This is a genomic window from Syntrophomonas wolfei subsp. methylbutyratica (genome assembly GCF_001570625.1).
Lineage (GTDB): Bacteria > Bacillota > Syntrophomonadia > Syntrophomonadales > Syntrophomonadaceae > Syntrophomonas > Syntrophomonas methylbutyratica.
In genome coordinates this window covers 1-57,671 of sequence record NZ_BBQT01000011.1, presented here as the reverse complement: position 1 = coordinate 57,671, position 57,671 = coordinate 1, and the positions used below count along the sequence as shown (strand labels likewise).

Below are 57,671 nucleotides of genomic sequence, written 5' to 3'. Positions count from 1 at the left end.
AAGGGGATTCATCTAGCTGAAAGGAGAAGGCCATGAAGATAATTCATACTTCGGACTGGCATTTGGGTTGTTCCCTGCGAGGACGCAAAAGATATGAAGAATCGGCAGAGTTTCTGGACTGGCTGGGGGAATTGTTGGAAAAAGAAAGTATCGATATCCTGCTGGTGGCAGGGGACATTTTCGATACCACTACTCCCAGCAACCGGGCCCAGGAGTTGTATTATCGCTTTCTCTGCCGCGTGGCCGAATCTTCTTGCCGGCATGTAGTAATAACAGCGGGAAACCATGACTCTCCGACTTTTTTGAACGCTCCGCGTGAATTGCTGCGCCATTTGCAGGTATACATAGTGGGGAAGATCGGAGAAAGCCTGGATGATGAAGTTTTGCTCTTGAAAGATGCGCAAGGGGAAGCGGAATTAATCGTGGCTGCGGTTCCCTATCTGCGCGATCGGGATATTCGCAGCGCGGAAGCAGGTGAAAGCCTGGAGGATAAAGCCCGCAAGCTGGTCGAGGGAATACGCTCCCATTATGAGCTGGTGGGAAGGCGGGCGGAAGAAATCAGATCTGCTTTGCCGGGACCGGTTCCGGTGGTGGCCATGGGGCATTTGTTCGCTGCTGGGGGAAGCACAGTGGAAGGTGACGGGGTCAGGGAACTCTATCTCGGTTCCCTGGCTCATGTAGGCCATGATTTCCCACCGGTTTTCGATTATGTGGCTCTGGGGCATTTACACAAGTCCCAGCTGGTCGGGGGCCGGGAGAATTGCCGTTATTCGGGAGCCCCTATTCCCATGGGTTTTACGGAAGCCTTGCGGGAAAAGCAGGTAATAATGGTAGATTTCTGCGCCGGGCAAATGGAGGTCACGCCGCTTAAGGTACCCATTTTTAAAGCTTTACATAGTATCCGGGGCGACCGGGAGGAGATTGAACGGCAGTTGGAAGAGCTGAAGTCCAAGGCCCAAAAGGCCTGGTTGGAAATCATCTATGAAGGAAAGGAAATAATCAGCGACCTGCGGGAACAAATGGAGGCAGCAACAGCGGGAACAGAGCTGGATCTTTTGCGGGTAAGCGATAATCGCTCCTGGCAACAGGTAATTAACCTCATGGAAGAGGGGGAGGTCCTTAGTGAACTGGATCATAGCGAGGTTTTCCGGCGTTGTCTGGAGGCTTACGAAGTTGAAGCCGAGCAGAGGGAAAGTCTGCTGCAGATGTATAATGAGATTCTTGATTGTCTGCTAACGGAAGATGTGATGGCAGAGTAGGAGAGATTGGTTCATGAAGATAAAGCAGATACGCTTTCAGAATCTAAATTCCCTGGTGGGGGAATGGATAATAGATTTTTCCCACCCGGCCTATTTGTCAGATGGTATTTTTGCCATTACCGGACCCACCGGAGCGGGCAAAACCACCGTTCTTGACGCCATCTGCCTGGCTCTTTACGGGCGTACCCCGCGCCTGGAGCGGGTGAACAAGAGCAGCAATGAGATTATGTCCCGGCATACCGGCAGTTGTTATGCCGAGATAAGCTTTGAGAACCGGGAGGGTTATTACCGCTGTCATTGGAGCCAGCAGCGGGCCCGGAAGAATCCACAAGGAGAACTGCAACCCCCCAGACATGAGATAGCTGATGCTCGTAGCGGACAAATCATGGAAAACAAAATTCGGGATGTTGCCGCCCGGGTGGAGCGCATCACCGGCATGAATTTTACTCGCTTTACCCGTTCCATCATGCTGGCCCAGGGGGGATTTGCCGCCTTCCTGCAGGCTCCGGCAGACGAGCGCGCTCCTATACTGGAGCAGATTACCGGAACCGAGATTTACAGTGAAATATCCATGAAGGTGCATGAACGGCAGCGGGAGGAAAAGAATCGTTTGGAGATCCTGCAAGCGGAAATAAGCGGGATAAAGCTGCTCAGTACTGAGGAAGAAAAAGCTTTGCGCCAGGACATGCAAACTAAAATAGCCCGGGGGAAGGAGCGGCAGGAAGAATTAAAAGGTTTGCAGGCAACCCTGGACTGGTTGGATCGCATGATAGGATTGGAAAATGAAATCAAGGACATTGAGGCGCAATGGCAGCAATATTTAAAACGACAGCAGGCTTTTCAGGGGGAGGCCTGGCGTTTGGAGAGGGCCTGGCAAGCCACGGTTCTGGATACTCCCTATATCCGGTTGAAAGACCTGCGGGATTTGCAGAAAAGTGATTTAAGTGAAATAGAACGAATCCGGGAAGAACTGCCCCGGTATAAGGAGGCCGCCGGCAAAGCCGCAGAACGCTGGGAAAACACCCGCAAGGAATTAATTCAACTTAACTTATTACGTAAAAGTGAAGGGGAAACGGCTAAAAAAGTACGGGAAATGGATATCCTGCTTAAACAGCAGGGCCAGGTGATTAAAGGCATGGAAATGGTCATTGGTGCAGGCGAGAGCGAATGTGCCGCTTTGCAGGGGGAAATAACGGCCGGGGTAGAGAAGGCCAAAGAAATGGGCCAGGCCCTGCTCGCCATTGAAGAATACCGGCGGGGAAATGCCCGGGATGCGGCCTTGCTTGCTAACCTGACCGGTATTAGCCGGGCCTTTAAGCGCCTGGAGGAACTCTTATCAGCCTGGCAGCAAAAGGGGCTTGAGCGTCAGCGGGCTGCTGTTGCTCTGCAATCCCTGCTGGATGCCGGGGAAGAAATAGCGGCCACTCACGAAAGCAATAAGGAACTGCAAAGACAGCAATATGATGTTCTGCAGGCGGAGCAGGATAAGCTGGAAGAGGCTTTGCAGGGGTACGAAATTGCCTGGTGGCGGGATGAGCTGGAGCAATTTAAGGAGCAGGATGATAAGCTGCAAAACCTGGGGCAGGTATGGGACAGGATTGTTCAGCTGGAGGATAATATAAGGGATGGGCGGGAATCAGTACAACACTTGGATAAGCAACAAAAGCAACTGGTATTGGAAATAGAGCAGGGGGAAAAGGGAGCTGGCCATTTAGCCGCCAGGATTGATGATTTGGAGACCCGGGTGTTATTGCTTAACCGTATTCGTGATTTGGAAGAGGAACGGGCTCAGCTGGAAGACGGCAAAGCCTGCCCCTTATGCGGGGCTACCGAACATCCCTACGCTCAAGGGAATATACCCCAGATGGATGAAAGCCAAAAGGAGCTCAATCAAGCCCGCAAGCAGCATAAGAAGCTAAGTGAGGATTTAAAGAAGAAGGAAATACAAAGGGGCAAGTTAGATAAGGAACTGGAACACGCCAGTGCTGCAGTAGAGCAGGCAAAAAAGCAACTGGAAAAAGAAAGCAAAATGCGCCAGGAGGGTATGAATGACCTGGGCTTGGATATATCTGTGGTAAAGACCCGGGATGAGCTTGAGCGACTGGCCAATCAGAGCCGGCAAAATAGCATAAACCACGCGCGGCAGCTTAAAGTGATAGAAAAATGGCAAAAAAATATAGGGACCTTGACTCTTCACTATGAAAAAAGCCGCACAGCTTTTATCCAATCCGACAAAGAATTGCAGGCGGCGATCCTGCAGCAAAAACAAGCCCTTCAGGAGGATGAGCGCCTGCAGAAGGAATACCTGAGCTTAAAGAGTGAGCTGGAGCAGCTGCAAGAGGAAACCCTTCAGGAAATAAGCCCATACGGCATGGTTAATTTACCTCTGGAGAAGCTGGCTGCTATTCAGAAGGCCCTGGATGAACGGAAAAAGCGCTGGGAAGCCAAAGAGAAAGAGAAGCTGGACCTGGAGAAGACGGTGGACAAACTACAGAACGAAGTGGGGCAGAAGCGAATCCTGCTGGAAGATAAAGCCTCGGCTTTGCAGATTGAGCAAAAGCGGCTGAAGCAGCAGCGAGAACAATACCGCCGGCAGCAGGAAACCCGTTTTGCGCTATATGGCGAACGCGACCCGGATGAAGAAGAAGCCCGCCTGGATGAAGAAATACACCTGGGTGAGGAAATGGTTAACCGGGCCCATGAAGATCTGCAAGAGCTGCAGCGTCGCCAGCTGCGCTTGGAAGAGCGGGAGAAAACCCTGGCGGTTGCTATACAAAATCGCGCGCCGGAACTGCAGAGTTCAGAGGAGAATTTTACCCGAAAGCTCCAGCAGGCCGGTTTTGAGCAGGAAGAGGATTACCGGAGGGCCAGCCTTTCTCCCGAGGAACAGCAGGCCCTGGCCCAAAAAGCGGAAGCTTTAAAAAAGGAGGCCACTGAACTGCAGGCCCGCCTGTTGGACCGGCAGGATAAACTGCAACGAGAAAAAGAACAGAAACTAAGCGGAGAAGCCCGGGAAGTACTGGAGGAAAAACAGCGGCTTGGTGAGCAGGAGTTAGTTGACCTAAGGGAAGAAATCGGAGCCGCCAGGAACATGCTGGAAAACAGTGAGAAAAGCCGCCGGCAAATGCAGGCGCAACTGCAGCGGGTGGAGGAACAAAAGAAGGAACTGCAACGCTGGCAGCTACTGCATGATTTAATTGGTTCAGCTGATGGCAAGAAATACCGTAATTTCGCCCAGGGCTTGAGCTTTGATATCATGATCAAGCATGCCAATCGCCAGCTGCAGAAGATGAGTGACCGCTACATATTGCTGCGCAGCCAGGAACAGCCCCTGGAGTTAAATATCATTGATAATTACCAGGCGGGAGAAATCCGCTCCACGGCCAACCTCTCCGGGGGGGAGAGTTTTCTGGTCAGCCTGGCCCTGGCTCTGGGACTATCCCAAATGGCCAGCCGCAAGGTCAGCGTGGATTCACTCTTTTTAGACGAAGGTTTTGGTGCTCTGGATGAAGATGTTCTCGATACCGCCTTGAATACTCTGGCCGGGCTGCAGCAGGATGGCAAGCTTATCGGCGTCATTTCACATGTCCCCGCCTTAAAAGAGCGCATCAGCACCCAGATAGAGGTTATAGCCCAATTCGGAGGCCGCAGCATCCTGCAGGGCCCCGGCTGCCGACTCCAGTAGCCTGGCGTTATAACCCCAGGCGGTCCTTAAGGGTTTCTTGAAGAGCTTGAGAATAGCTAATACCGGCCTCTTCAGCCATAATAGCCAGCCACTGGGGAAGGCTAACCGTTTTAATGACCGATTTCGTTTCTTTTTTGCGTAAATAATCATTAAGATCGACATCAATTAGTGTTACAAATTCCCTATCTAACATGATTTTCATTTTCATATCGTTATAATTCGAGGGAGCAGGGATATGTTCTCCTGCTTGCTTCATCGCTAAGATGCAACCGGCTATAGCTTCCCTGGCCATGGATATGGCTTCCTCTATAGATTCTCCTTCAGTGATGCAACCGGAAATGTCGGGTATATCAACCGTATATACATCACCACGACCTTCAATCTCATCAGGTGTAAATATAGCTGGGTAGATATAAACCATATTGCTTTACTCCTTTCTCTTGAAGATGGGGGATTACTTCAGTCCAGCTGCTTTAAGGATTTTATTTAGGGTTCCCGGTGCCATATCCTTATTGTGGAGGGCTACTGGTATGGTTCCAGGCTTTGTTGGGTGTTTATGTATATAATGTGAACCTTGTTTCCTGACTATCGCCCAACCGTCTTCAGCCAGGATTTTCATTAGTTCTTTTGGTTTCATGTCTTACCCTCCTAGGGAAATATTATATTATATAAAATTATTTAAAACAATTGACTTGAATTTACTAAAATTGATGTTTTGGTGGGGAATAATGGCATAAATATGCTTTCGCAAAAAAATTCTTAGCAAGGGTTACTTAAAAAAGAACCGCCGCGCTTTGGGAAAAAGCGGGCGGTAAAGCTGTTTATGAGAATGTTTTGATAAAGACAATATGAATTTATAGATAAGATATGATTATTCTCTGCTTCTATTTTTTATAAGGGGTAACAACCCACTTGAGGCAACCGTCTTTCTTGCCACCAAAGATATCGTATCCTTTAAGGATATCATTTAAGGGGGCACGATGGGTAATCAAGAAATTGGTGTCAATTTTCCCTTTTTGAATCAATTTGATTAATTCTGGAATCCGGTTGGCGTTTACCAGCCCCATGCTTATGCGAATATTCTTAATCCACAAGGTATTCATAGCCAGTTCCTGAGGTTTTTCGAAAACTCCGATCAGGGAAACAGTGCCGCCTGGTCTGACGCTGTCTACTGCCATATCAAAGGTGGGTTTAAATCCATTAGCTTCAATGGTGACATCGGCTCCACGCCCGCCGGTCCTTTCTCTAATGGCATCGCCAACATTACCGACCTTCTGGGGATTGATTCCTACATCGGCAATACCATTCTTCACAGCGAAATCCAGACGTTCCTGGTTGATGTCAACAGCAATAATTTCGGCAGGCCCCCATAGTCTGGCGGTAGTCATTGCACACATTCCAACCGGTCCGCCGCCCATAACCGCAACCGTATCACCGGGCTCTATGCGGCCTTGCTCAGAACCAAAGTATCCAGTAGACAAAATGTCTCCTACGAATAGCACATCTTCTTCAGTGAGCCCATCCGGGATGGTAAACATTCCCAGGTTGGCGTGAGGGACTCTTACGTATTCGGCCTGACATCCGTCTATCATGTAACCAAATATCCAACTGCCGGTGGTGCAATGGGAATATACTCCCCTTACACAATAAAAGCATTCGCCGCATTGAGTTACACAGGAAACGGCAACTTTGTCTCCAACTTTGTTGTTCCGGACTGCCGGACCTACTTCCACAACTTCTCCAACAAATTCGTGACCGATTATTCTGCCTGGTTCGACTTCTGGCATTCCGCCATGCCAGATATGAATGTCGGTTCCGCAAATGGTGGAGGTGGTTACTTTAACTATGGCATCATCGGGTTCAATAATCTTGGGCATAGGAACATCTTCCAGGCCTATCTTTTCGGGTCCACGGTAAACCAATGCTTTCATGGTATCTGCCATTTTTTAACCATTCCTTTCTTGAGGTACAAAATGTCATGAAAAAATCCCTTTCTGACTTTCAACCTCCGATTTTGAAATCATTACGATACTTTCGATATTACATGGAAGTAGTTGCACATCACCTCTTTCTATTGGTTTGCTCGAAAACAAAAAGACCACTATCCTTACGATCCATTAAGACAATTCATAAGAATACTGGTCTGTTTTGAAGCCACCCTTACGGTTTCTTCGTAATCCACCAGAGTATGTAATTATATAAATTTGCTATTTGGTCAAAATGCGGTCATAGACCATAACATGTATCCAAAAATCATTCTCCGGTTCAATATCATAGGTTTGATGAATAACCCTGGCTTGCAATTTTTCTTCAAAATGGGGAACATTATCAATGGAATGTTGCCGGGCTACTTGCATACGGGCTGCTCTGACCACTTCTTTGCCTGCTGCAGTTTTAACTATAAATTGCTCCGGTTCGGTAAGAAACCTTTCTCCCCTGACAATGACCATGTCTTCCCAGATAATAATCTTGGTGTAATCAACGCCCTTGCCCAGTTTTTCTTTAAAATACTGCTCCATATAAATCTTGAATTCGTGCTGTAGTTTTTTACGCTGGCGTTCATCCAATTTATGCTGAGCATCGATATTAATCGCATTATGGGACTGCCCATTCTTATCAGGTGCAAATGGCATATTATTCACTCCTATAAAAATGCTCCTATTGCGATAAGTAGCAAATACTATTTTGTTTGTTCGTCCGATTAATCTATAATCTTGTCTTTAAAGCATCGGAAGAAACTGCGGGGCAGTTTGAACACACCGCTGCAACGAGGTGGGGGATATATTTCACCTCGTTATAGCATTAGCATGGCTGACAAAAGTTCGCCAATTAAAAGACATCCGCGTATACCGTCTCAACCCTCACTTTATATTGGAGAATAATAAAAAATACCAGTATTCTTGCGATAGTTCCATTAGTAACCCGCTTAAAATACTGGTTTTTCGCAGAGCCACCCGTAGGGGTTTTTCAACGCTCCTCCATTATAAATATAATAAAGGATTAATCGTAATGGAGCAAGAACTTTTAAGAAAATAATTGACAAAAATCTAGTGACTATATATACTAAATAATACAGAAATTTTTGATGTTTATTTTAGTGTGGGCTAAAATTTAAAAATTTAATAGTTTGGTGGATTGTGGAGAACCTGTCGGGAGAGGCTCCGAAGAACCAATATTTTTGTGAATTGGGCGGTTATGCCAGCTTCATAAAGATATTGGTTTTTTTATTAATAATACAATACATAATCATTAATTTTGGTATCCACTCTCCCAAGAGATACAGGGTTTATGTTCAAGCCAAAAAGCCTTTCTTTTTAGAAAGGCTTTTTGGTTGTGCGCCCGGCATTGGTGCAGTCTAATGGGTGAAAGTCCCGAGTAAGTTTGATAGTAGCATTTGACAATAGTAATGCCATCCAATACTATATAAGTATGATTACTAGCTTTAAATGCAAAGAAACAAAGAGAATATTTGGTGGTAGGTTTTCTAAGAGCTTACCGCATGAAATCCAAGAGATAGCCAGAAGAAAACTCAGGTATATGAACAACGCTGTGTCATTAAATGACTTGCGGTCACCACCAGGTAATCATTTAGAACAATTAACTGCTGATAGACAAGGGCAATATAGCATAATGATAAATGACCAATGGAGAATTTGTTTCATGTGGAATAATGGAAATTGTGCGGATGTTGAGATTGTTGACTACCACTGAGGAGGGTTATAAATGAGCAGGATTAAGAATATTCATCCTGGAGAAGTATTAAACGAAGAGTTTTTAAAGCCATTAGGAATAACTCCTTACGCCCTTGCTAAAGAGATTAAAGTTGATCAAACCAGGATATCTGAGATTATAAGGGGAAAAAGAAGAATTAGTCCTGATACCGCTATTAGACTTGGGAAATACTTTAAAACATCTCCTCAACTGTGGTTAGGGTTACAAAATGACTTTGATTTAGAAGAGGAGATACTTAAAAAGCGTAAAGAGTTTATGGATATTAAGCCTCATCGGTCTGCACAGAATAGAGCAAAAAAATATAGTATGCATTAAAATCCCATATTTTTACCAAAAGCTTGATGGGGAAACGGCTATTTTTCAGTACTCATGTAATCTCAAGAGTACGGGAAAATAGTCGTTGTTTTCTAAAACGTTTCTTGGCAGGTGAAAGGAAATAGGGCAGTAATGAGTAATGAATATATGATGGGGTTCTGCCAGTTTGGCGGAATCTATCGGAACGGAATAAGATGAATGGGGGTTAAGAGGTGAAGAAGAGGCTTGGAATCGCTTTGGGGGGGATAGTACTCTTGCTCATTGCCTGGCTGGCATTTGACCACTATTACTATTTCTCACCCGGTACCGACCATAGCCGGATTAAGCAGGAAGCGGAAAAGATCCTGCAGAAAGAGGGCCCGAAGCTTTTAAAAAACAACTCGCTGGGTATGAGGCCGGATATGGAGAAAGAAATGAAATGGGTGCAGGTATTGGATATCAGAGAGCTTGGCAGCAAGAGCTATCTGCTGTTTAAGCTGGAATATGGGCTAAAAGGGGCCAATATGGACCGGATGATCTATGAATACGGAGGCGGAAATGGATACATATTGGGATTGCGCCAGGTGGAAAAGAAACTGGGACGTCTCTCCCTGGAAAAAGGCATGGAGTTTGAAACCAATTACTTGTCGGCCAGCCCGGTTGATTGCGGCCTGGATGCCGACGGTATTTTTTACGGCTATTGCAAGAACCCGCAGGTGGCCAAAGTGCGCTTGGAAACAGGGGATGGGAAAATAGTGGAGTGCGAGGCAAAAGACCGCATATTTTTAGCGGCTGTTCCCGGCAAGAATCAGGATATTTCTCCTTTCTTTTTTAATGCTCAGGGCGAAGAGATGGAGCCTTCTTATGGATTTAAGGTGGCTTTTGTCTCCAATGATGAGAAGTACTACCAGCAATATACCAACAGTCCTATGGAATGGTGGAATATGAGTGCCAAGGATATAGGCGCAGGCTCCTTGCCGGCCGGCAGTATGGATGCCGTGTGGGTATTTGCCGACCAGCAACAGGAAGCATTGCAGGGCCAAACGCTTAAAAAGCTTAAGGAATTGGCTGAAGGCGGAGTACCGGTAATATTTATAGAAATGAAAGACAGCAATAAACTGTTGCGGGCTTTCCAGGTCAAGGAAGCGCCGGGTAAGGTTGCGGCTTCGGAAGTGGAAGCCCTCTACCTGGGAAAAGATAAAAGTCAGGAACTGCAGGTTGGGTTTATCGTTTTGGATGAGGATGAGCTCTCCCCCATACTGCAAAAATCCATCAACTTGCGCTACCAGCTGGATGAAGACCAGCAGAAGGTAGCAGGAAAAAAGGCTGCGGCCAGTAAAGCGACAACGGGAGTTAAACAGGGGACTACAGCGGTTCCGGATGCTCCGGCCGCTCCGGCTCCAGTAGGGAGGGTTAAGCCATGAAAAAGATGATGCAATTATCGTTTTCTATATTGCTGGGCCTGTTTCTTCTCCTGGGCAGCCTGCCGCCCGCAACGGCAGAAGCGGCTGGACAGGTGGAGATGACGGCAGAAGCCGGATTCAAGGGCTTTGCCCGCTGGGGTCAGGCTTTTCCCTTGCAGGTAACCCTGGTTAACCCGGGACCGGAAATCCGGGGACGACTGGTGTTTGACACCAATAATAATGAACTCCGAATTCAACAGCAAAAAGAGGTCGTACTTCCAACCGGGAGCAAGAAGAGGGTAAGCATGTTTATCCCGTCCAATTCAGCCACTAATTATGAGATTAAATTGATGGCCGGGGATCAGGAGATGGCCAAATGCAAAAGCCGGGTTACGATTATGCAGCCGCAGGAGATGCTGGTAGGCGTTTTGGCTTCCGGGCCGAGCACTTTGGATTACCTGGGAGGGATCAAGTTTCCTGCTGCCGGGCAGAGAATAAGCGTAACCCACCTGGAAGCCAAAGATATACCGGAAAAAAGCCTGCTCCTGGATAACCTGGATATTCTGGCCTTAAACGACTTCTCCAGTTCCAGCCTGAGCAAGGGGCAATTGAAAGCTATGGAAGACTGGGTGCAAAGAGGGGGAATGCTGGTTCTGGGCGGGGGACCCAACTGGAAGAAGACCTTTTTCGATTTGCCGGGAACTCTCTGGCCGGTGGGTATTTCCGGCACTCGCCAGCTTTCCGCTTTGAGCGGTATGGAAAAACTGGCCGGTGAAAGGCTGGAGGTGAAGAAGCCTTTTATTATCAGCGAGGGCCAACTCCGCTCGGGTAAAGTTTTGTTAAGCTCCGGGGAGATTCCGGTGGTGGTTGAGGATAAACTGGGTCGGGGAAATATTCTTTATCTGGCTTATGACCTGGCCTTGCAACCCTTTGGCAACTGGACGGGAAATAACGCTTTCTGGAGCAATCTCATTTTGCGCATTAACCCGCATCAGATGGCCGGAAGCAGCGGCAGATATGTCAGCAGCGTCCAGGACATGGGCTGGATTTTACGGAACTTTCCGGCCTCCGATCTGCCTTCCGCCGGTTGGCTGGCCCTGGTCTTGCTGGCATATATCGTTCTCCTGGGGCCGGGAATTTACCTTTTCCTCAAAAAATACGACCGCCGGGATTGGGCCTGGGCCTTGATACCTGCTCTGGCGGTGCTGCTATTCAGCATGACTTACCTGGGGGCTTTTAAAGCCAAAGGCCGGGATGTGTTTACCAATGTTATTACCCTGGTTAAACTTCAGCCGGATTTGGACCGGGCGGAGGCCAGTACCTATGCCGGAGTTTTTGCCCCTACCCGGAAAGAGTTTTCCTTTGAATTGCAAGGCCAGCAGGTAGTAGATGTAATCGGCGGGGACATGGGTCATATGATGCGCAGGACGGTTAGTGTAATGGGGGGGAATAACTCCAGCCAATTTCCGCTTTTGGCCACTGTCAGCCAGGACGAGAGAACCCGGGTCAGCTTTGATGATGCCAGCCGCTGGTCCATGCGCTGTATAGCCCTGGACGAAAATATAGAGCAGGCCGGGCGAATCGAAGCCCAGCTGGAAACCAGCCGGGGTAAGATAAAGGGGATCGTAAAGAATAAATCAGACCGGACTCTGTCCAACTGTATCGTCCTCAACCGCTACGGCTACCAGCGTATTTCCAAAATACTTCCCGGCCAGAGCGTGGAGGTGGAATTTGCCCCGCGTTTCAGCCCCAACCGGGGACCGGCTTTTTACCGGGTTTTTGAACGCTACCCGGTATACCGGCCCCGAGGTTATCAAGAAGAGGCCAACTGGGAAAGACAGTGGTCAAGCCAGATTTTGGAGAATGCATCACGCAATGGCCAAATCTTAGATGATGCTATAATGTTCATAGGTTTTTCCAAAGCAGCTGCTTCTCAGGTATTTGTCCCGGAAAACCGGGGGAAGGTCAACTACAACAGTATCTACCTTGCTCCCCTGGAACTAAAGCTGGCTAGCGAAAAAGCTCTGTCCATCCCTCCCGGGATAATTAACGGGCGTTTTACCGCTACTGACGGGCGCAATTTCAACCAGGATCCCTGGGGAATTGGATGTGAAGGGGGATTTCTGGAGTTCGAGCTGGATCTGCCCTTTTCCCGGGAAGAAGTAAAGATAGATGAGTTCAAACTATATGTAGGCTCCAACGATTACCGGCGGGCTTACCTTATGAAGCTGATGGTATACAATTTCCATAAAGGCCGGTGGGAGGATTTAAGCTACCAGCCGGGCGGAATGCTCCTGGCGGATTGGAAGCCTTATGTTTCGGAAAAAGGCTCGCTGCAGGTAAAAGTCGGCAGCGGGGATAAAGGTCCCGGCTATATAAATATTTCCGGTGTTACCCTGAGTCTGGAGGGAGAATATCTTTCCCCGCAGGCGGTCCCGGCAGCTCCGGGGGGCAACAATATGGAAGGAGGGGAATAGCATGCTGCAAGTAGAAGAACTATCCAAAAGTTATGGCAAGTTCCTGGCGGTTGACCGGCTTTCATTTAATGTGGAAGAAGGAGCGATATTTGGTTTTGTGGGACCCAATGGCGCCGGAAAGACCACAACCATGAAGATACTGGCTACTCTGCTGCGCCCCAGCTCGGGCAAGGCCTGGATAGCGGGGGAAGATGTGAGCCAAAACCCTCGCCGTATCCGCCAGCTGGTAGGCTATATGCCCGACTTCTTCGGGGTTTATGATGACCTGAAAGTAGACGAATACCTCGATTTCTACAGTGCCAGTTACCGGATTCCCACCCGGCAGAGAGAAAAAATCATCTCCGATTTGCTGGAGCTGATGGATCTGGAGCATAAAAGGGAGGCTTATGTGGATTCGCTGTCACGGGGCATGAAACAGCGCCTGTGCCTGGCCCGCTGCCTGGTTCACGACCCGGCTCTGCTCATTTTGGATGAACCCGCCTCCGGCCTGGACCCGCGGGCGCGGGTGGAAGTGCGGGAAATCCTTAAGGAACTGAAAAACATGGGCAAAACCATAATTATAAGTTCCCATATATTATCTGAATTAACCGAGCTCTGTACCCATCTGGGTATTATAGAAGCCGGGAAAATGGTAGCCTGCGGCAGTGTCGATGAAATCATGCATCGCAGCCAGTCCGCCCAGGCTATTGAAATCCGGGTTCTGAGCCAGATAGACGAGGCCCTGTTGCTTATAAATAACGAATTAGGATATTCCGCCATCAAACTGGATGAGCAGATGCTGGAATTACCGTTTAATGGAGATGAGAAGGAAATGAACCGCATCCTGACCCATTTGGTTCAGGCCGGTATTCCCCTGGTATCCTTTGCCGAGTCCCAGAGCAATCTGGAGAACATATTCATGCAGCTTACGAAAGGGGTGGTTCAGTAATGAAGAGCCTGGTATTAAACCCGATTCTGGCCAAGGAATTTTGCTCCCGTATGAGGAATTGGAAATCGCCGCTGATGATAAGCCTTTACCTGGCACTGCTGGGCTTGATCACCCTGGCTTATTACTGGATGCAGCAAAAGCGCGGTTTTTATTCCGGTTTCGGTCCGGATGTAGGCCCGCAGATATTTATTATACTGAGTGTTTTTCAACTCTTATTGCTTTCTTTTGTAACCCCGGCCCTGACTGCCGGAGTAATAAACGGGGAACGGGAACGGCAGACCTTTGATCTTTTGCTTTGTACCCGCCTGTCTTCAGCTTCTATTGTCCTGAATAAGCTCCTGTCTTCCATAAGTTATATACTCTTGCTGGTGATTGCTTCCCTGCCGGTCTTTGCTATCGTCTACTTCTTTGGGGGAGTACTGCTGAGTGATATGGGCCGGGTTATCCTGGTATCTCTGGCTACAGCCATTACTTTTGGAGTTATCGGCATCTTCTGCTCAACCCTGTTCAAACGCACCCAGGTTTCCATGGTGGTCAGCTATGTGGTGGTCTTGTTGTTCCTGGTGGGAACCCTGGCTGTAACGGTGTTCTTACAGGGGATAGGGACCGGTCCCAATTCCCAGGTCACGGCCCAGTACTTTTCCTATGCCAATCCCCTGGTAGCCCTTTTCTCCATCTTCCCCAACCAGGCGGCAGGCGTTGGTATTATGAGCAGCTTTCTGGGGGGCTACCGTACTTATGGTTATAATGCCGCCGCCAGCCAGGCTTTGAGCCCCTGGCGGTATAATTTTATTTTTGATGGGGTGTTGATTATAGTCTTGCTCCTGCTTACCGTGTTTTTGCTGGACCCGGTGGGGCGTTTCAAACGCTTGCGGAAAAATCCTGCGGTGGTGGAAACAGAGGCGGAATCGGCACCGGTGCAAGGCTAGGGCTCAACGGCAATCGCTGTTAGTAGATTCAGGATGTGAATAGTATGAAAGTGAGGAGTAAGGGGTGAGGGGTTTAATCCATTTCCTGCTACATCTTACTATTCCAAGGCCTACTAATTCAGGTAGTTGTGACCCCTGGCCATAGAGGGTTCTACTGCTAAAAATTATAATTATGCATGGGCTTGTATAAATATAGCGCTCGCTTCGTATATTTATGCAACCCTTCTGCAACAAAAGAGGTTTTTGCATATTATGAGTTTTAAAGATTACGGGGACAAGAGAATAATTGCAGCCCTGCGGCCGGTACTGCGCAGAATCCAACTGCAGCATTACCTGCATTGGCTGCTGCGGGGGCTGGCCGGAGCTTTGCTCCTATCCGCCTTTTTGCTCCTGCTCTCCTTTTTCTTCCCCTGGGTGGGAGTAAAGCAGCTTTGCCTGTATACCCTGGGAGCGAGCCTGCTTCTGGCTTGGGGTTGGGCTTTTTGGCGGCGCCCGGATTTATGGACCGCAGCCTGTATGAGCGATGCTAAAGGCTTGCAGGAGAGAGTTTCCACCGCTCTGGAATTGTCGGCTGAGGATTCGGAAATGATTCGGCGGCAGCGGCGGGATGCTCGGAAACAACTACAGGCCTTTGATTTCAGGACGGCTTTCCCCTTTATTTTTCCAGCCCGGGAAGGAAAAATCATAACAGTAATCCTGTTGCTGGTAGGGTTATTTTGTTTTTTGCCCAATCCTCAGCAGGCGGAAGTAGATAGAGCAATAGCGGTAAAAAAAGAGATAGTGCGGCAGGAAAAGAAAATTGAAGCCGTGAAAAAGGAAATTCAGGCCAAATCCGGCCCCATCCCGGTAAAGGAATTAGAGAAGACCGTAAGTTCTCTGGAAAAATTGCAAAAGGATTTACAAGAGGCAGGTGATATGAAAAAGGCTCTCAAATCACTGGCCCAGGCGGAGGAAACGCTGGAGCAATTAAGACTGGATAACCTCCGGCAGGGAAGGCTGAATGCGCCAGCTCTGGCTTCGTTTAAGCCCGGACAGGAAAGGCCGGAAGCAGCTACGGAGGATAGTAAAGATAGGGATAATGGGCGGGATGAGCCGAAAGCACCCGGAAGCGAAGGAGAGGAATCTCCCGGTAAAGAAGGGAAAGGCGATTCTTCCAGCGATACGGGAGCCAATGCTGGCTCCAATTCTCTGGAGCCGGTCAATCACGGCGGGTCTGCTTCTAATATTAAGGATAGCGCAGCCACCCGGCAGGAGGGAAGAGCAGCAGCAATGGCCGAGTTGAACCGGGCTTTGCGGGCGGTTCAGAATTCCCGCCAGGCCCTGCTGGCTGCCGGCAGTGCTTCCCCTTCTCAATGGGCATCTTCTCAAGGCTACGGCAGTAATACGGCCGACAGCAGCGGCGGCAGTGGGAACAATACGGCGGGCCCTAGCGCCGGCAGTAGTGGTAGCGGGGCTCAAGGCGGAGCCAACAGCGCTGCGCCGGATAGTTGCAGTTCGGGTTCCGGTGCGGGCGGGGGTACCTGAAGCTCTGCTTCCTCTGCTGGACAGCAGGGGGCAGGAAATAACGGCAGTTCAGGCGGCAGTGGACAGCAAGGCGGGCAGCAGGGCAGTGGGCAAGGCAGCGGCAGCGGGGCCGGACTGGGCAGCGGCAGCGGCAATAATTCTTCCCTGGGCCAATCTTCTTCCTCGCCGGAGCCGGGAGCCGGTGACCTGGCGGTAATGAAGTGGGGGGACTATGAAAAGATATATGACCCGCAGCGAATCGGGCGAAGCGGAGAGATATCCCAGGTGCGGGGCCAGGCCGGTGAGGGGCCCCAGCAGCTGATAGAAACCGATGATCCCGCCATAATGCCGGGGAGTATGCGGCCTTATCGGGAAGTTTTGGCCGAGTATAGCCAGGCAGCCCGGGAATCGCTGGATCGCCAGCCCATTCCCTCCGGTATGACGAAAGTGGTTAAAAACTATTTTTCCTCCCTGGAGGAATAAAGTGGAAGACGGAATGCGGAAGACGGAATGGACGTAATAGTTTAACCATCGTTAAACAATCATTCAACCATTGTTCAACTACGGCTAAACTATCGTTCATCGTTAGTGGTTGCGATCCCCGGCCACGGGGCAATTAGTAAGGATATAGCGTACAAGGGGGGCCAGGAAGTGGATATTGATGAATTCGTAGATAAAGCCAGGCAGATCGAGGCTGAAATAGCCCGCGTGATGGTGGGGCAGAAGCAGATAATAAGGCACAGCCTTATTGCCTTGCTGGCCGGGGGGAATGTTCTCCTGGAGGGCGTTCCCGGTTTGGGGAAGACCATGCTGGTGAAGACCTTGAGTCAGGTGCTTTCCCTGGACTTCAAACGGGTGCAGTTCACCCCTGACCTGATGCCGGCGGACATAGTTGGAACCAGCATAATTTCCGAGGATGCCGAAGGCCGCCGGGCTTTTCAGTTTCAGCCGGGGCCGGTATTCGCCAATATCGTACTGGCGGACGAAATCAACCGCGCCACGCCCAAAACGCAGAGTGCCTTGCTGGAAGCTATGCAGGAGAGAACCGTAACCGCCGGGGGCAAGACCCGTAAATTGCCGCATCCCTTTTTTGTGCTGGCGACCCAGAATCCCCTGGAGATGGAAGGCACCTATCCCTTGCCCGAGGCGCAGACCGACCGCTTTTTGTTTAAATTGCTGGTGGAATTTCCCGCGGAAGAGGAACTGGCCGCTATTATAAGCCGGGATATGGCTTCGGACCCCGGGGATTTGGAGCGGATAGCCAGCGGGGAAGAAGTTCTGGCCATGCGGGATATCGCTGCCGGGGTGCCGGTGGCCGAGCGGGTGAACCGGCGCATAGTAAAGCTGGTTTTGGCCAGTCATCCGGACAGTCCTTACGCCCCGGAAATAGTCAGAAAATATGTACGCTACGGAGCTTCGCCCCGCGCGGGGCAGGCTTTGCTGGCTGGTGCCCGGGTTCGGGCTTTGATGGAGGGACGCTATAATGTTGCCTTTGCTGATATTGAGGAACTGGCCTACCCGGTTTTGCGTCATCGCATCATCCTGAACTTTGAAGGTGAGGCCGAGGGGATCAAGATAGATGACTTGATTGGCGAGCTCCTGGCCGCTACCAATGATGAACGATAGTTGAACGATGGTGGGTGCGCTACCACAATAGCGATCGCAGAGAGAATCAGGCGTATCCGACAGGGTGAAGGGTAAGGAGGACCTTTTCTTAAGGGGTTATTATGAAAAATATATTTGATGAGGATTTTTTAAAGCGCCTGGAGCATTTGCGCCTGGTAAGCCGGAAAATGCGGGCGGGTAAAAACAGTGGGGAAAGGCGTTCACCGCTTAAAGGACAATCGGTGGAATTCGCCGACTTTCGCAATTATTCCAGCGGCGATGATTTTCGTTATATTGATTGGAATAGTTACGCCCGTACGGAAAAACTCTTTGTAAAACTGTTTATGGAAGAGCAGGATCTGCTCTTAAATATATTTATTGATGTCAGCAAGTCTATGTCCTGGGGGGAGCCTCCCAAAGAGCGGCTGGCCTTGCAGTTGGCTGCTGCTTTTTCCTATTTGGCTCTGGCGGCTTATGACCGGGTAGCCATCGCCGCCTGCTCTGAGCAACTCGCTGCCTATCAGGCCCCCTTGCGGGGGAAAACCGGCATAGACCAGGCCTGGACTTTCCTGGGGCAGCTTTCTTTCGCCGGCAGCACCAATTTGAACCAGGCCTTACGCGAGTATGGCCGCTTTTCTCGCGGTCCCGGGGTTGCTTTGCTTATATCCGACCTCCTGTCTCCCCACGGCTTTCACGATGGGGTCAAATTCCTCCAGTACCTGCGGCAGGAAGTTATAGTTTTGCAATTGCTGGCCCCGGAGGAAATCAACCCGACCCTGCATGGAGACTGGCGGCTTTTGGACAGTGAAAGCGGTGAAAGCCGGGAAATCAGTGCCAGCTCGCGTTTACTCAAGGCCTACCGGAAGAAGCTGGATGATTTTACCGAGGCGAACCGTGACTTCTGTTTCCGGCGGGGGATAGGATTTCTGCAGGTCAGCAGTGCCACCCCTTTCGAAGAGCTGATTTTACAACTGCTTCCCCGGGCGGGAATACTTGCTTAAAAAGCTCGTCAGTCAATACCTCTCACTTTACAATATGGGGAGGAGAGAATTTTGTCCTTGCTTAACCCGGCAGGCCTTGGCTTTGCCGCTATAATTCCGCTAATAATTCTGCTATATCTCCTTAAAAGGCGTTTTCAGGAAAAAGTTATTTCCAGTACCTACCTCTGGGAAGAAGTCTTGAAGGATATGGAGGCCACTACCCCCTGGCAGCGTTTGAAGAAGAATCTGCTGCTTTTCCTGCAGCTGCTGGCAGCCGTCTTGCTGGTAATGGCCCTGAGCCGCCCTTACCTTCCGGTGGCTGGGGGCTTGGAGAAGCAGCTGCTGGTAGTACTTGATGCTTCCGCCAGCATGATGGCCAGTGATGTGACGCCATCACGCTGGGGAATGGCCCAAAAAGAGGTGGAGAAGCTTATCGACCGGCTGGGCCCGGGGGAGAAAATGACCCTTATCAAAATGGGAGAGCAACCGGAAGTCCTGCAGGCGGCGAGCGGCGACAAGAATGAGCTGCGCCGGGCCTTGCGGGATGCGCAACTGGAGACGGGGCGGGCCGACCTGGAAGCAGCCCTATCCTTAATTGCTTCACTTAGTCGCGATTCCCGAGATATTATGTTGCTTATAGTCAGCGATGGCAAAACCTTGCCAATGGAGCATGACCCCGGAATCAAATGCCCGGTGGAGTTTATTCAAATTGGCCGGGGGAGTGACAACCTGGCCATTACCACCCTGGCTACCCGTCGGGACTCAGGGCAGGTTCTGGCCTTGGCCCGGGTGCAGAATTTTGGCGAAAAGGCGGTAGTAAGCGATATTGAACTCCGGGTCGATGGGGAACTGTTCGATATCAGGGAAATAAAGCTGGAAGCAGAAGGAGCCCGAGAGATAATCTGGGAGGATTTGCCCGCTGGGGCAGAGAGTATTCAGGCTATTTTGCAGCGGCCTGATTTCCTGCCGGCTGATAACGAAGCCTGGGCAGTGGTGGAGGAATTAACGGAGAACCGGGCCCTACTGGTAAGCCAGGGTAACCTTTTCCTGGAAAAGGCTTTAAACCTCCTGCCGGGATTGGAATTATTCAAAACCAGTCCCGCTGAATACGACCCCGCTCTCGCTGATTACCAGTTGTTTATCTTTGACAGCTGGCTGCCCGCCGGCCTGCCCCAGGCCAGTATTATAATAGTCAATCCCCCGCCGGGCAATCCCTGGCTGGCCATAAACGGTGAAGCCAAAAACCTCAGCGGGATAAAAGCCGCCGGGGAGGATTCCAACCTGCGCTATATCGATAGCAGTGACTGGCAGGTAGCCCGGAGCCAGAAGCTGCTTTGCCCGGATTGGGCCAGAACTCTATTGGAAAGCGAAGGTGTTCCTCTATTGCTGGCCGGCCAGTTATCGGGCCGGGTGGCCATTTTCTCTTTTGACTTGCACGAGAGCAATATCCCTTTGCAAACTGGTTTCCCCATCCTGGTGCACAATTTAGTGGGCTGGCTGTTGCCCGGGAATGCCGGAGCAAGTTTTGATCTGAATCGCAGTCGCATCAGCTTTGACCCCCATCCGGAAGCAGAAGCGATATACCTGCAGAGGCCGGGAGAAAAAGAAGAGCGATATTTACCTCCTTTTCCGCGTTCTTTCAGCGCCAGTCATCCGGGTCTGTACCAAATAAACCAGGTTCTGGGCGATAGGATAGAAAGCAATTTTCTGGCCAGGAACCAGGGTGACCCTCTGGAATCAGATATAAAGCCAGCCACCCTGCCCTGGCAGGCCTTTGAAGCTGAAAGCAGGGGCGGGGGGGAGCGGCTGGGCAAAAAAGAACTCTGGCCCTGGCTGTGCTGGGCGGTTTTACTCTTGCTCCTGCTGGAATGGGAGGTGTACCGCCGTGGCTATTAATTTTAGTCACCCCCTTTTATTGCTTATAATTCCCCTGGCTTTCTTCCCGCTTTATCTCTGGTACCGCGATTCCGGGCATTTGCCTGCTTTTCGGCGCAATCTGGCCTTATTGTTAAGAAGCCTTCTGCTTTTAAGTCTCATACTGGCCCTGGCCGGGCTGGAACTGCGGTTTCCACTGGAGCGGCAGAGTGTGGTCTTTGCCGTGGATCTTTCCGCCAGTTGCGAAAACAGCCGGGAAGCGGCGGAAAACTTCATCAGGGAAGCCTTGAAGCATAAGAAAGCGGACGACCAGGCGGGGGTAGTGGTATTTGGCGGCAATGCCCTGGTGGACCAGAGCCTTAGCGACAGCAGCCGTTTGCATCCTATTGAAAGCCTGGTGGACCGGAACTACAGCAAGCCGGAGCAGGCCTTGAAGCTGGCTGACGCTCTGATGCCCGATAGTTTTTCGCGGCGGGTGGTGCTGCTCTCCGATGGACGCCAGAATGATGGCGACGCCTTGAAAGAAGCAGCTTACCTGGCCGAGAAGAAGATACGGCTTGACTTGCTTCCCCTGGAAAGCAGCCCCACCCGGGACGCGCGGGTGAAGAGCCTGGAAGTTCCTCAGAGTCTTTTTGCCGGGGAAAATTTTCCGCTTAAAGTGGGGATAGAGAGCAATTTTGCCACCACCGCCCGGCTTCGTCTATACCAGGATCAGGAATTGATCGGAGAGGAGGAAGTCAAACTCCGGCAGGGGGAAAATATGCTGCTTTATTCCTCCGTTTTGGATGAAGCCGGGTTTCACAGCTTCCAGGCCAGTATCGAAGTGGAGCAGGATGGGGTGGCGGATAACAACGAAGCCTATGCCTTTAGCATGGTTCAGGGTCCGCCCCGGCTGCTTCTGGTAGAAGGGAAAAAAGGAGAAGCCCGGGGCCTGGAAGCGGTACTCTCCTCACTGAATATGGACTATGACCTGCTATCCCCGCGGGAACTGCCGGCAAGTTTGACCGAACTGCAGCGCTACGGACTGATGATTCTCTGCAATGTACCGGCGGAAGATCTCCGGGCCGAAGCCATGCAAGCTGTACATACGGCGGTCAGGGACCTGGGCAAAGGATTAATAATGGTGGGCGGAGAGGACAGTTTCGGACCAGGAGGATATTTCAACACCCCGGTGGAGAAAGCTCTGCCGGTATATATGGATTTACGGGGAAAGAAGGAGATACCCAGCCTGGGTTTGGTTCTGGTTATCGATAAGTCCGGCAGCATGTCGGAGAGCAGCGGCGGTTACAGCAAGGTGGAACTGGCCAAAGAAGCCGCCATTCAGGCCACCAGTATTTTGGGGCCGCTGGATATGGCTGGGGTAGTAGCCTTTGATGATACAGCTCAAATGGTGGTGGAATTTCAAGCGGTTAAAGACAAGGATGCCATACAGGATGATATTGCCACCATCCGGGCTGACGGGGGCACCAGCATTTATCCCGCCCTGGCCCTGGCTTATGCGGCCCTTAAAGATGCCCATACCAAATTCAAACACATCATACTGCTCACCGATGGGCAGTCGGCCAGTACCGGGGATTATTATTTTCTGAGCCGGAGAATGGCCCGGGCGGGGATAACCATGTCCACGGTGGCCGTAGGTGAGGGGGCGGACACCCTCTTGCTGGAACAACTGGCGGCATGGGGCCAGGGCCGGTATTATTTCAGTGATGAAATCTCCAATATTCCCCGCATATTTACCAAAGAAACCATGAAGGCCATAAAGAGTTATCTGGTAGAGGAAAGCTTTTTCCCCGTATTGACGGCGGAAAGCCCGCTAATGGATGGCATCTCCGCCGTGCCGGTGCTGGAAGGCTATGTGGCCACCACGCCCAAGAAGGCGGCCCAGGTGGTTTTGTCCAGCCATCGCCAGGACCCGGTGCTGGCCCAGTGGCAGTATGGACTGGGGCGTTCCATCGCCTTCACCACTGATGGTGGTTGGCGCTGGTCCAGTGCCTGGACGGCCTGGGGAGATTACAATCATTTCTGGGGCAACCTCATTTCCTGGACCCTGCCCCGCAGCCAGCAGGATGCCAGGCTAGAGCTCAAAACCAGTCGGGAGGGCCGGCAAGGTCTGATTCAGGTAGATTCCCGCGAGCTCTCCCTTTCTTTGCCCAGTGAGGCGGTAGTGGTAGACCCGGAACTGAAGGCGCAGAAGATTAAACTGGAACCGGTAGCTCCGGGAAGATATGAGGGAAGATTCTCCACCGGTGAACCAGGGGTCTATTTTATAAATGTTACCCAGCAAGGAAGCGAAGGTGAACTGAGGTCGGCCAGCGGCGGGATAACCCTGGCCTATTCCCCTGAATATGCCGAGAGCGGCAGCGATAAAAAATTCCTGCAGGCCCTGGCGCAAGCGGGAGGCGGCAGCATAATAAGTGAGCCCCGCGAAGCCTTTGCTCCCAACCTGCCTGTCGCCCACGGTGTACGGGAACTCTGGCCCTGGTTCTTGATGCTGGCAGCTTTGCTGCTTCCCCTGGATATTGCCAACCGCCGCCTGGCCTATAATTTAAGTGACCTGCAAGCCTGGTGGCAGCGGTGGAAAAAACCAGAGGGGACTGCTTTAACCTCCACCCCGGCGGCGGTTACTTTTAATCGCCTGCGCCAGCGGAAAGATGATTTAAATGAACAGGAAAGACAAAGGTCGAGCGGAAGGCAGCTTATTGGGGATGAAGGCCGTGGCAAGCCGGAGAAGGCCTCGATCCCAATTCGGGAAGGGAGCGAAAAGGATAAAGCTCTGGAAAAGGATAAAGTACAGAAAACAATGCAGGATAAAGATGGGATGTCCCGCTTGCTGGCGGCCAAGCAGCGGGCCAGAAAATAAGCGGTGGCACTCCTGATGCTCCCTTCGATTGTTTTTAGGGTTGCTGAGTGGTATATTTATACAACCAATGAATATTAATAACTTTTGCAGTAGAATCAAGAAGCAGCAGAGTAAAAAGGGGATAAAACATCCCCGGCCAAATTTTTAGAGGAGCTGATCCTTTGCCAAACGAGGTACTACTTAGTCTAAGTGATATCAGCAAAACTTACACCATGGGTGAAGTTAAGGTAGAGGCCTTAAAATCAACTTCTCTGGAAATATACCGGGGGGAACTCTTGGTTATCCTGGGCCCCAGCGGTTCCGGCAAAAGCACCCTCCTGAACCTGATTGGGGGAATAGATACACCCTCCAGCGGGCAAATGCTTTTTGGCCAGCAACTGCTAAGCAATGGTCGTGAAAAGGCCTTAACCCGTTACCGGAGGCAGGAGGTAGGATTCGTCTTCCAATTTTATAATTTGATAGCCGACCTGACCGCAGCTGAAAATGTAGCTCTGGCGGCGGAACTGGTAGCAGAACCCCTGGCGGTTGATGATGTCTTGCGGGATGTAAATCTATGGGAACGACAGGATCATTTCCCTTCCCAGCTAAGCGGCGGGGAACAGCAGCGGGTAGCCATTGCCCGGGCGATGGTTAAGAGTCCCCCATTGCTCTTATGTGATGAACCCACCGGAGCTCTGGATTATGAAACCGGTAAAATGGTACTAAGGCTCTTGCGGGATATCCAGAAAAATCATGCCAGTACGGTAATTATTGTTACGCATAATACCGCCATTGCCGATATGGCCGACCGGGTGCTGCGTATGCGCAGCGGCTTGGTGGCGGAAATTGTTATAAATGAAAATCCCCTGCCGCCGGAAAGGATTGAGTGGTAATGACTATCCTCACCCGCAGATTATTTCGAACCATTCAGGCTGGCCGGGGGCAGTTCCTGGCTCTGGTGTTGATTGTCACTCTGGGGGTGATAATATACATTGGCATGAGCAGCTCTTATAATAATTTAAGCCGCTCGCAGCAACAGTTTTACCAGGATTATGCTTTTGCTGATTATACTTTCCAGGTAGTCAAGGCGCCGGAATCGATAGTGGCGAGGGTGGAGGCTTTGCCTGGAGTGCTCAATGCCAGCGGGCGTATTCAAAAGGATGTTCCTATTATTAAAGAAGGCCAGGAGAGGATAACCGGTCGTTTGACGGGCTACTCCCTGCCCATGGAGAATGAGCTTAACCGCCTGCACCTCCTGTCAGGCCGCCAGCTTGAACCGACAGCTTCGGGGAAGGTTGCTGTATTGCTTGACCCGCAGTATGCCCGGGCTAACCTACTGGCCCCGGGTCAGGATATGGAGATTATTGCTGATGGCAAGAAAGTAAGCCTGGCAGTCATTGGTACCGCCACCAGCCCGGAATTTATCTATCCCATGAAAGATGCGGGTTCGCTTTTCCCGGAACCGGAACGATTTGGGATTTTAATGCTTTCTCAGCTACAGGCCCAGCAGATACTGGGCTTACCCGGGCAGATTAACCAGCTACTGGTGGATTTGGCCCCCGGAGTAGATGAAGAAAAAATTAAGGAGCAGGTGGAGAAGATACTGGCGCCTTACGGGAATATCACCAGCTACCCGCGCAAGGATCAGTCCAGCCATCTTGTATTGCAAGCAGAATTGGACGGAATAAAGCTTTTTGCTCTCACTTTGCCTTTCATCTTTTTCCTGGTGGCGGCCGGGATACAGTTCATTATTCTAACTCGACTGATTCGTTCCCAGCGACTGCCCATTGGTGTCATGAAGGCACTGGGTTTCGATAACTGCCGGATAATGTGGCATTATACTTCTTATGGGCTGGCGGTTGGTTTGGTGGCAGCGATTCTGGGTACTGGCCTGGGCATAGCTTTGACTGCAGTTTTAAATAATCTTTATGCCCAGTTTTTCAATTTGCCTAACATGACTAATGAAATAAATTTCCGGGTGGTGCTGTATAGTTTCCTGATTACTTCTCTGGTAGGTATAGCTTCCGGATTCTTTGCTTCCCGTTCGGTAATCCGCATCAACCCGGCAGAGGCTATGCGTACCCAGCCTCCTTCCTCGGGACGGCGTACCCCCTTGGAGAGCTGGTACTGGTTTTGGCAGCAGTTAAGCAGTAGTTGGAAAATGAGCCTGCGCTCCATATTCCGCAACCGGGGACGATTTGCCGTAAGCGTTTTGGGGATTATAAGTTCCGTGGTGCTGCTGGTTTTTTCCTGCTTTTCCCTTGATGCTACCGATTATCTCATGAACCAGAACTTTGAACAGATAAACCGCTATGATTACATGATTCGTTTTACCGAACCGGTAAAATATTCGGAGATTTTGGACTGGACTCGCTGGAATGAAGTACAGCGTATGGAGCCTATGATGGAAGTGCCGGTAAAACTTCATGCCGGGGGAGAGTCCAAGGACGAAGTCTTGCTGGGAATGACTCCTTCCAATCGCTTGAAACGGGTTTATGATAAACTGGGGCAGGAGCGGCAAATTCCTGAAGAGGGTATCCTTCTGGGCAAGCGGGTGGCTGACAAGCTGGGTCTGCAGGTGGGAGATGAAGTAGTGGTGGAGACCACGCTGGGGATTGGACCTTCCCGCAGCTCGCGTCTGACCATAATGGGTATAAACGAACCCATGACCGGCAGTGGCTCTTATGTATCGCTTGCTACTGCCAATAGCCTGCTAGAAGAGCAAGAACTGGCCAGTGCGGTACTTTTGAAGCTCGACGCCGCCCGGATGCCATCGGTGGAGAATCGCTTGCAGGAAATGAGCCGGGTAGCTTCGGTAAGCAGTCCTGCCCGGGAGCGGGAGACCTTTGAGCAACTTATGGGAACTACCACTACTTCGATTGCGATAATGATTCTCTTTGCCGGGCTGCTGGGATTGGCTATTATTTATAATAGCTCGGTAATGACCTTTAATGAGCGCCAGCGGGAACTGGCTTCCCTGAGGGTTTTGGGCTATTCACGGGGGGAAGTGTCAGGCCTGTTGCGCAAGGAAACCTGGATGCAAGCCTTACTGGGTATTGCTCTGGGATTACCTGCCGGCAAGGCTGCGGGGGCGGCTTACATAGCCAGCGCCAGTACTGAGCTTTATAGCTTTCCGGTAATCATATATCCCCGCACTTATTTTATTGTTGCCGGGCTGGCATTATTTTTTGTCTGGATCGGGCAGCAGTTGGCCATCCGCAAAGTAGAGCGGTTGGATATGGTAGAAGCGTTGAAAAACCAGGATTAAAGAGGAGGTTAAAAGCAGCTATGAAAAGCAAAAAAAACTGGATAATAGGGGGGCTCATTCTTCTTGCTCTTATAGCCGCAGCAGCCATGATGGCCATCAGTGCTGAACCGGTGGAAGTGGTCCAGGCCAGTCGCGGAACCTTTACCCTCACATTGGAGGAGACCGCTTATGTTCAGGCGGCTGATGACCGGGAATTGCAGGCGGTGTCAACTGCCCAGGTGCGAGAATTGCTGGTTGCATCAGGGGATAAGGTTATGCCGGGGCAGCTATTGATGAAACTTTCCAGCCCGGAGTTAACTGCCGAAACCGCTTCCGCCCGTTCCCAGCTGGCCCGGACGGAAGCAGAGCTGCAAGCTGCCGGGCTTAAAATGCAATCACTCCGCCTGGAGCTCAAGCAGGCGGAAAACGACCTGGCTCGAAAGAAAACCCTGCTGCAATCGAGAGCACTGGCCCAGGCTGAATATGAAGAGGCCGAGCTGGAGGTAGACAAGTTAAGAAAGACTGTATCCCAACAGGAAGCTGGTGTCAGCGGTTTAAGCCAGCAGGTGGCCAGTTTAAGCGAGATGTTCAACAGCCTGGAAGAAAAGCGGGAACAACTCCAGGTTACAAGCCCGGTATCGGGAATCATTCTGGATCTGCCGGTTAAAGTCGGACAGGTAGTTGCACCGGGCACCTTGCTGGCTCAACTGGGTTCTGCCGGACAGTTGGAGGTAAAAGCCGAGCTCTTGAGTGATGAGATACGGCGGGTACGGATAGGGCAGAGCACCCAGATTACCGCTCCCGTACTGGGTGAAGAGGTTCTTAGCGCTCAGGTCAGTAAAATCTATCCCCGGGCTTATGAGAAAACTTCCGCTCTGGGGGTAATCCAGCGCCGGGTTCCAGTTATTATCACTTTGGAACAGACAGCCAATCTTCAACCGGGATATGAGGTACGGGTTGCTATTGAAACCTTGCGTAAGGAAGGGGTTATTCTGCTTCCCCGTGAGTCGGTACGTCTTGATGAAAAGGGGCATTACCGGGTGTGGCTGGTAAAGGAAGGCCGTATTGAGCAGCGTTCGATCCAGGTAGGCGAAAAAAACCAGCAATGGGTGGAAGTAATCAAGGGAATCCAGGTCGGCGAAACTGTTGTCCGGGATGGCAGCCGGGAACTAAAGAAAGGCAGCCGGGTTAAAGCACTTAAGCAAGATGAGTCTGTATGATAATTTATTGGAGTTCCTTTAGAAAACCTGCTCTATTCACATTAAGAGATATTTTTGAACAATTCTATTTAGAATGTGTAATTGTTCCTTATGTATATGATACAATACAAACATGTTTTCTAAGAAAAAAGAGAGGAGCTAACGAAGTAAATGCAAGGAAACGATCCTTCCTATTATAATGACTATGAAGAAATAGACCTCCGTGACATATTTAAAACCATTAACAAATGGAAACACACCATTATTGCAGTTACACTGATATGCATGCTTTTAAGCGGTATATTTAGCTTCTTTATTCTGGAACCGGTTTACGAAGCAAGTACTGTGGTTTCAATTTATCAGGCTCAGCTTAGCCGGGAAAATGAAAGCACCAACGATATAGCAGATACGGTTAACGAACTGGGGGAAATCCCCTATATGAGTGCTTTAAGTTGCGAGCAGCAAGTAAAATCCCCGGCTATAATGGAAGCAGTTATTAAAAAGCTACAGTTGCCTTATACAAGAAACGGACTTAAATCATCTATAAAAACCCAACAGCTGCAAAACACCAACCTGATTATTATAACAGTAAGCAATAACAACCCGGAGCTGGCAGCCACTATTGCCAACACTTTGCGGGAAGAATTCATATTACATATTAACAAGATTAATAAGAAAAAAATGGCCCAGTCTTTAGAAATCATGGAAAAAGAATGGCTGCAAAAGGAAGAAGCTGAGCTTGATGCAGCCAGTGAAAAACTAAAAGAGCACAAACTACAATCTCGCTCCATAGAATTCCTGAACAGCCAGTTGGGTAAAAAACGAGAAGACTTGATAAATTACCAATCATGGCTGGCCAAGGCTGAAATTGACCGGGCCAGCCAGCAAGAAGGGATCAAACAGCTCCAGGAAACCATTGCCCATACGCCTCATACTCTAACTACGGTCAATACCGCCAATGGCATCCTGCCTGCTGACCTGCAGGGCATTGATATAAAAGATGGTACGGTTAGCAGTGAGCAGATTAATATGAACTATACATCATTAATGGACGCCTATAACAGCAAAACAACAGATCTGGCCGAACTCAATGTACAGATAAATAAAACCAGGCAGGAAATCACCCGGCAGGAAAAAGAAATCCTCGATCTGGAAGCAGAACTGATAAGAAACCAGATCGGTGAAAAGAAATTGCAAAACGAAGTCAGCAGGAGAGAAAGCGTGGTAACCCTGTTATCTTCCAAAATAGCAGAATTGAAAATGACAGAATCAATCAACCTGGCTGATAATAACATCATAACTGTATCCGAAGCCATGGTTCCCGAAGCTCCGATAAAGCCTAATAAAATGTTAAATATAGCCATAGCTGCCGTTCTTGGCCTGATGCTGGCCACCTTTAGCATATTTCTCATAGAATATCTTCGTGAGAATGGAACGAATAAAAGTGAATCAGAGGAGTTGAAAGGATTCACGGGAAATGTTTAAGTAGTACCAAAACGGTGCAGCGGGTAGCTGCAAATACCCGCTGCGCTGTTATGTCATTTTTGCTGCATTAAAGCTACCCGCCGGTTAACATCATCCCAGTTTATGAGATTCCACCAGGCTTCAATCCAAGCCGCCCGCTTGTTCTGGTACTTGAGGTAATAAGCATGTTCCCAGACATCCACAATCAACAACGGAACTGCGCCCCATTGAGTTAGATCCTGGTGCTTTTCTGCCTGCAAGACCACCAACTTTTCAAATACCGGATTACAGGCCAGTATGGCCCATCCCGAACCCTCTACCGCAAGAGCAGAAGCAGAGAAGAGCTTTTTGAAGTTATCGAAGGAGCCGAAATCACGGTCAATCAGCTCAGCCACTGCCCCATCGGCAGGACCTCCCCCACCCGGCTTCATATTTTCCCAGAACATAGTGTGCAAAATGTGCCCTGAGCCGTGGAAAGACAGCTCCCGCTCGATGTGTTTGATTAAGGCGAAATCACCTTTTTCCAGGGCTTCGGCCAGCTTGCTCTCCGCGTTGTTTAGTCCATCAACATAGGCCTTGTGGTGCATATCATGGTGTAATCTAACTGTCTGTTCATCATAAAAAGGTTCCAGCGCATCATAGGCATACGGTAAATCCGGTAGAGTATGAGCCATTACAAACACCCCTTTTCTCATAAATTGCAAAATAATATTTGCTATTATTTAGTCTAATATATTTTAGTTTTTCCGCCAACTATTGCTATGATACCCCTTGAAAATAATCAGCCTTTGTATTTGTACATGGCTGATGTTACCTTAAATATTGCTTCCAGCTTGATCAAAACGCCGTAGAATTTACTGGAGAACTGGCCCAGATGGCTAAGCTCAGCACCATGGAAGCACTGTCTCTCGCTTCGTTGTTACCGCATGGGCAAACTGCTATGATAATATTATTAAATCCTAAAAGGAGGTAAGTTCATTATAACGAAGAATACAAATTGCTTTCACGCGGCCAGGAAAACCGGCACTCTGACATGCTTGCTGCTAATATTTCTACTGTCCATCACGATCGTCTTGGGAGGCTGTGCCGCACCCCGGGAAGAAGCATCCCCTCCGGCGCACAATGAACTGCCGGTGCAAAGTAAAGCTGTTTCACCGGCGCCGAAGGCAGAGCCTGCTGGCAGCAGTGAAGATATACTCAAGCTTCATTTTATTGATGTGGGTCAAGGGGATGCTATTTTGCTGCAATGCCCGGGCGGGGAAAATATCCTGGTGGATGGTGGAGACAAGGTTCAGGGAGAGGCGCTTTGTGCCTACCTGCAGGAATGTGGGATTCAGGAATTGGCAGCTATTGTTGGCACCCATCCCCACGCGGATCATATCGGAGGGCTCATTAAAGTAGTGCAGGAGTTTCCGGTTAAAGCGGTCTATATGCCGCGAGTTACCCATAGCAGCGATACTTTCAGGGATTTGCTCCTGGCCATAAAGAACAAGGGGCTGAAGATTAGCACAGCCAAAGCAGGGGTAGAACTTCCGCTTCAAGCGATAAAGGCGCGATTTATCGCCCCCAGGGCTGATCATTACGAAGATTTGAACAATTATAGTGCGGTATTGAAAATAGATTATGGAGCAAAATCTTTTCTATTCATGGGGGATGCCGAAAAAGAGAGTGAAGAGCAGATACTATCTTCCGGTCTCAATATCAGGGCTGATGTTTTAAAGTTAGGACATCATGGCAGCGCGAGCAGCAGCGGAGAAGACTTTATTAAGGCCGTAGCTCCCTCCTGGGCCGTAATTATGTGTGCTCCTAATAATGATTATGGACATCCCCACCGCGAAACTTTGCAAGTGCTGGGGAAATACGGAGCAGAGCTGCTGAGGACGGATGAAGATGGCACCCTTATTATCACTTCAAATGGACAAAAGATAGAAGCCTATAAGAAGGGGAAAAAGGAAGCGTCTGCAGGGTTGAGCCCGGTGCCCGTATCTACTGCCGTACAAGGTGAAGAAGGCGTTTTCTATATAGGGAACCTTAAATCCCGGGTCTTTCACCGTCCGGATTGTCCGAACCTGCCGGCGGCCAAAAACCAGATCCGCCTGCCCAGCCGGGAAGAGGCGCTGGAAAAGGGATATCGGCCCTGCAAGAATTGCCAGCCTTAATGGGAGGTGGGAAGTGGGAGGTGAGAGGTGAGAAATGGGAAGTGGGAAGTGGGAAAAGCGACAATATGTCCGGGTATGGAATTGCATGGTACCAGGCACTTGAGTTATTGAGTTATTGCCGGGTACGGAGGAGTAAGCCAGGCAAGTTATTATGCAGTTTTTGCCTACAGGAGGGAACAGCCAATGAAAGCCGTAATTGAACGCTTTGAAGGGGATTTTGCCCTTCTGGAAATAAGGGATAAGGGCCAGGTTATAAAAGTTAGGCGAGCAAAACTTCCGCCGCCAGCCCGGGAAGGCGATGTAGTGTTTTGCCAGGGCGAAGAGTGGCTTATTGACCAAAAAGCCACCGCAGCGCTCAAGAAAGAAGTGGAGGACCTGGCCGCCGAATTGTGGCAGGATTGAATATGTCAGGCTATGTAGGGAGCTTTGTATATTCATGCAACCCTTCTGCATAAAAAGGGGTTTTTACAGTGGAACTAAACTTGGACAGGTTTTGTGTAGAAATAATCGGGAGGTAGAAAGGTGAAGATAGTAGTTAAGCTATTTGCAACATTACGCCAGGGCCGTTTTAAGATTCAGTCAGGGATTTATCCTGAAGCGGCCAAGGTGCAAGATATAGTTGAGGGACTGGCTATATCCCCGACCGACCTGGGCATAATATTCGTAAATGGAAAATCGGCTGACCTGAACCGGGTGCTGCAGGAGGGAGATACCCTTTCCATTTTTCCGCCGGTAGGAGGGGGATAAATGATCAAAGTATTAAAATATAGCGAGCCGGAAGGCCGGCCCAGGGGATGTTTGTAGAATGGATAAAATGGATGTACTGTTGCGGCAAAAAGCCCCATCCGGGCTTATTGGCTGGAAAGAAGAAGAGGAAATGGCTCTGGCCCTGGGTTTATCCCTGCACGAAGCCGAGGGAAGGCTCCTGGCCCAGGGTGTTTTACCCCAGCGTTACCAGCGCAACGCTAAATCCATCACCCGAGAAGAACAGTGCCGCTTATTTCAGTCCCGGGTGGCGGTAATCGGTTGTGGGGGACTGGGAGGCTACCTCTTGGAGGAACTAGCCCGCCTGGGAATTGCTTCGATTTCGGCCTGGGATTATGATAGTTTTGCCGAGCATAATCTTAATCGTCAACTGCTGTCTGATATGGACACTATTGGACTAAGCAAGGTTGAAACGGCGGCTAAAAGGGTTCAGGCCATCAACCCGGCTGTGAAATTCCAGGCTTTCAACCGTCCTTTCGCGGCAGGGGAGGGGGAGGATTTGCTGGCCGGACATCAGGTGGTAGTGGATGCCCTGGACAGCATTCCCGTACGCAAGATGCTGGCCGCTGTCTGTCAACGCCTGTCGCTGCCCCTGGTACATGGTGCCATTGCTGGCTGGTGCGGTCAGGTTTGTACCCAGTTTCCTGGTGAAGACAGCCTGGAAACAATCTACCGGAACAGCAACCAGGAGCAGGGAGTGGAAAGCAAGCAGGGGGTCCTGGCATTTGCTCCTGCTGTAGTAGCCAGTCTACAGGTCGCCGAAGTGGTAAAAATCCTCCTGGGCCGGGGAGAACTTTTGCGTAAACGCATTCTTCTTTTCAACCTTCTGGATATGGAGTTCGAGGTTTTGGACTTGTAAACTATTCTGTTCGTGAACTGTCATAATACTGTCATCTTAATGTAACCAGCTTGTGACAACAATGTTACAAAAGTTATTCTAACGGCAAATAATCTTATCAACCCCGTTCACCTGAATCATGGTGGAACGGGGATTAGTTTTTTCTGGAGAGCATTGTTCGAGTTGGCATGATTTTTGCTATTAAAGATTACAGAGATTAAAAGATTGGGGTTGGTTAGCCGCAGGAGCTTAAGAACAAGCAGTTTATAGAGAAAGCAAAAAAGGAGGTGAATTCTGGTTTTCACTATGGGAAGCCAGAGCGAGATGGAAAAGATTATTGTAGTTCAACCGGAAAAATGTACTGGCTGTAGAACCTGTGAATTGGTGTGTTCGTTTACTCACACCGGAGAATTCAACCCGGCCCGGTCGCGCATATCCGTTTTTACTTTTGAGAAGGTGGGATTTTCCTCCCCGGTTCTCTGCCAGCAATGCAGTACGGCGGCCTGTATGCAGGTCTGCCCGGTAGGAGCCGTAAGCCGCGACAATAAAACTGGTGCTATGGTGGTAAATTCAAGCCGTTGCCTGGTTTGCAAGGCTTGTACCATAGCCTGTCCTTTGGGGGCTACTTTCTACGATCATGTCAGCGACAGTATTCTAAAATGTGACCTTTGCGGTGGGGATCCGGAATGTGTGAAGTTTTGTCCTTCCGGTGCCATCACTTACCAGGAAGCGGGCGAAGCCGGACTGGCGCGACGCAAGGCAGTTGCGGCCAAGTTAAAGGATGTTTATGAGGAGGTGAGCTAAGATGTATGCATGGATAGGACAGATTTTAAGGGTTAACCTCACTGACGCTACTATCAAAAAAGAAAAGCTCGATCCAGTGCTTCGGCGAAATTATATCGGAGCCAGGGGTCTGGGAAGCAAATTGTTCATGGATGAAGTGGATCCTCAGGTGGATCCTTTGAGCCCGGAAAACAAGATTGTTTTTATGACCGGCCCTCTTACCGGAACTCTGGCTGCCTCGGGCGGACGCTATAATGTAGTAACCCGGGGACCGCTAAATGGTACCATTGCTGCTTCCAACTCAGGGGGGAGTTTTGGTCCGGAGCTTAAATATGCCGGTTATGATGGAATCATTTTTGAAGGAAAAGCTGAAAAACCGGTTTATCTATGGATAAATAATGCTGAAGTGGAATTAAGAAGTGCAGAAGAGCTCTGGGGACGCAATGTTCCGGAAACGACTGATATGATTAAGCAGGCTACGCATGAGGAGGCCAAAGTCGCCTGTATAGGACCGGCTGGAGAAAAACTGGTCAAGTTCGCCTGCATAATGAATGAGTATAACCGGGCCGCGGGGCGCTCCGGAGTGGGAGCGGTCATGGGCTCAAAGAACTTGAAAGCCCTGGCAGTTCGAGGTACCGGAGGTATCAAAGTGGCCGACCGGCAGGGTTTCATGCAGGCAATTACCGATGCCCGGAACAAATTGAAAGCGCATCCCGTAACCGGGGCCGGTTTGGCGGCTTATGGCACCAATGTTTTGGTAAATATTCTGAATGAGCACGGGGGCTTGCCGGTTAAGAACTTCAGTGAAGCAGCGGTTTTTGCAAAGGCGGAAAATGTTTCCGGCGAGTACCAGGCCGAACACTGCCTGGTGCGCAACAAGGGTTGCTTTGGTTGTTCCATCGGTTGTGGCCGGGTTAGCCGCAACCGGGGCAAATATAAAGGTATTGGCGAAGGGCCGGAGTACGAGGCAACCTGGGGCCTGGGGCCCAACCTTTTTATCGATGATTTTGAAGCCATTTCCAAGGCCAACTTCCTCTGCAACGAGTTAGGTCTTGATCCTATCTCCCTGGCCGGTACCCTGGCCTGTGCAACGGAAATGATGGAAAAGGGCTTCATCCCCTGGGAAAAGGCGGATCTGCGCTGGGGTGATGCCGATATGCTGGTTGAAATGACCATCAAGACCGCCTACCGGGAGGGATTCGGGGACGAACTGGCGGAAGGTTCTTATCGCCTGGCTGAAAAATATGGCCATCCTGAATTTTCCATGTCGGTGAAAAAGCAGGAATTGCCCGCTTATGACCCCCGGGGGCAGCAGGGAATCGGTTTGAACTATGCTACTTCCAACCGGGGCGGTTGCCATGTCAGGGGCTACATGACTTCCCCTGAGGTTTTGGGTATACCGGAAAAAGTGGATCCGGACAGCACCGAGGGTAAGGCGGCCCTGCTTAAAATATTCCAGGATCTCACGGCCCTGGTAGATTCGGCCGGGATTTGTCTTTTCACTACCTTTGGCCAGGGTTTGCCGGAGATAGCGGAGCAGTTGCGCCAGGCCACCGGGCTTGATTTAAGTGACGAGGAATTTCTGCTGGCGGGGGAACGGATCTGGAATCTGGAACGCTCCTTTAACCTGCAAGCCGGTATCAGCAGCAAAGACGACACTCTGCCTCCCCGACTCCTGCGTGAACCCATGAAAGGTGGTCCTCACCAGGGGAATGTGGTCAGGTTAGAGCTTATGTTGCCGGAGTATTATACCTTGCGGGGATGGGACCAGGCCGGTGTTCCCACTCCGGAGAAACTACAGGAACTCAGCTTATAAGACCGCTAAGCCGTGTTTCCATAAACTGGCACCGAATACGCTCGCAATTTATTCTTCTTCTCCCTGCTTCCTTACGAAGTGGGGAGAAGAATCATCCAAATCACCTAATCGCAGAATGAGGCTTATTATAAGCCTTCCAGGAGGCGGGTTATCATGAGTGAACAAGAGTGTGAGGAAAATATTGAAGGCTTTAGGAGAATCATCTACGGTTTCCCGGGAGAGAAACGCTATATTATAGCCATTATGCATGAGCTAAGCCGTTGCTATCGTTACCTTCCCCGGGCTGCCCTGGAACTAACCGCGGAATATGTGGGGGTTCCTTTCAGCCAGGTTTACAGCATGGCTACCTTTTACCGAGCCTTCAGTCTGCAGCCCCGGGGCCGAGTCAATTTCAAGGTTTGTGATGGTACTACCTGTCATATTAAAGGCTCCAATATTCTACTGGATGAGATATATAAAAATCTGGGGATAGGCCCCGGGGAAACCACAGCTGACCGGGAGTTTTCCCTGGAAACGGTCAATTGCATCGGGGCTTGTGCAATAGCCCCGGCTCTGCTGGTCAATGAGCGGGTCTATCCTCGGGTAAATGCGGCCGCTCTAAAAGAAATAATAAAAGAATACCGGGGAGGTGGGGATAATGACCACCATGAATAAATCCCTTATTCACCTGCTGTTGGTATGCTGTGGAACTGGTTGTGTGGCCAATGGGGCCCGGGAAGTATATCAGGCCTTGAAAGATAATCTTACTTCAGATGATAAGGCCGTACTTGCCGCCACCACCTCCGCCCGGGCCACAGGTTGTCATGGGCTCTGCGCCCAGGGACCTTTTGTCCGCATATTGCCGGAGGATATCACTTACTGCCGGGTTAAGGCGGCTGACATACCCGAGATTGTTGAGAAAACCTTGAAGCAGGGTGAAGTGGTAAAACGGCTGCTCTTTCGTGACCGGCAGAAGAAAGCACTGGTGCAGGGGCAGAATGATATACCCTTTTACCGGCGGCAGACCAGGGTGGCTCTGCGTAATGTGGGGCTTATTGACCCTTCTTCTTTGCAGGATTACCTGGAGCGCGGGGGGTACCGCGCCCTGGAAAAATCCTTGCTGGATATGCGTCCGGAACAGGTAATCGAAGAGATCATAAAGTCTGGATTGCGAGGGCGAGGCGGGGGTGGATTTCCCGCCGGGCTCAAATGGAAGGCTTGTGCTGCGACCCCGGCCCAGCCGCGCTATATAATATGCAACGGGGATGAAGGCGACCCTGGAGCCTTTATGGATGAGAGTATTATGGAGGGGGACCCGCACTCGGTTTTAGAGGGTATGATCATTGCGGCCTATGCGGTAGGAGCATCAACTGGTTTTATATATGTTCGCGATGAGTATGCCCAATCGGTAGCCAGCCTGCAGAAGGCTATAGAGGAGGCTGAAAACCATGGTTTTCTGGGAGAAAACATACTGGGCAGCGGGCTTGACTTTGATATTGAAATAGTTCGTGGGGGCGGGGCCTTTGTCTGCGGCGAGGAAACGGCTTTGATCGCATCGATTGAAGGCCATGTCGGGGAGCCCTGGGATAAATATGTTTTTCCCAGTGAAAAGGGTCTCTGGGGACAGCCAACCATAATAAACAATGTGGAAACCTGGGCCAATATTCCGGTAATAATGGAACGGGGAGCCAGCTGGTTCACTTCCCTGGGTACCGAAGGCAGCAAAGGAACCAAGGTCTTTTCCCTGGTGGGTAAGGTGGCCAATACCGGGCTGGTTGAAGTGCCTATGGGTACAACTCTAAGGGAAATTATATTTGACATCGGCGGCGGTGTTCCCCAAGGTCGTAAATTTAAGGCGGTACAGACCGGAGGGCCTTCCGGGGGATGTATTCCAGCCGAGTTGCTGGATCTCAAGCTAGACTTTGATTCCCTGTCCCAGGCCGGTTCCATGATGGGTTCCGGGGGATTGATTGTCATGGATGACCGTACCTGTATGGTGGAAGTAGCCCGCTATTATCTGTCCTTTTTGGCCGGAGAGTCCTGCGGCAAATGCGTTCCTTGCCGGGAAGGCATAAAATGCCTGTTGGAAATCCTCACCCGCATCTGCCATGGACAGGGGGAAATCGAAGATCTGGAACTGATGGAGGATATTGCTGAGACTATGCAGCAAGCTTCACTCTGTGCCCTGGGCCGTACCGCTTCCAACCCGGTGCTTTCTACCCTTCGCTATTTTAGAGAAGAGTACCTGGAGCATATTGAGGGGCAGCGCTGCCCGGCCGGGATATGCCGGGAGCTTAGTGAATTCTGGATTGATCCCGCCATTTGTACCGGTTGCGGCCTCTGCTTGCCCCGTTGCCCGGTAGAAGGTATAAAAGGGGAGAAAAAACAGGCCCACCGGATTGAAAGCGACAAATGCATCTGCTGCGGTGAGTGTATTGATAGCTGCTCTTTCCAGGCTATCAAAGTTAAATAGAGGAGGGTGGGAGAAATGAAGCTTATTATTGATGGAAAAGCATTTAACGCTTATCCTGGCGACAGCATTTTAGATGTGGCCAGAAGGGAAGGAATTGCTATTCCCACCCTTTGCTATCATGAAGCTTTTGGCGGCCAGGGAAGCTGTCGTCTTTGTACGGTGGAAGTAACTGCAGGAGGGCGCAGTCGTTTGGTGGCCTCTTGTACTTATCCGGTAAGTGAAGGAATCGAGGTAAAAACCTCTACTCCGGCAGTGGAAAAAATCCGGCGCAATATTATTATGGTGCTGTACAAACGCGCTTCAGGCAGTGTATTGATGCAAAAGCTGTACCGGGAATACGGCTGCTCCGAAAATTCCTTAGGCGAAAAACAGGAAGAGCGCTGTATAGTATGCCGCCTTTGTGTACTGGCCTGCGAGAAGATGGGTACAAGTGCTATTTCCACTGTAATGCGGGGGATAGATAAACGGGTGGGTACTCCCTATGACCAGGCGGCAACGGCCTGTATCGGTTGTGCCGCCTGTGCTCATATCTGCCCAACCGGCGCTATTGAAGTTTTAGACAGCGGCAATATAAGGACCATCTGGAACAAGAACTTTAACCTTATAAATTGTGAGCGTTGCGGCCAGCCTTTCGCTACCCGTGAAGAAATTGACTATGTTTCCAGGCGCAGTGGAATAGAAGATGCTGAACTATGTTTTTGTGAAGAATGCCGGCGGAAAAAGCTGGTAGGTAAAATGCAAGGTTTTTCGCCTTGCTAGCTATCCCCATAAAGTAAGACTTGCTTCAGGTGGAGTTTTAACTCCATCTGAAGCTTAGCCGCACTTATCCAGGGACTTAGCCGCACTTACTCCTGTCTATAAAGGCGGGAGTCTTAGAGCGAATTAGTCATCGGATAAAACACCCCCGATTCCAGCGAAGAAAAGGGGATGTTTTCAATTATTGTAGTTGCTGGGCAGGACTTCCGCTGCTGTGATATATTGATGTTCGTGGCCTCAAGCCTTATCTGATAAAATGATATCAAGAGCTGAGCAAAAGGCAGTTTATTGGGTGGGCCAGATTTATTAGATTTGCGAATTGAAAGCAAAGCGAGGTGCCATGGCGATGATTTCCAGGATGCAAAAAGAATTCACCCCGCTTGAATCCTGTTGGGAAGAATTCGTTGGCAATGGCAGCCTGGATAGAGATGCCCTGTCCACGGAAATAGCTGATGCCTGGGAAAGATGCGCCCGGCTAGGAACTAATCCATATGTCGGAAACAGTAAACGGCGCCTGGCAGAGTCTGAAGTTCAGGAAATGCTGCAGCGTCACAAGGAATTAATTGATGTAGCGCGCCCCTTTATGGCCAAACTGCACCGTTTTGTGGCCGGCTCAGGTTTTGTTGTTTTGCTGGCCGATGAACGCGGTTATTTGATGGAAACCATTGGTGATCAGGATACTGTAAGAGAGGCTGAGAATATTGATCTTTTGCCTGGAGCCTGCTGGCGGGAAGAAGAAATAGGGAACAATGGAGTAGGTACAGCAGTAGTTTTGAAAAAGCCCGTCCAGGTTTCAGGCAAAGAACATTATTGCCGCAAGCACCATAGCTGGACTTGTTCCGGTGCTCCTATCCTCAATGAAGACAAACAAGTGATAGGAATATTGGAAATGTCCGGGCCGCTGGAAAAAACCCACCTGCATACCCTGGGCATGGTGGTAGCTGCGGTGGAAGCTATCAGCGACCAGCTGCGGATTCAACAGAAAAACCGCGAACTCGTGTTGCTGAGCAACCGCCTGGGCTATATTTACAATACCGTATCCGATGGAATCATGGTAATTGACCGGCAGGGAATCATTACCCAGATAAACCCGGCGGTGGAAAGGATTTTGGGGCAGAATAGCCGGAAGATAATGGGGATACCGGTTAAAGAGCTATTTGAACCCGGACAGCGAGTAGAGGAAATGCTGGACAGCGGCAGGGATTTTTCCTACTCCGAATTAACCCTTGGCATCGGGGAAGCGGTGCAATGTCTGGTATCCGGTAAGGCCATTATGGATGAGCAAGGAAAGGTTAATGGGGGAGTAATCTTCATTAACCCCATAAACCATATAAAAAGCCTGGTGAATCGTTTTAGCGGGGCCCAGGCCAGTCTTCATTTTTCTGATATTATCGGTCAGAGTCAGGAACTGAGTAGAGTTGTGCGTATTGCTTCCCTGGCTGCCAGCAGTGAGAGCAACATTTTGCTGGAAGGAGAAAGCGGTACCGGTAAAGAGGTCTTTGCCCAAGCCATTCACAATGCTAGCTCCCGGCGGGATGCGCCCTTTATTGCTGTTAACTGTGGTGCTATACCCCGTGAACTTTTGGGCAGCGAGCTTTTTGGCTATGTGGACGGTGCCTTTACCGGAGCCCGGCGGGGAGGAAGGCCCGGAAAATTCGAACTGGCTTCCGGGGGCAGTATTTTTTTGGATGAAATAGGGGAAATGCCCCTGGGTAAGCAGGTTTCCCTGTTAAGGGTCTTGCAGGAACGTACGGTAACCCGTATCGGCGGAGACAAAGTAATCCCCGTGGATGTGAGAGTAATCTGTGCCAGCAACCGCAAGCTGCATGAAGAGGTGGAAAAGGGCAATTTCCGCCGCGACCTCTTTTACCGTTTAAATGTAATCGCTATCACCCTGCCGCCTTTGCGCCAGCGCAAAGAGGATATACCTTTGCTTTTCCATCACTTTCTGCAGGACATAAGTCAGAAATTGGGAGTTAAGACGCCTCAGGTAGAAGCGGAGGTAATCCACTCCTTGCAAGATTATGACTGGCCCGGAAATGTACGGGAATTGCAGAATGTGGTAGAACGGATGGTCAATATTGCCGAGGAATCAAGAATCAGCCAGGAGCACCTGCCCCAGGAAATTTCGCATCCCGCCGCCCGGTCTCTGAAGGAACTGGAGAACGGTGAGGATTCTCAGTTGCTTTCCCTCTCAACGGAGAGGCGCAAAAGGAAAGAAATGGAGCAGGAAAGAGAACGGGAAGAAATCATGGCTCTACTGGTTCTTCATGGCGGAAATGTCAGTCAGGTGGCTAAGAGCCTGGGGGTATCCCGTAACACTATATACCGCAAGATAAAGCAATATAGAATAAAGATATAACGAGGTTTATTCGCTTACACCGGTTACGCCGAGACGTTCTTCTTTAACATTTGCTTATGTCTTTGAACATTCACCTAAAATATTTCATTTATCGGAATCTCCAAACCCTCAAAAAAATACGAGGTTACAGTATCCCCGAGCTTACAGGTAGTATACTCGTCAATTTCAAAGTCCTTAAAGCTATAGACCATAATTGAATGTTTAAAAGGATCGACAATCCAGAATTCCCTGACACCGGACAGCATATAAGTATTGAGCTTATCTACCATATCCTTGGAACGGGTGCTTTTTGATAAAATTTCAATGCAAAGCGTGGGTGTACCCATGTATCGGCCGTTTTCATTAACGTTATTCTCCAAATCGCATGCTATGAGTAAATCAGGCTGCATTACATCAGGTGTTTTAAGGTCTTTTTTGTAGAAATGAACATCAAAGGGGGCGTAGAAAACCTTGCAGTTTTTGCCTTTCAGATATGATCGCAAATGGATGTGCAAATTCCCTGATATATCCTGATGATAGGTACTGGGTGAAGCCAAAAGGACTATTTCACCGTTGATATACTCCATTCTTAGCTCGCTTTTCTCATAAATCTCCATGAATTCTTCATAGGATACCTTCTTGCCCCCATATTGATAATCCAATGCGTTTTCTTTAACCAAAAAATATCGTTCGATTTCTGTGATGTAAGGGGTAATTCTTATGGCCTTTTTGCCGTTTTTGGTGATAACAACCTCGTGGTCATCAATAACATACTCGATGTATTTACCCAGATGGGTTTTTAATTCGGTCGCGGTAATAATTATTGTTGTGTCATTCACATTAACCACCTCGTACGATAATTATAATAAATAGCACGATTATATGCAACATTATTAATATCGTACGATTATATTAAAAAACCAGGAGACTCAAGATCGTGTTACCCTGGCTCTTTAATGTTATATTCAAACGGGTTTTCCATCTCTCACCGGAACCAGGCCAAGGGTTGATTTAAGTATTCTGGGAATCAGCATTATGTGGGGTGCGAAACTTAAGGTTTCAGAGAAACATCCCGTTTACGGTTCAAAGCGTCTTAAGCGCAGGGAATTGCTTACCACTGATACGGAGCTGAAGGCCATGGCTGCCCCTGCTATGACCGGAGATAAAAAGCCCAGAGCCGCAAAAGGTATACCGATGCTGTTATAGAAAAAGGCCCAGAATAGATTCTGCTTGATTATACGCATGGTCTGCCGGGATAATTTAATGGCCGCGGAAATCCCGCTGAGGTCACCGCTCATTAAAACAATGCCGGCCGTTTCCATAGCCACATCAGTCCCGCTGCCAATGGCTATGCCGATATCGGCAGTGGCCAGAGCCGGGGCATCGTTAATCCCATCGCCCACCATAGCTGCTATTTTACCACTTTGCCTTATTTTCTCGATTTCCTCAGCCTTCCTCTCCGGCAATACTTCGGCCAGCACTGTTTCGATTCCCACCTGCCGGGCGATAGCCTGTGCCGTATGCTGGTTGTCTCCGCTGATCATATATGCTTCAAGGCCCATATCCTTAAGTTCCTGAATAGCCAAAAGTGCGTTTTCTTTAATCGTATCGGCCACTGCCAGCAATCCGGCCAGCTTGCCGTCTATAGCCAGGTACATTGCGGTTTTGCCTGCTTCCTCCAGCTGCCTGGCCTGCTGTTCGGCCTCGGTAGTATCGATAGCCCGGCTGTGCATAAAACTGCGGTTGCCTATGGCTAAAGCCAGGTTGGTGCTTTTTCCCGTCACACCTTGACCGGGATAGTTTTTAAAATCCTCGGGATCAGGCAAATCCCCGTATTGTTCACGGGCCGAAGCATAAATAGCTTCGCCCAGGGGGTGCTCGGAATGTTTTTCGAGGATTCCCGCCCAGTGCAGTATTTCACTTTCTACATAGCCATCCAGGCTTATAATATCGGTAAGAGCAGGCTTTCCCCGGGTTATGGTGCCGGTTTTGTCCAGGACTACTACATCCACTTTATGCAGCAATTCCAGGAATTCACCGCCTTTGATTAATAGGCCGTTTTCCGCGCCTTTTCCCGTTCCCACCATTATAGCAGTGGGGGTGGCCAGCCCCAGGGCACAGGGACAGGCTATTACCAGAACTGCCACTGCTGTGGTAACAGCAATACTGATATTAGCGTTGTACCAGTATTGCAGAATAAATGTAAGCAGGGCTATTCCTATAACCGCAGGAACAAAAATGCCGGAAACCTGATCGGCTATCTTCTGCACCGGGGCTTTGGAACCCTGAGCTTCCTCCACAATCCGTATAATCTGAGCCAGGGTGGTGTCCTGGCCGGTGCGGGTAACTACAAATTTCAGGCTGCCGTTCTTATTGATACTGGCACCCACCACCGGATCACCCGGCCTTTTCTCCACCGGCAGGCTTTCCCCGGTCAGCATGGATTCGTCAACTGCTGAATGGCCTTCCTCCACGATTCCGTCTACAGGAATCCGCTCTCCGGGACGAATAACCACCAGATCGCCGGTTCTAACCTCTTCTATGGGGAGATCCATTTCTTCTCCCTGCCGTACTACCCGGGCGGAACGAGGCTGCAAGCTGCCCAGAACCCGGATGGCCTCGGAAGTTTTATTTTTGGCCCGCTCCTCCAGGTATTTGCCTAATAGTATCAGGGTTATAATAGTTGCCGAAGCCTCAAAATATATATTATGCATCTCGCCCTGGTAAATATTGTACAAACTATAAAAATAGGCTGCGGTAGTGCCCAAGACCACCAGCACATCCATATTACTGCCTCCGGAGCGCAGGGCCAAAAATGCGCTCCGGTAAAAACGGTAGCCGATAATAAATTGAACCGGTGTGGCCAGAGCCAGTTGCCAGTAGGGATTATGCAAAAGAGTTACCTGAATATCGAAGATCATCAACAGCATGTTAAGTATTAGAGGAAAGGCCAGAACAGCAGAAGCTACCAGCAATAATTTCAGATTTTTGATTTCCGTATTTTTGTCCGGGCTATCGAGCGGATGCTCCCTCTGCTCTATCCAGTGGGTCGGATATCCTAGCTTATCGACCACTTTTTCAACTTCATCAATGCTAATTAACTGGGGGTCATATTTTACCTTAGCCAGGTTGGTAAGGAGGTTAACACTGGCATTTACCACTCCCGGGGTGCTGTTCAGCTTTTTATCAATACGCGCCGAGCAGGCGGCGCAGGACATGCCCTCAATAGCCAAAGTGGCGTTGATATAATTGCCGTCCTCCTCGGGCAGCACTTCATAACCAATCTGACGTATGGCTTCTTCCAGGTCGGATAGCTTGATTATCCCCGGATCATAAAAGGTTGTGGCCTTATTGCTGAGCAGGTTAACCTGGGCCTTTTTCACTCCCGGCAGGTTGTTCAATTTCTTCTCTACCCGTGCCGAGCAGGCGGCACAGGACATGCCGCCTATTCTAATGGTGCTTTTTATCTCCTCCATGGCCAATATCTCCTTTAAAGCTGAATGGTGCCAGGCACTTATGTTATTAATGCCAGGCAAACTCACTTTTCATCATTGTTTTTGTAACCCGGAGCCCAGGGAATCAATACAGGTAACATGCGAGGATATCCTCATGCAATGCCCCGCGCAAGCAGCAAGGTTAACTTTCCCATTACAATGCCGGTCTATTTAAGCAATTCGAAGCCGGCCTCAGCCACAGCTTTTTCAAAATCTTTAAGAGTTAGCTTTCCCGTTTCATAAGCAACTCTAACTGTTTTTGCGGCCAAATCAACATCCGCCTTCTTTACTCCGAAAAGGCTTTGCAATGACTTTTCCACCGCCATTTTGCAATGATTGCAGCTCATTCCTTCTACATTTAGAATGACCTCTTCCATAAATCTCACCTCCTCCCGGATGTTTTACCGAATTCCTCACCTCGTTGCAGCGGTGTGTTGAAACTGCTCCGCAGTTTCTTCTGATGCTTAAATTATTGCCAATGCCGGCTCACTAAAATCACCGCATCATTCTAAAAATAGTTGCCAGAACCTCATCGATAACCTGCTCATCGCCTGATGCCAGTTGCTCCTTGACGCATGATTTCATATGCTTCTGCAAAAGCAGCCGGGCAACCCCATAAAGAGCCGACTGGGCTGAAGTGATTTGATTCAACACGTCGTCACAGTAAACACCTTCTTCAATCATTCGCTTGATTCCCCGTACCTGCCCTTCGATGCGATTAAGACGAACCGTGAGCTCTTTAACGGCATTCTCGTCACTCCAGGAGCGGTTTTTATTGTTGGTTTTTATGCAATTAGCACAGCTATTCTTGCTTTCATTTTCCATATCATAACCTCCATCCATTAATAATATAGTATACCCCCCTATACTATGCAAGTAAATATTGCAAAATTTTAGTGGAAAGACGGCTATTATATTTTGATACCGGCATAATCCGGGGTTTCCGAACTAAAACCATAGTATCTTCAGATTTGATTCCAAGAGTTGATTCTAGTACCAGGCATTGATTGCCAATATAACTTTCCTAATTGTGCAGTTTTGATCATAAGGAATTTTTGTTATTCGGCAGGAACGTTTAAACTTTTATAGAATTAAACAAATATCAACATCAACAAACAAGAATAAATATAAACATAGAACAAATAGGATGGTAAACGAACTATGTAAAACTAAAAATAACTATAGTAATTTTGCTGCCAAAATCTTGCTTGTTGATAGAGGAGAGTTTTATCTATATCAAAAAAATAATAATATTTTTGAGCCTTTTATCCTATAGCCTGAAGCCTTCGATAATTGGCCGAAAGGAGCTTTTCCTTTTGATTGCTCCCCGGGGGATAGCTGCAAACGGCTGTACCTCCCGTATTTGGAAAGAAGATATGGTATATCCTGCTAAAGGGTTAGCAATTATTTGCTACTATCATTAAGGTATTGAACGATATATTGAGATTAGGTTCTTACCTTAATATACATAGCGAAAAAACCAGCATCAACTTTCGATGCTGGTTTTAACTTCCATCATTTTAAACAGTAATATGCGAATTTGATTTGGGATGGGCCATAAAAAGATATACGTTATTGGAAGGGTACTAGCGGTGAAGACAGTTATCAAAGAAAGAATTGCAGAAGTAAAAACAAAAAGAGATGCTGGCTGGAAAATCCTTATTTTATTATCTACGCTCATACTCATTTTCATCCTTTCCTTTGCTCTGGGGCGATATCCGGTACCCCCGGGACAGTTATTGGAGGTATTGGCCTCGCGGGTATTTCCTATAGAGGCTCACTGGAATGCTACTGTGGAGACGGTAATATTTCAAGTGCGCTTGCCTCGTATTTTTGCTGCCATATTGGTGGGTGCGGCCTTATCTACTGCCGGAGCGGCTTACCAGGGAATGTTTAAAAACCCCCTGGTTTCACCGGATATACTGGGAGCTTCAGCCGGTGCCGGTTTCGGGGCTGCTCTGGCCATATATTTCTCGTTTAGTATGCTGGGAATTCAAATGATGGCATTTGTGGGTGGCTTACTGGCAGTTGGTTTAACCTACGGGATTAGCCTGCGGATTCGGCATGACCCTATGTTGGCTTTGGTACTATCGGGTATTATGATTGGTTCATTGTTCAGTGCCGCTATTTCCTGTATTAAATATATTGCCGACCCTTACGACAAGCTTCCGGCTATAACCTTTTGGCTTATGGGAAGTTTGGCTTCAATTACCACACGGGATGTATATATGGCATTAACTCCAATACTGTTCGGCTGTATTTTGCTTTATCTTTTGCGCTGGCGCCTCAATGTTCTGGCTATGGGGGAGGAAGAGGCTCGGGTATTGGGCATTAATACCGGTGTAATGAAAACCATAGTTATTGTCTGCTGTACTTTGATGACAGCAGCATCAGTATCCATCAGCGGCATGATAGGTTGGGTAGGTCTGGTAATACCGCATTTGGCGCGAATGATTGTCGGCCCCAACTACCGGGTATTGCTGCCGGCATCTATTTTGCTGGGTGGTGGCTATTTATTGCTGGTTGATGACCTGGCCCGCCTGCTGGCCAGCATGGAGATCCCGCTGGGGATATTGACGGCACTTATAGGGGTACCGTTCTTTCTATATCTGCTATTGAACAGTAAATGGGGATGGAAATAAGTTTTGGGGGTATGGGAATGGAAATGGAATTTAGGAACCTGAGTTGTGGATATGGGCAAAGGAGAGTGGTTGATGGCATTTCTCTCAAACTTAAGGTGGGGGAAGTAGTTGGCCTTTTAGGGGCCAATGGTTGCGGTAAAACTACTCTAATAAAAACCATACTGGGTCTTTTACCAGTTCAAGGAGGGGAGGTATTATTAGACGGGAAAAATATCAGGAATTGGACTTCTGCCCAGATTGCCAGGGTAATTGGCTATATTCCACAGATGCATACCCCGCCCTTTCCTTTTGAGGTGTTGGATGTGGTTTTGATGGGACGGACAGCCCATATCAAGCCCTTTTCTTCACCCTCTCCCCAGGATGTAAAAATCGCTGAACAGGCTTTGGATATGTTGAATATCTCCTACCTGCGTGACCGGGTTTACACGGAGATAAGCGGCGGGGAGAGGCAGTTGGTTCTGATTGCCCGGGCTCTGGCGCAGGAGCCCAGGATACTCATTATGGATGAGCCCACTGCCAGCCTGGATTTTGGTAATCAAATCAAGGTCTTGAGCCATGTTAAGCAACTGGCGGGAATGAATATAGCAGTTTTAATGTCCTGCCATTTTCCTGAGCATGCTTTCATCTATTCCAACCGGGCGGTGCTATTGAATGAAGGAAAAATCCTGCATAGTGGAACCCCGGGTGAAACCATAACTGCGGAGAGATTAAAAACACTATACGGGGTAGATGTGGATATAGTAAGTGTTAAAAATCGCATGAACCAGGAATTGCGGGTTTGTATCCCCTCCAGGAACTTCGCGTTACAACCCATGCAATCAATGGATAGGAGAAAAGAATATGCTTTCGCTTGAAGCAGCCAATGAACTTATCTGGAAAAAATTTAGAGAACTACCGTTGGAGTATGTTAACTTTTGCGATGGAATCACTTTTAGAAAGGTAGAAGCAAATGAATGTGATCGTTAAGCGGCAGGAATCTATTTTGGAGGAGGTGTTGGAGCAGTTAAAAGTATTATTGGGGGAATCGATAAACGAATTGACCATTGAACGGGTGGTTATTGGCGTCTTTTTTACCGGAGTAAAACTGAGCAACGGCCAGGGAGGAATTTGCGCTACCCCGGTTAAGGTGATGCCCGATGCCGTTTGTTGTTCCAGTTCTACCGGACGCATGCCCCGCGCTGGCATGCTAAAAGGTCGTCGAGCTTTGGAAATAGCAGAGGAAGCCATTCGAGAAGGAGATACAGCACTTAAAAAAGCCCTGGCTATAGCCATTTTAAGTGCCCTATCTGCTACTTCCTGGGTTAATAACCCACCTCAGGATTATGTAATCAAACGAAACACGGACCCTTTGGATATGGTTTTTTCCCAAGATAAAAATGTCGCTGTAGTCGGGGCCCTGGGTCCCCTGCTGAAAAAGTTAAAAACCGGGAAGGTTCCCTACCGTGTTCTGGAGATGGATATCTCTACCTTGAAACCCGAAGAAATACCTTATTTCTGCCCCCCGGAAAAGGCAGCGGAGGTATTGCCCTGGGCGGATATAATTGTCAGCACCGGAACCACTTTGATTAACGATAGTCTTGAAGAACTCCTTATCACTGCCCGCCCGGATGCTCAATTCATAGTGGTGGGGCCATCAGCCAGTATATTGCCCGGGCCTTTGTTTGCCCGGGGCGTTAGTTCTATAGGAGCTGTTCTGGTAACTGACGCCGACCAACTCCTGGACATTTTGGGTGAAGCCGGGGCTGGTTATCACTTTTACAGCCGTTGTGCGGATAAGATAACCCTGTATCCCCGAAAAGACAATTAAAGTTCATCCATATTATGGACTGGATTTCCCACACAAAATCCAAAGTATATTTTTATTGAGGACATTATGATGAAGGCATTCGCATTTGACTGAGCCAGGTTTTTAAATAAAGCCTTTGTAGTAAAACCTTGAACAAGTTTTTAGCCAAATAAGAGGAGTGGAGGTGAAACAAAGAATTCCGAGTATTATCAAATGCTGGAGCGGGAGTTAATCACATTGTCAGGGGAACGGAGATTAACTATGCTTCGGCATGAAATCAGTTGTTGCCAACAATCAGTTTTCTAAAAGCAAGTGAAAGGGAGGAATAAATTTGAAAAGAACAAGAAATATCGTGGTATTACTGACCATATTAGCACTGGTACTTAGCTGTTGTCTGGTTGGTTGCAGCAAAGAGAAGGCGCCGGAAACAACCCCGCCAACCGAGCCCACTGTACGTACTATTGTTGATGATGCACAACGGGAGCACACCATACCAACTGAAATAAAGAAGGTCTTCTCTACCAGCCCGGTAGGAACCATTCTATTGTATACCCTGGATCCGGAATTATTGATTGGCTGGAACTATGAACTGCGCGAAGGTGAGAAAGAATATATATTGCCTGAATTGCACAACTTGCCTAATTTAGGGGGTTGGTATGCCAAGGCTACCTGCAATACCGAAGAACTGTTAAAAATTCATCCCGATATTATTATATCCGTAGGTGTAATAGACGACATGGCGATTTCCCAGGCCAACGAGATACAGGAGCAGATCGGTATTCCAGTTATCCTTATTAATGGCGAGCTGGCGAATTTCGATAAGACTTACGAGTTTGCCGGTAAGTTGTTGAATAGGGAGGAAAAAGCCCAGGTACTGGCAGCTTACTGCCAGAAAGCAATAAGTGATGCTCAAAACAAATCAAAAACCATAGCCCCGGAAGAACGCTTGAAAGTGTACTATGCTGAAGGTGCCGCCGGGCTGGAAACTGACCCCAGGATGTCACGGCATACGGAAGTTCTGGAAAAGGTAGGGGGAGTAAATGTGGCTGAGGTGGCCATGAAAGGCGGCATGGGCATGACCCCGGTTTCATTGGAACAGGTTCTTTCCTGGAACCCTGATGTGATTATCAGCTGGAACAGGACTCAAGGTGGTTATTTTGACAAAATAATGACTGATCCCAAATGGGAGGGCATTGCTGCGGTTCAGAACAAAAAAGTCTATGCGGTACCCAGTGGTCCTTTTAATTGGTTTGACCGTCCTCCTTCGGCCAATCGCATACTGGGCATTAAATGGCTGGGCAACCTGCTTTACCCCGATATATATAAATATGATATGGCAAAAGAAACAAAAGAATTTTATAAAAAATTCTACCATTATGACCTGACGAATGAAGAGTTGACTTCCCTGCTTAAGGATGCAGGAGGCAAGTAAGTACTACAGGGTTATATCCGGAGAGTTTTACAATTAAGCTTTGAACGAGGAGATATAAAAGTGTATCTGAAATTTCTACAACATGAAGTTGATTGGTGGATTATCATGAGGAGGACTGTTTAAGTGAAGTGTATGATTTGCGAGAGGTTTTGTAAGATCCCTGAGGGTAAGAGTGGAGCTTGCGGCCTTTATCTCAATCAGGGAAATGAAATAGTAGAACGTTACCCCAACCGCTACCTGATAACCACCCCGATTTCTATTGAGACTATGCCTATGTTGCATTATTACCCAGGCAGCAAGTTTTTGCAGGTCAGTACCGCCGGCTGTAATTTCAGCTGTTCCGGGTGTATCTCCACAGTAATAGTAAAAGAGTTGGAAGCAGGCAGCCAGGCCCTGCGCTGCCTGCAGCCGGATGAAGTGGTTGCTTTGGCCCGAAAACAGGAATGCCTGGGGATTGCATTTCTGATAAATGATCCCCTGGCTTCCTTTTTTACCTTTAGCCGCCTGGCCCGGACGGCTAAAGAGGCTGGTCTGCTGGTCGGCTGCTCCTCCAACAGTTATTTTAGTGAACAGTCTTTATCCAGTATCATTCCTTATCTGGATTTTATCAATATTGGCAGTAAAGGTCTCAGCGATGAGAGTTACCGGCGTTGCGGCGGAAGCAGCGCCGCACCGGTTTTACGCAACCTGAATACCCTTCATGATAACGGGGTTCATGTGGAAGTGTCCTGTATACTGGAGCGCGACAACCAGGAGGAACTGCTGCAGTTGGCCCGAATAATTGCCGGCATTTCAACAGATATTCCCCTGCAGTTGATGCGCTTTATCCCCTTCGAGGACGCCGACCCCGAGCGGGAGATTTCTATTCAGGAAGCGGAGGAATTCATGCCGGAAGTAAAGCAGCAACTTCCCCATGTTTACCTCTTTAATTCACCTGGCACCCGTTACCTGGATACTCCCTGTCCTCAGTGTAATTCTACCCTGTATCGCCGCGATTTTTATGGTCCTATGGGAGCCAAATTGAAAAATCTAAAAGAAATTCACGAAGCTGCCGGAGTATGCCCTCATTGTGGACAGCTTTCGCCTATAAGCAACGGTGCTCCTGCTGACCCATACCAGGAAGGAGGTTTTCAGGGCGGCTACCCTTTCACCCGCGCCCTGGAGATGATTCAAGCTATTCTCATTGCCCTGGGGGTTGAGAATAAACAGGAGGTGGTAAAGGTCTGGGAAGAGGTGCTTAAGGAACAGCACTTGCCGGAACTGCATCACCAGATGCAAAATCCACAATCCTACCTGGTACTCTTGCGTCGTTATGGGCAGATGGTTGGACGCAGCCTGCAGGCAGAAGCCCTGGCTGGCTATATAGAAGAAAAAATAGCCCTTATCGAAGCGGGGTATCCCCGTATAAAACGGCTGCCACGCGTTTATTATTGTATGGGTAAGCCATTGTTTTGTATAAAAGGAGAACGTTTTGAAAACCAGATGGTGGAATTAGCCGGAGGGTACAGCGTCAATAAGGAAATTGATATCGATGGACGCCCCGGGGAAACCCTTACTCCGGCTGAGCTTATGGCGCTTAATCCTGAGGTAGTTTTTATTTCCGCCTTCATATCTGCGCCGGTGAAGAGCTTTTTCCAGTCCTGTGCAGAGAATGCCATCGATATACCTGCGGTTCGGGATAGCAGAGTTTTCTTGCATCCTTCTCCTGGCTGGGATTTTGGTAATCCCCGTTGGATATTGGGACTTATGAATATGGCCAATCTCCTGCACCCGGAGATTTACCATTTCGATATAGAGGAGGAAAGCCGGCGCTTCTACCAAGAATTTTACCGGAGCGACTATAATCCCGCCGTCATTAATCGCTCTTTTAGCAAGCCAACAATGCACTGGAGCTGGAAATAATTATCCGGGATATTTGCCAACCGGCGTTTTTAAAAGAGCTTGATTTCTATAGTAAGCGAGTCAGGGGAGAATCCCCTGAATCATGAAGAGGGGGAATAAAGTTGAAAAGAAACCGAAGTTTTATAGCCTTACTGACTATACTGGCTCTACTGCTGTCCTGTTGTCTGGCTGGCTGCGGTAATGAGAAGCCGAGTGAGACAACCGCATCAAAGGAGTCTGGAATACGTACAGTAGTTGATATGGCGGGGCGGGAAGTTGAGATACCTGCCAAGATAGAAAAAGCCTTTCCAACCAGCCCGGTAGGTGTAGTTTTTATTTATACCCTGGAGCCGGAATTGCTTATTGGGTGGAATAATGAACTGCGTCAGGGCGAAAGTAAATATTTACCCTTAAAATATCAGAACCTGCCTCATTTAGGTGGATGGTATGCAAAGACAACCTGCAATACTGAAGAATTATTGAAAATTCATCCGGATATTATCCTTGCCGTAGGTAATACTGACCAGATGGCAATTTCTCAGGCAGATTCAATCCAACAGCAATTAGATATACCGGTGGTTATTTTAAGCAGTGATCTGAATAAATTGGATAAGTCTTACGAATTGGCCGGGGATATTTTGAATCTGAAGGAGCAGGCCAATAAATTAGGGGCTTACTGCTGCGAGAGCGTTAAGGATGTTCAAAGCAAGGCTCAAAGCATTACGGAAGAGCAGCGTCTGAAGGTATATTATGCTGAAGGACCTGCCGGGTTACAAACGGAACCAAAGGGCTCTGCCCATACTCGGGTTCTTGATATGGTGGGAGGAGTAAATGTGGCTGATGTTGCTATGAAAGGTGGCAAGGGTTTAACCCCGGTTTCGTTGGAACAGCTTCTTTCCTGGAATCCCGATGTGATTCTGAGCTGGAATATGGGTCAGGGTGGTTATTATGAAAAGATGTTGAGTGATTCCAAATGGGAAAGCATCTCGGCGGTAAAAAACGGGAAAGTTTATGCTGTACCGAGTGGTCCCTTCAACTGGTTTGAAAGACCTCCATCAGTGAACCAGGTGTTGGGTTTAAAATGGCTGGGTAATTTACTTTACCCCGATGTATATAAATATGATATGGCTGAAGAAACCCGGGAATTTTATAAAACATTCTACCATTATAATCTGACTGATGAAGACTTGACTTCTCTGCTGAAGGATTCAGGTGGCAAGTAATGAGCTGAGAGAATTCTTTGCACAGGAGACGTTCAGGAAATTAATATTAATATATATTTAAGTGAGGGGAAAATGAAAGTGGAAATCAACGCTCTTGAATTTGACCGAATGGCCAGAGAAGTATTTGCGCCGGTTTATCCGGTGCTGGCTGAACAGATTATAAACCGGATGGGAATAAGCGAGGGCTGCTGTTTGGATATTGGCTGTGGGGGCGGGTACCTGGGACTGGCTCTGGCCCGGATTTCGGAATTGGAAACAATATTGTTTGATGAATCCCAGGATATGCTGAACCTGGCTCAGGATTATATTGGCCAAAGCAGACTGGAAAGCAGGGTTAAAACATTACTGGGGGATGTACATGAGATCCCCCTGGCGAACGAAAGTGTCAACCTGGTAGTGAGCCGGGGCTCTATGTTTTTTTGGGAAAACCGGGTCCGGGCTTACCAGGAGATTTATCGGGTACTGGCCGTGGGTGGAGCTGCTATGATTGGCGGTGGTTTTGGTAATGTGGAGTTATTGCGGGAAATAGAAGCAAAAATGCTGGAAAAGGATTCGGAATGGAAGGAAAAGAGGCAGCAACGTATCGGTAAAGGAAAGGTTGAGGTCTACCGGGAGGAACTAAAGAAGGCCGGTATTTCTTCTTTTGAAATACTACAGAGTGAGGCTGGCCTGTGGATTGTCACAAGGAAGACTGCTTAGTATTTTATGGGGACGGTTGGGCGCCAAGAAGGCGGGGGTTCTAATTCCCCGTCTCGATGCCGCGATGTGTTGAAACTCTTTGACTGTCCGATGCTTAAACAAGTGCCACTAACTCACGTTTCGGCGGTGGACGTAGCCCCCACCCTGCGGGTGTTACTATTAAGGTTGCGGTCAGGGGGGATTAAGAAGCAAATAGGTTTAGATGCCGAAGGACGAAGTTGTCAACAACCCCGTCCCCGTGTCATGGAGAGGAGGAATAAAGTTGAGAAGAAGTCGAAGCTATATAATCTTTCTGAGCATACTGGCTTTGCTGCTGTCTTCTTGTTTGGCCGGCTGCAACAAAGAAAAACCGCAGGAAACAGCCGCACCTGCAGAGCCCGGTATGCGTACAATTGTGGATATGGCGGGCAGGGAAGTTAGTGTACCCGAACAAATCAACAAGGTGTTTTCCACCAACCCGCCGGGGACTATCTTGCTTTATACCATGGATCCCGACTTATTAATTGCCTGGAACTACTACCTGGGAGAGGCGGAGAAAAAGTTTATCCTTCCCCAGTACCATGAACTGCCCAACCTGGGTGGTTGGATGGCCAAGACCACCTGCAATACCGAGGAATTGTTGAAAATAGGGCCGGATTTGATTCTCTATATGGGTGATATTAATGATATGAGCAAATCTCAAGCCGACAATATTCAAAAACAGGTCAACATCCCAGTTGTTATGGTAAATGGCGACCTTACTAAAATGGATGAAACTTACGGTTTTACCGGCAAGCTTCTAAATATGGAAAAACAGGCTGAATTACTGGGCAGCTATTGCCGGGAAACTGTAAAGCAGGTGCAAACTAAAAGCAAAAATATTGCCGAGGATAAGCGGGTGCGAGTATATTATGCCGAGGGTGCCAGCGGTTTGGAGACTGATCCTTGTGGCTCCCGCCATACCGAGGTTTTGGATATGGTGGGCGGTGTTAATGTGGCTGATGTGATTGCCAAAGGTGAGCGCGGCATGACCCAGGTTTCCCATGAACAAGTATTGTTATGGAACCCCGACTTGATTATTTGTTGGGGACAGTGTTTTAAAGAAATATTTAGTGATACCAAGTGGCAGAATATAAAGGCCGCCCAGGATAAAAAAGTCTATATGGTGCCCAGTGGTCCCTTTAACTGGTTTGATCGTCCGCCTTCGGTAAACCGTATACTGGGTCTGAAATGGCTGGGGAATTTGCTTTATCCCGAGGTATATGCTTACGATATAGCTAAAGAAACCCGGGAGTTTTACCAGAAGTTTTACCATTATGATCTTACGGATGAGGATATAACTTTTCTGCTAAAGGACTCCGGGGGCAAGTAGCAATCGTTGCAGCAGTGTGTTGAAACTGCTCCGCAGTTTCTTCCGATGCTTGAATTATTGAGGAGGTAAACAAAAAAATGCTGAAATCATCAGAGGGTAAGTCTTCCTACAACGCTTTGCTGCCCATTTATCCCCTGCTGGCCCAGCAATGTGTGGATGATTATGCTTTGGACAGCGGTATTTGCCTGGATATTGGAACTGGTAATGGTTATGTGGGTACCGAAATCGCCAAGATTACCCGTATGGACATTTATTATATTGATATCGAGGCAGAGGCCCTGAGCTTTGCCCGGCGTAGCGTGGCCGAGGCTGATATCGATAATGAGGTGTTTTTCATAGAAGCTGATATTTGCCAGGGGCTTACCCTGGCCGATAACTTTGCTGATTTTATCATCAGCCGGGGCTCACTCTGGTTCTGGAAGGATAGGGCCCGGGGATTGGCGGAAGTCTACCGGCTCCTAAAAGTAGGCGGAATCGCCCTGGTTGGCGGGGGACTGGGCCGTTATGTCCCCTGGACGATGAGGAAACGCTTAAGCGGGGAACGCAAGAACACACTGGAGAGAAAAGGAGGAAAAAGACTTTCCCTGGAGGAAATGGAGGCCCTGGCCATAGAAGCAGGAATCTCCAGCTTTAGAGTTATGTCAGATGCCCCTGGAGATAAGGGAAGTTGGATTGAAATACATAAACATCTATAAAAGAAAGCAGGAACTCAAGCAAGCCAGGGGCCATATGGATTAGAACAGCTAAAGGAGAGGTTTGCATTGGAGAAGGTTATATTACATTGTCCCATGAATATTAGCCGGGCGTTTTCCGGGCTGATAAGTGAATTCATCCAAAGGGAATATTCCGGCAACGAATTTGAAGTATATGATGAACCGCACCGCCTGGGCAGTGAAGACAGCTTATTATCCAGTGTCAGGGAAGGCGGGCCGCCGGCTTTATATATTGGGCATGCCACCGATTTTGGCCGTTTATCCGCGCCGGAGATCACTGCCGCTTTTGAAACAATTCCTGGTTTACCCCTGGCTGAAAGCCTGCAAAGGTTAGGGTTCAAACACGAACATGCCTATTTTCATCCATTTACTATTATTCCCTTTGGGGTTATTTATAACAAAGAGCTGGTGGGAGAAAAGCGGCCGGTTAGCTGGCAGGATTTTCAGGACCCGGTCTATTCCGGTAAGATTAGAATACCTGATCGCCAAAGAACTATTTCCCGGGTGTTGGTAGGTACCATGAAGACACTTTATCCTGATGGCTACGAGAAATTTGTGGCTAATTGTGTTTTTCAGGGCAGCCCGATTGAGGTAGTTAATGCCGTCGACCAGGGCGAATACCACTATGGAATGGTCAATATTGCCTTTTCCAGGTTCTCGCGTTTAAACAATACCGCTATTATGTGGATTAAGGAAGGTTCCTTCTGCATGCCGCTGGTTATTGCTGTCGGTAAAGGCAAAGGCGAGCTGGTAAGGAAAATAGTAGATTATATTTTATCCCCGGCAGTACAGGAGTTTTTTACTCTGCAGGGATTCATCCCGGCAATATCCGGTGAAATACCGGACGTGCTGCAAAAAGATGAGCTCCATTTAATATGGAAAGGTTGGGATGAATTTTTAAAAGCGACCGCTTAATTTATAACTAAGCCCATCATATCGGTACTTTAGTAAGAAAAGTAAGGGGTAAGGGGTTAGGGTGTCAAAAGGACCGTCTGAAACCACTGAAAAAGTCCGGGAAAAGTCCGATAAAAACATAAAAAGCATACCCGCCTATAGTATAATTAAGTTAGCACAACCAAACAACACCAGAGGGGGAATGCTTTTCATGTTAGTTGAAACCA

49 protein-coding genes and 1 riboswitch (1 of these 50 running past the window's edge) are annotated in these 57,671 nt (G+C 48.9%); of the genes, 40 read left to right on the top strand and 9 right to left on the bottom strand.

The window, feature by feature from the left end:
• The 3 genes in view from AWB54_RS09295 to AWB54_RS09285 are tightly spaced (at most 30 nt apart) and all read left to right on the top strand, a layout consistent with a single transcriptional unit that may run on beyond the window.
• Positions 1 to 2, top strand: partial view of a S41 family peptidase gene (locus tag AWB54_RS09295; protein WP_061214334.1) — a 2-nt sliver only. Its footprint begins 1,492 nt before the window's first position; a 2-nt sliver of its 1,494-nt coding sequence is all that appears in the window; its start codon lies beyond the left edge, outside the window; the stop codon is cut by the window's left edge — 2 of its three bases fall inside, at positions 1 to 2.
• A 30-nt stretch (positions 3 to 32) separates the two neighbouring features.
• On the top strand, positions 33 to 1,259 hold the full coding sequence (locus AWB54_RS09290) for an exonuclease SbcCD subunit D C-terminal domain-containing protein (protein WP_061214333.1): 1,227 nt from the start codon (positions 33 to 35) through the stop codon (positions 1,257 to 1,259).
• Between the two features lie 13 nt (positions 1,260 to 1,272).
• Positions 1,273 to 4,944 (top strand): AAA family ATPase, encoded by a 3,672-nt coding sequence (locus AWB54_RS09285; RefSeq protein ID WP_061214332.1) that lies wholly within the window; start codon positions 1,273 to 1,275, stop codon positions 4,942 to 4,944.
• Between the two features lie 7 nt (positions 4,945 to 4,951).
• Here AWB54_RS09285 and AWB54_RS09280 read toward each other — a convergent pair whose 3' ends face one another.
• From AWB54_RS09280 to AWB54_RS09265, 4 genes are all read right to left on the bottom strand, one after another.
• On the bottom strand, positions 4,952 to 5,365 hold the full coding sequence (locus tag AWB54_RS09280) for a type II toxin-antitoxin system HicB family antitoxin (RefSeq protein WP_061214331.1): 414 nt from the start codon (positions 5,363 to 5,365) through the stop codon (positions 4,952 to 4,954).
• Between the two features lie 33 nt (positions 5,366 to 5,398).
• Complete coding sequence (locus AWB54_RS09275) at positions 5,399 to 5,581, bottom strand: type II toxin-antitoxin system HicA family toxin (RefSeq protein ID WP_061214330.1); 183 nt, start codon at positions 5,579 to 5,581, stop codon at positions 5,399 to 5,401.
• Positions 5,582 to 5,828: 247 nt separating this feature from the next.
• Positions 5,829 to 6,887, bottom strand: a complete 1,059-nt coding sequence (locus tag AWB54_RS09270) for an alcohol dehydrogenase (protein ID WP_082736126.1) — start codon at positions 6,885 to 6,887, stop codon at positions 5,829 to 5,831.
• Positions 6,888 to 7,151: 264 nt separating this feature from the next.
• Entirely contained in the window at positions 7,152 to 7,577 is a 426-nt protein-coding gene (locus AWB54_RS09265; protein WP_061214329.1) for a DUF2294 domain-containing protein, read from the bottom strand.
• A gap of 796 nt (positions 7,578 to 8,373) precedes the next feature.
• Here AWB54_RS09265 and AWB54_RS15360 point away from each other — a divergent pair.
• From AWB54_RS15360 to AWB54_RS09180, 17 genes are all read left to right on the top strand, one after another.
• Positions 8,374 to 8,655: a type II toxin-antitoxin system RelE/ParE family toxin gene (locus AWB54_RS15360; RefSeq protein ID WP_082736134.1), complete on the top strand. Its 282-nt coding sequence runs from the start codon at positions 8,374 to 8,376 to the stop codon at positions 8,653 to 8,655.
• Positions 8,656 to 8,667: 12 nt separating this feature from the next.
• Positions 8,668 to 8,991 carry a HigA family addiction module antitoxin gene (locus AWB54_RS09255; RefSeq protein WP_061214327.1) on the top strand — a complete coding sequence of 108 codons (324 nt, stop codon included), beginning with the start codon at positions 8,668 to 8,670 and terminating at the stop codon, positions 8,989 to 8,991.
• A 212-nt stretch (positions 8,992 to 9,203) separates the two neighbouring features.
• Positions 9,204 to 10,394, top strand: a complete 1,191-nt coding sequence (locus AWB54_RS09250; RefSeq protein WP_061214326.1) for a hypothetical protein — start codon at positions 9,204 to 9,206, stop codon at positions 10,392 to 10,394.
• Positions 10,391 to 12,850, top strand: a complete 2,460-nt coding sequence (locus AWB54_RS09245) for a DUF7408 domain-containing protein (RefSeq protein WP_061214325.1) — start codon at positions 10,391 to 10,393, stop codon at positions 12,848 to 12,850. Before AWB54_RS09250 ends, AWB54_RS09245 begins: the two co-directional genes overlap by 4 nt.
• Before the next feature lies 1 nt (position 12,851).
• Positions 12,852 to 13,778 carry an ABC transporter ATP-binding protein gene (locus AWB54_RS09240; protein ID WP_061214324.1) on the top strand — a complete coding sequence of 309 codons (927 nt, stop codon included), beginning with the start codon at positions 12,852 to 12,854 and terminating at the stop codon, positions 13,776 to 13,778.
• Entirely contained in the window at positions 13,778 to 14,707 is a 930-nt protein-coding gene (locus AWB54_RS09235) for an ABC transporter permease (RefSeq protein WP_061214323.1), read from the top strand. Before AWB54_RS09240 ends, AWB54_RS09235 begins: the two co-directional genes overlap by 1 nt.
• 252 nt (positions 14,708 to 14,959) lie before the next feature.
• Positions 14,960 to 16,231 (top strand): hypothetical protein, encoded by a 1,272-nt coding sequence (locus AWB54_RS09230; protein WP_061214322.1) that lies wholly within the window; start codon positions 14,960 to 14,962, stop codon positions 16,229 to 16,231.
• A complete protein-coding gene (locus AWB54_RS09225) occupies positions 16,212 to 16,427 on the top strand; it encodes a hypothetical protein (RefSeq protein WP_061214321.1) in 216 nt (71 codons plus the stop codon). Before AWB54_RS09230 ends, AWB54_RS09225 begins: the two co-directional genes overlap by 20 nt.
• Positions 16,427 to 16,693, top strand: a complete 267-nt coding sequence (locus tag AWB54_RS09220; RefSeq protein ID WP_061214320.1) for a hypothetical protein — start codon at positions 16,427 to 16,429, stop codon at positions 16,691 to 16,693. Before AWB54_RS09225 ends, AWB54_RS09220 begins: the two co-directional genes overlap by 1 nt.
• Positions 16,694 to 16,861: 168 nt before the next feature.
• On the top strand, positions 16,862 to 17,836 hold the full coding sequence (locus AWB54_RS09215) for an AAA family ATPase (RefSeq protein WP_082736125.1): 975 nt from the start codon (positions 16,862 to 16,864) through the stop codon (positions 17,834 to 17,836).
• Between the two features lie 101 nt (positions 17,837 to 17,937).
• Positions 17,938 to 18,816 carry a DUF58 domain-containing protein gene (locus AWB54_RS09210; protein WP_061214319.1) on the top strand — a complete coding sequence of 293 codons (879 nt, stop codon included), beginning with the start codon at positions 17,938 to 17,940 and terminating at the stop codon, positions 18,814 to 18,816.
• Between the two features lie 51 nt (positions 18,817 to 18,867).
• Positions 18,868 to 20,691 (top strand): vWA domain-containing protein, encoded by a 1,824-nt coding sequence (locus tag AWB54_RS09205; protein ID WP_061214318.1) that lies wholly within the window; start codon positions 18,868 to 18,870, stop codon positions 20,689 to 20,691.
• The gene (locus AWB54_RS09200) at positions 20,681 to 23,530 is read left to right on the top strand and encodes a VWA domain-containing protein (protein WP_061214317.1); all 2,850 of its coding nucleotides are present in this window, start codon (positions 20,681 to 20,683) and stop codon (positions 23,528 to 23,530) included. The genes AWB54_RS09205 and AWB54_RS09200 overlap by 11 nt, the downstream gene beginning before the upstream one ends.
• A 161-nt stretch (positions 23,531 to 23,691) precedes the next feature.
• Positions 23,692 to 24,402, top strand: a complete 711-nt coding sequence (locus tag AWB54_RS09195) for an ABC transporter ATP-binding protein (protein ID WP_061214316.1) — start codon at positions 23,692 to 23,694, stop codon at positions 24,400 to 24,402.
• The gene (locus tag AWB54_RS09190; protein ID WP_061214315.1) at positions 24,402 to 26,777 is read left to right on the top strand and encodes an ABC transporter permease; all 2,376 of its coding nucleotides are present in this window, start codon (positions 24,402 to 24,404) and stop codon (positions 26,775 to 26,777) included. The genes AWB54_RS09195 and AWB54_RS09190 overlap by 1 nt, the downstream gene beginning before the upstream one ends.
• Before the next feature lie 20 nt (positions 26,778 to 26,797).
• Positions 26,798 to 27,976, top strand: a complete 1,179-nt coding sequence (locus tag AWB54_RS09185) for an efflux RND transporter periplasmic adaptor subunit (RefSeq protein ID WP_061214314.1) — start codon at positions 26,798 to 26,800, stop codon at positions 27,974 to 27,976.
• Positions 27,977 to 28,126: 150 nt separating this feature from the next.
• Positions 28,127 to 29,440, top strand: coding sequence for a GumC family protein (locus tag AWB54_RS09180; RefSeq protein WP_061214313.1), 1,314 nt, complete (start codon positions 28,127 to 28,129; stop codon positions 29,438 to 29,440).
• Between the two features lie 53 nt (positions 29,441 to 29,493).
• Here AWB54_RS09180 and AWB54_RS09175 read toward each other — a convergent pair whose 3' ends face one another.
• Positions 29,494 to 30,093 (bottom strand): superoxide dismutase, encoded by a 600-nt coding sequence (locus AWB54_RS09175; protein ID WP_061214312.1) that lies wholly within the window; start codon positions 30,091 to 30,093, stop codon positions 29,494 to 29,496.
• Positions 30,094 to 30,456: 363 nt separating this feature from the next.
• On the opposite strand from AWB54_RS09175, the gene AWB54_RS09170 reads away from it, so the two are divergent.
• The 10 genes from AWB54_RS09170 (at position 30,457) to AWB54_RS09125 (ending at position 41,350) form a co-directional block, all read left to right on the top strand.
• Entirely contained in the window at positions 30,457 to 31,578 is a 1,122-nt protein-coding gene (locus AWB54_RS09170) for an MBL fold metallo-hydrolase (RefSeq protein WP_061214311.1), read from the top strand.
• A 183-nt stretch (positions 31,579 to 31,761) separates the two neighbouring features.
• Positions 31,762 to 31,980 (top strand): DUF3006 domain-containing protein, encoded by a 219-nt coding sequence (locus AWB54_RS09165; protein ID WP_061214310.1) that lies wholly within the window; start codon positions 31,762 to 31,764, stop codon positions 31,978 to 31,980.
• A 120-nt stretch (positions 31,981 to 32,100) separates the two neighbouring features.
• Complete coding sequence (locus tag AWB54_RS09160) at positions 32,101 to 32,325, top strand: MoaD/ThiS family protein (RefSeq protein ID WP_061214309.1); 225 nt, start codon at positions 32,101 to 32,103, stop codon at positions 32,323 to 32,325.
• Between the two features lie 58 nt (positions 32,326 to 32,383).
• A complete protein-coding gene (locus tag AWB54_RS09155; protein ID WP_011641102.1) occupies positions 32,384 to 33,202 on the top strand; it encodes a HesA/MoeB/ThiF family protein in 819 nt (272 codons plus the stop codon).
• 303 nt (positions 33,203 to 33,505) lie between these two features.
• The gene (locus AWB54_RS09150) at positions 33,506 to 33,985 is read left to right on the top strand and encodes a 4Fe-4S dicluster domain-containing protein (protein WP_061214361.1); all 480 of its coding nucleotides are present in this window, start codon (positions 33,506 to 33,508) and stop codon (positions 33,983 to 33,985) included.
• Between the two features lies 1 nt (position 33,986).
• Positions 33,987 to 35,780 (top strand): aldehyde ferredoxin oxidoreductase family protein, encoded by a 1,794-nt coding sequence (locus tag AWB54_RS09145; RefSeq protein ID WP_061214308.1) that lies wholly within the window; start codon positions 33,987 to 33,989, stop codon positions 35,778 to 35,780.
• Positions 35,781 to 35,933: 153 nt separating this feature from the next.
• Entirely contained in the window at positions 35,934 to 36,434 is a 501-nt protein-coding gene (locus AWB54_RS09140; RefSeq protein WP_061214307.1) for a complex I 24 kDa subunit family protein, read from the top strand.
• Positions 36,418 to 38,232, top strand: a complete 1,815-nt coding sequence (locus AWB54_RS09135; RefSeq protein WP_061214306.1) for an NADH-quinone oxidoreductase subunit NuoF — start codon at positions 36,418 to 36,420, stop codon at positions 38,230 to 38,232. The genes AWB54_RS09140 and AWB54_RS09135 overlap by 17 nt, the downstream gene beginning before the upstream one ends.
• A gap of 15 nt (positions 38,233 to 38,247) precedes the next feature.
• Entirely contained in the window at positions 38,248 to 38,991 is a 744-nt protein-coding gene (locus AWB54_RS09130) for a 2Fe-2S iron-sulfur cluster-binding protein (protein ID WP_061214305.1), read from the top strand.
• A 343-nt stretch (positions 38,992 to 39,334) separates the two neighbouring features.
• On the top strand, positions 39,335 to 41,350 hold the full coding sequence (locus AWB54_RS09125) for a sigma-54-dependent Fis family transcriptional regulator (protein ID WP_082736123.1): 2,016 nt from the start codon (positions 39,335 to 39,337) through the stop codon (positions 41,348 to 41,350).
• A 74-nt stretch (positions 41,351 to 41,424) separates the two neighbouring features.
• Here the strand turns inward: AWB54_RS09125 and AWB54_RS09120 are convergent, their stop codons facing one another.
• The 4 genes from AWB54_RS09120 to AWB54_RS09105 all read right to left on the bottom strand — a co-directional run bounded on the left by AWB54_RS09120 (position 41,425) and on the right by AWB54_RS09105 (position 45,648).
• Entirely contained in the window at positions 41,425 to 42,168 is a 744-nt protein-coding gene (locus tag AWB54_RS09120) for a type II toxin-antitoxin system Phd/YefM family antitoxin (protein ID WP_082736122.1), read from the bottom strand.
• Positions 42,169 to 42,405: 237 nt separating this feature from the next.
• Positions 42,406 to 44,805: a heavy metal translocating P-type ATPase gene (locus tag AWB54_RS09115; RefSeq protein ID WP_061214302.1), complete on the bottom strand. Its 2,400-nt coding sequence runs from the start codon at positions 44,803 to 44,805 to the stop codon at positions 42,406 to 42,408.
• A gap of 185 nt (positions 44,806 to 44,990) precedes the next feature.
• Positions 44,991 to 45,200 carry a heavy-metal-associated domain-containing protein gene (locus tag AWB54_RS09110; RefSeq protein ID WP_061214301.1) on the bottom strand — a complete coding sequence of 70 codons (210 nt, stop codon included), beginning with the start codon at positions 45,198 to 45,200 and terminating at the stop codon, positions 44,991 to 44,993.
• 118 nt (positions 45,201 to 45,318) lie between these two features.
• Positions 45,319 to 45,648: a metal-sensitive transcriptional regulator gene (locus tag AWB54_RS09105; protein WP_061214360.1), complete on the bottom strand. Its 330-nt coding sequence runs from the start codon at positions 45,646 to 45,648 to the stop codon at positions 45,319 to 45,321.
• Between the two features lie 417 nt (positions 45,649 to 46,065).
• Positions 46,066 to 46,213, top strand: a riboswitch (molybdenum cofactor riboswitch).
• A gap of 202 nt (positions 46,214 to 46,415) precedes the next feature.
• Between AWB54_RS09105 and AWB54_RS09100 the strand changes: the two genes are divergently transcribed.
• From AWB54_RS09100 to AWB54_RS09055, 10 genes are all read left to right on the top strand, one after another.
• Positions 46,416 to 47,465: a FecCD family ABC transporter permease gene (locus AWB54_RS09100; protein ID WP_061214300.1), complete on the top strand. Its 1,050-nt coding sequence runs from the start codon at positions 46,416 to 46,418 to the stop codon at positions 47,463 to 47,465.
• Between the two features lie 17 nt (positions 47,466 to 47,482).
• Entirely contained in the window at positions 47,483 to 48,319 is an 837-nt protein-coding gene (locus tag AWB54_RS09095; RefSeq protein WP_061214359.1) for an ABC transporter ATP-binding protein, read from the top strand.
• A 95-nt stretch (positions 48,320 to 48,414) separates the two neighbouring features.
• On the top strand, positions 48,415 to 49,272 hold the full coding sequence (locus tag AWB54_RS09090) for a DUF364 domain-containing protein (RefSeq protein WP_061214299.1): 858 nt from the start codon (positions 48,415 to 48,417) through the stop codon (positions 49,270 to 49,272).
• Positions 49,273 to 49,582: 310 nt separating this feature from the next.
• The gene (locus AWB54_RS09085; protein WP_061214298.1) at positions 49,583 to 50,683 is read left to right on the top strand and encodes an ABC transporter substrate-binding protein; all 1,101 of its coding nucleotides are present in this window, start codon (positions 49,583 to 49,585) and stop codon (positions 50,681 to 50,683) included.
• 132 nt (positions 50,684 to 50,815) lie between these two features.
• Complete coding sequence (locus tag AWB54_RS09080) at positions 50,816 to 52,585, top strand: radical SAM protein (RefSeq protein ID WP_235811147.1); 1,770 nt, start codon at positions 50,816 to 50,818, stop codon at positions 52,583 to 52,585.
• A gap of 101 nt (positions 52,586 to 52,686) precedes the next feature.
• On the top strand, positions 52,687 to 53,787 hold the full coding sequence (locus tag AWB54_RS09075; protein ID WP_061214296.1) for an ABC transporter substrate-binding protein: 1,101 nt from the start codon (positions 52,687 to 52,689) through the stop codon (positions 53,785 to 53,787).
• Positions 53,788 to 53,859: 72 nt separating this feature from the next.
• A complete protein-coding gene (locus tag AWB54_RS09070) occupies positions 53,860 to 54,486 on the top strand; it encodes a class I SAM-dependent methyltransferase (RefSeq protein WP_061214295.1) in 627 nt (208 codons plus the stop codon).
• A gap of 262 nt (positions 54,487 to 54,748) precedes the next feature.
• Entirely contained in the window at positions 54,749 to 55,837 is a 1,089-nt protein-coding gene (locus tag AWB54_RS09065; RefSeq protein WP_061214294.1) for an ABC transporter substrate-binding protein, read from the top strand.
• Positions 55,838 to 55,914: 77 nt separating this feature from the next.
• Positions 55,915 to 56,532 (top strand): class I SAM-dependent methyltransferase, encoded by a 618-nt coding sequence (locus AWB54_RS09060; protein ID WP_061214293.1) that lies wholly within the window; start codon positions 55,915 to 55,917, stop codon positions 56,530 to 56,532.
• A gap of 66 nt (positions 56,533 to 56,598) precedes the next feature.
• Entirely contained in the window at positions 56,599 to 57,465 is an 867-nt protein-coding gene (locus AWB54_RS09055; protein WP_061214292.1) for an ABC transporter substrate-binding protein, read from the top strand.
• Positions 57,466 to 57,671 lie beyond the last annotated feature (206 nt).

Coding starts and splice junctions, on each gene's coding strand:
- AWB54_RS09290 (WP_061214333.1), top strand. CDS start 33: ATGAAGATAATTCATACTTCGGACTGGCATTTGGGTTGTTCCCTGCGA.
- AWB54_RS09150 (WP_061214361.1), top strand. CDS start 33,506: ATGGAAAAGATTATTGTAGTTCAACCGGAAAAATGTACTGGCTGTAGA.
- AWB54_RS09090 (WP_061214299.1), top strand. CDS start 48,415: ATGAATGTGATCGTTAAGCGGCAGGAATCTATTTTGGAGGAGGTGTTG.
- AWB54_RS09280 (WP_061214331.1), bottom strand. CDS start 5,365: ATGGTTTATATCTACCCAGCTATATTTACACCTGATGAGATTGAAGGT.
- AWB54_RS09235 (WP_061214323.1), top strand. CDS start 13,778: ATGAAGAGCCTGGTATTAAACCCGATTCTGGCCAAGGAATTTTGCTCC.
- AWB54_RS09175 (WP_061214312.1), bottom strand. CDS start 30,093: ATGGCTCATACTCTACCGGATTTACCGTATGCCTATGATGCGCTGGAA.
- AWB54_RS09165 (WP_061214310.1), top strand. CDS start 31,762: ATGAAAGCCGTAATTGAACGCTTTGAAGGGGATTTTGCCCTTCTGGAA.
- AWB54_RS09060 (WP_061214293.1), top strand. CDS start 55,915: ATGCTGAAATCATCAGAGGGTAAGTCTTCCTACAACGCTTTGCTGCCC.
- AWB54_RS09110 (WP_061214301.1), bottom strand. CDS start 45,200: ATGGAAGAGGTCATTCTAAATGTAGAAGGAATGAGCTGCAATCATTGC.
- AWB54_RS09130 (WP_061214305.1), top strand. CDS start 38,248: ATGAAGCTTATTATTGATGGAAAAGCATTTAACGCTTATCCTGGCGAC.
- AWB54_RS09190 (WP_061214315.1), top strand. CDS start 24,402: ATGACTATCCTCACCCGCAGATTATTTCGAACCATTCAGGCTGGCCGG.
- AWB54_RS09105 (WP_061214360.1), bottom strand. CDS start 45,648: ATGGAAAATGAAAGCAAGAATAGCTGTGCTAATTGCATAAAAACCAAC.
- AWB54_RS09230 (WP_061214322.1), top strand. CDS start 14,960: ATGAGTTTTAAAGATTACGGGGACAAGAGAATAATTGCAGCCCTGCGG.
- AWB54_RS09070 (WP_061214295.1), top strand. CDS start 53,860: ATGAAAGTGGAAATCAACGCTCTTGAATTTGACCGAATGGCCAGAGAA.
- AWB54_RS09080 (WP_235811147.1), top strand. CDS start 50,816: ATGATTTGCGAGAGGTTTTGTAAGATCCCTGAGGGTAAGAGTGGAGCT.
- AWB54_RS09185 (WP_061214314.1), top strand. CDS start 26,798: ATGAAAAGCAAAAAAAACTGGATAATAGGGGGGCTCATTCTTCTTGCT.
- AWB54_RS09140 (WP_061214307.1), top strand. CDS start 35,934: ATGAGTGAACAAGAGTGTGAGGAAAATATTGAAGGCTTTAGGAGAATC.
- AWB54_RS09270 (WP_082736126.1), bottom strand. CDS start 6,887: ATGGCAGATACCATGAAAGCATTGGTTTACCGTGGACCCGAAAAGATA.
- AWB54_RS09240 (WP_061214324.1), top strand. CDS start 12,852: ATGCTGCAAGTAGAAGAACTATCCAAAAGTTATGGCAAGTTCCTGGCG.
- AWB54_RS09095 (WP_061214359.1), top strand. CDS start 47,483: ATGGAAATGGAATTTAGGAACCTGAGTTGTGGATATGGGCAAAGGAGA.
- AWB54_RS09245 (WP_061214325.1), top strand. CDS start 10,391: ATGAAAAAGATGATGCAATTATCGTTTTCTATATTGCTGGGCCTGTTT.
- AWB54_RS09135 (WP_061214306.1), top strand. CDS start 36,418: ATGACCACCATGAATAAATCCCTTATTCACCTGCTGTTGGTATGCTGT.
- AWB54_RS09180 (WP_061214313.1), top strand. CDS start 28,127: ATGCAAGGAAACGATCCTTCCTATTATAATGACTATGAAGAAATAGAC.
- AWB54_RS09145 (WP_061214308.1), top strand. CDS start 33,987: ATGTATGCATGGATAGGACAGATTTTAAGGGTTAACCTCACTGACGCT.
- AWB54_RS09115 (WP_061214302.1), bottom strand. CDS start 44,805: ATGGAGGAGATAAAAAGCACCATTAGAATAGGCGGCATGTCCTGTGCC.
- AWB54_RS09275 (WP_061214330.1), bottom strand. CDS start 5,581: ATGAAACCAAAAGAACTAATGAAAATCCTGGCTGAAGACGGTTGGGCG.
- AWB54_RS09210 (WP_061214319.1), top strand. CDS start 17,938: ATGAAAAATATATTTGATGAGGATTTTTTAAAGCGCCTGGAGCATTTG.
- AWB54_RS09125 (WP_082736123.1), top strand. CDS start 39,335: ATGATTTCCAGGATGCAAAAAGAATTCACCCCGCTTGAATCCTGTTGG.
- AWB54_RS09265 (WP_061214329.1), bottom strand. CDS start 7,577: ATGCCATTTGCACCTGATAAGAATGGGCAGTCCCATAATGCGATTAAT.
- AWB54_RS09285 (WP_061214332.1), top strand. CDS start 1,273: ATGAAGATAAAGCAGATACGCTTTCAGAATCTAAATTCCCTGGTGGGG.
- AWB54_RS09220 (WP_061214320.1), top strand. CDS start 16,427: ATGAAGTGGGGGGACTATGAAAAGATATATGACCCGCAGCGAATCGGG.
- AWB54_RS15360 (WP_082736134.1), top strand. CDS start 8,374: ATGATTACTAGCTTTAAATGCAAAGAAACAAAGAGAATATTTGGTGGT.
- AWB54_RS09255 (WP_061214327.1), top strand. CDS start 8,668: ATGAGCAGGATTAAGAATATTCATCCTGGAGAAGTATTAAACGAAGAG.
- AWB54_RS09155 (WP_011641102.1), top strand. CDS start 32,384: ATGGATAAAATGGATGTACTGTTGCGGCAAAAAGCCCCATCCGGGCTT.